This is a genomic window from Bifidobacterium apousia, assembly GCF_007559275.1.
GTDB classification, from domain to species: Bacteria; Actinomycetota; Actinomycetes; order Actinomycetales; family Bifidobacteriaceae; genus Bombiscardovia; species Bombiscardovia apousia.
This window is the reverse complement of the sequence record NZ_VMHK01000007.1, coordinates 1-57,671: the sequence shown is the minus strand read 5'-3', so window position 1 is coordinate 57,671 and position 57,671 is coordinate 1. Positions and strand designations below refer to the sequence as shown.

At 64.7% G+C, this 57,671-nt stretch carries 42 protein-coding genes, 1 other RNA gene and 2 pseudogenes (1 of these 45 running past the window's edge); 12 read left to right on the top strand and 33 right to left on the bottom strand.

Annotated elements, in window-relative coordinates:
* Positions 1 to 8 carry the 5' end (the start) of an MFS transporter gene (locus FPK30_RS07835; protein ID WP_144086054.1) on the bottom strand. It extends 1,390 nt beyond the left edge of the window, so 8 of the gene's 1,398 nt are visible here — the first part of the coding sequence; its start codon is at positions 6 to 8; the stop codon falls past the left edge of the window.
* Positions 9 to 193: 185 nt separating this feature from the next.
* Positions 194 to 1,588 carry a replication-associated recombination protein A gene (locus FPK30_RS07830; RefSeq protein WP_144086013.1) on the bottom strand — a complete coding sequence of 465 codons (1,395 nt, stop codon included), beginning with the start codon at positions 1,586 to 1,588 and terminating at the stop codon, positions 194 to 196.
* Positions 1,589 to 1,831: 243 nt separating this feature from the next.
* Here FPK30_RS07830 and FPK30_RS07825 point away from each other — a divergent pair, with 243 nt between their 5' ends.
* Together FPK30_RS07825 and FPK30_RS07820 are read left to right on the top strand one after the other, a co-directional pair.
* Complete coding sequence (locus tag FPK30_RS07825; protein WP_260804499.1) at positions 1,832 to 3,346, top strand: amino acid ABC transporter substrate-binding protein/permease; 1,515 nt, start codon at positions 1,832 to 1,834, stop codon at positions 3,344 to 3,346.
* Positions 3,343 to 4,158: an amino acid ABC transporter ATP-binding protein gene (locus FPK30_RS07820; RefSeq protein ID WP_101432222.1), complete on the top strand. Its 816-nt coding sequence runs from the start codon at positions 3,343 to 3,345 to the stop codon at positions 4,156 to 4,158. Before FPK30_RS07825 ends, FPK30_RS07820 begins: the two co-directional genes overlap by 4 nt.
* 10 nt (positions 4,159 to 4,168) lie before the next feature.
* Here the strand turns inward: FPK30_RS07820 and FPK30_RS07815 are convergent, their stop codons facing one another.
* The 7 genes from FPK30_RS07815 to hisS form a co-directional block, all read right to left on the bottom strand.
* Positions 4,169 to 6,772, bottom strand: coding sequence for a DEAD/DEAH box helicase (locus FPK30_RS07815; protein WP_144086012.1), 2,604 nt, complete (start codon positions 6,770 to 6,772; stop codon positions 4,169 to 4,171).
* A gap of 83 nt (positions 6,773 to 6,855) precedes the next feature.
* Entirely contained in the window at positions 6,856 to 8,046 is a 1,191-nt protein-coding gene (locus FPK30_RS07810) for an amino acid ABC transporter permease (RefSeq protein ID WP_144086011.1), read from the bottom strand.
* A 6-nt stretch (positions 8,047 to 8,052) separates the two neighbouring features.
* A complete protein-coding gene (locus FPK30_RS07805) occupies positions 8,053 to 8,730 on the bottom strand; it encodes an amino acid ABC transporter permease (RefSeq protein ID WP_024627819.1) in 678 nt (225 codons plus the stop codon).
* A gap of 1 nt (position 8,731) precedes the next feature.
* On the bottom strand, positions 8,732 to 9,562 hold the full coding sequence (locus tag FPK30_RS07800; protein ID WP_186279459.1) for a glutamate ABC transporter substrate-binding protein: 831 nt from the start codon (positions 9,560 to 9,562) through the stop codon (positions 8,732 to 8,734).
* Between the two features lie 43 nt (positions 9,563 to 9,605).
* A complete protein-coding gene (locus FPK30_RS07795; RefSeq protein ID WP_269748547.1) occupies positions 9,606 to 10,421 on the bottom strand; it encodes an amino acid ABC transporter ATP-binding protein in 816 nt (271 codons plus the stop codon).
* 183 nt (positions 10,422 to 10,604) lie between these two features.
* Positions 10,605 to 12,407 carry an aspartate--tRNA ligase gene (aspS, locus tag FPK30_RS07790; RefSeq protein ID WP_144086050.1) on the bottom strand — a complete coding sequence of 601 codons (1,803 nt, stop codon included), beginning with the start codon at positions 12,405 to 12,407 and terminating at the stop codon, positions 10,605 to 10,607.
* A 39-nt stretch (positions 12,408 to 12,446) separates the two neighbouring features.
* A complete protein-coding gene (gene hisS, locus FPK30_RS07785; protein ID WP_144086010.1) occupies positions 12,447 to 13,832 on the bottom strand; it encodes a histidine--tRNA ligase in 1,386 nt (461 codons plus the stop codon).
* A gap of 84 nt (positions 13,833 to 13,916) precedes the next feature.
* Between hisS and FPK30_RS07780 the strand changes: the two genes are divergently transcribed.
* Positions 13,917 to 15,416 carry a DUF349 domain-containing protein gene (locus tag FPK30_RS07780; protein ID WP_144086009.1) on the top strand — a complete coding sequence of 500 codons (1,500 nt, stop codon included), beginning with the start codon at positions 13,917 to 13,919 and terminating at the stop codon, positions 15,414 to 15,416.
* A gap of 181 nt (positions 15,417 to 15,597) precedes the next feature.
* On the opposite strand, the gene FPK30_RS07775 is transcribed toward FPK30_RS07780, so the two are convergent.
* The 3 genes from FPK30_RS07775 to FPK30_RS07765 form a co-directional block, all read right to left on the bottom strand.
* On the bottom strand, positions 15,598 to 17,958 hold the full coding sequence (locus FPK30_RS07775) for a RelA/SpoT family protein (RefSeq protein WP_232342002.1): 2,361 nt from the start codon (positions 17,956 to 17,958) through the stop codon (positions 15,598 to 15,600).
* Positions 17,959 to 18,041: 83 nt separating this feature from the next.
* Positions 18,042 to 18,506 carry a dUTP diphosphatase gene (gene dut / locus FPK30_RS07770; protein WP_144086008.1) on the bottom strand — a complete coding sequence of 155 codons (465 nt, stop codon included), beginning with the start codon at positions 18,504 to 18,506 and terminating at the stop codon, positions 18,042 to 18,044.
* Complete coding sequence (locus tag FPK30_RS07765; RefSeq protein ID WP_101432216.1) at positions 18,506 to 18,799, bottom strand: DUF4193 domain-containing protein; 294 nt, start codon at positions 18,797 to 18,799, stop codon at positions 18,506 to 18,508. Before FPK30_RS07765 ends, dut begins: the two co-directional genes overlap by 1 nt.
* A gap of 167 nt (positions 18,800 to 18,966) precedes the next feature.
* Here FPK30_RS07765 and sepH point away from each other — a divergent pair, with 167 nt between their 5' ends.
* Positions 18,967 to 20,001, top strand: coding sequence for a septation protein SepH (gene sepH / locus FPK30_RS07760; protein ID WP_144086007.1), 1,035 nt, complete (start codon positions 18,967 to 18,969; stop codon positions 19,999 to 20,001).
* Here the strand turns inward: sepH and FPK30_RS07755 are convergent, their stop codons facing one another.
* On the bottom strand, positions 20,002 to 21,225 hold the full coding sequence (locus FPK30_RS07755; protein WP_144086006.1) for an alkaline phosphatase family protein: 1,224 nt from the start codon (positions 21,223 to 21,225) through the stop codon (positions 20,002 to 20,004).
* A gap of 114 nt (positions 21,226 to 21,339) precedes the next feature.
* Between FPK30_RS07755 and FPK30_RS07750 the strand changes: the two genes are divergently transcribed.
* Positions 21,340 to 23,976, top strand: coding sequence for a DNA gyrase/topoisomerase IV subunit A (locus FPK30_RS07750; protein ID WP_144086048.1), 2,637 nt, complete (start codon positions 21,340 to 21,342; stop codon positions 23,974 to 23,976).
* Between the two features lie 17 nt (positions 23,977 to 23,993).
* Here FPK30_RS07750 and FPK30_RS07745 read toward each other — a convergent pair whose 3' ends face one another.
* The 4 genes from FPK30_RS07745 to FPK30_RS07730 all read right to left on the bottom strand — a co-directional run bounded on the left by FPK30_RS07745 (position 23,994) and on the right by FPK30_RS07730 (position 33,580).
* Complete coding sequence (locus tag FPK30_RS07745) at positions 23,994 to 28,922, bottom strand: ATP-dependent helicase (RefSeq protein ID WP_186279456.1); 4,929 nt, start codon at positions 28,920 to 28,922, stop codon at positions 23,994 to 23,996.
* Between the two features lie 40 nt (positions 28,923 to 28,962).
* Entirely contained in the window at positions 28,963 to 31,311 is a 2,349-nt protein-coding gene (locus FPK30_RS07740; protein WP_144086004.1) for a DNA gyrase/topoisomerase IV subunit B, read from the bottom strand.
* Positions 31,312 to 31,441: 130 nt separating this feature from the next.
* Complete coding sequence (locus tag FPK30_RS07735; protein WP_232345933.1) at positions 31,442 to 32,842, bottom strand: RNA polymerase sigma factor; 1,401 nt, start codon at positions 32,840 to 32,842, stop codon at positions 31,442 to 31,444.
* 114 nt (positions 32,843 to 32,956) lie between these two features.
* On the bottom strand, positions 32,957 to 33,580 hold the full coding sequence (locus tag FPK30_RS07730; protein ID WP_144086002.1) for a DUF4192 family protein: 624 nt from the start codon (positions 33,578 to 33,580) through the stop codon (positions 32,957 to 32,959).
* Between the two features lie 166 nt (positions 33,581 to 33,746).
* Here FPK30_RS07730 and FPK30_RS07725 point away from each other — a divergent pair, with 166 nt between their 5' ends.
* Positions 33,747 to 34,973, top strand: a complete 1,227-nt coding sequence (locus tag FPK30_RS07725) for a polyprenyl synthetase family protein (protein ID WP_186279455.1) — start codon at positions 33,747 to 33,749, stop codon at positions 34,971 to 34,973.
* Complete coding sequence (locus FPK30_RS07720; RefSeq protein WP_144086000.1) at positions 34,966 to 37,134, top strand: Stk1 family PASTA domain-containing Ser/Thr kinase; 2,169 nt, start codon at positions 34,966 to 34,968, stop codon at positions 37,132 to 37,134. The genes FPK30_RS07725 and FPK30_RS07720 overlap by 8 nt, the downstream gene beginning before the upstream one ends.
* A gap of 12 nt (positions 37,135 to 37,146) precedes the next feature.
* On the opposite strand, the gene FPK30_RS07715 is transcribed toward FPK30_RS07720, so the two are convergent.
* Positions 37,147 to 37,845: a lysophospholipid acyltransferase family protein gene (locus tag FPK30_RS07715; RefSeq protein WP_144085999.1), complete on the bottom strand. Its 699-nt coding sequence runs from the start codon at positions 37,843 to 37,845 to the stop codon at positions 37,147 to 37,149.
* Positions 37,846 to 37,893: 48 nt separating this feature from the next.
* On the opposite strand from FPK30_RS07715, the gene FPK30_RS07710 reads away from it, so the two are divergent.
* Entirely contained in the window at positions 37,894 to 38,439 is a 546-nt protein-coding gene (locus FPK30_RS07710; RefSeq protein WP_144085998.1) for a hypothetical protein, read from the top strand.
* Positions 38,440 to 38,535: 96 nt separating this feature from the next.
* On the opposite strand, the gene trpD is transcribed toward FPK30_RS07710, so the two are convergent.
* From trpD to hpf, 4 genes and pseudogenes are all read right to left on the bottom strand, one after another.
* Positions 38,536 to 39,636, bottom strand: a complete 1,101-nt coding sequence (trpD, locus tag FPK30_RS07705; RefSeq protein ID WP_144085997.1) for an anthranilate phosphoribosyltransferase — start codon at positions 39,634 to 39,636, stop codon at positions 38,536 to 38,538.
* Between the two features lie 230 nt (positions 39,637 to 39,866).
* Positions 39,867 to 40,052 (bottom strand): annotated as a pseudogene (locus FPK30_RS08380) (SEC-C metal-binding domain-containing protein); the annotation flags it as partial.
* Between the two features lie 186 nt (positions 40,053 to 40,238).
* Positions 40,239 to 42,839 (bottom strand): annotated as a pseudogene (gene secA / locus FPK30_RS07700) (preprotein translocase subunit SecA); the annotation flags it as partial.
* Between the two features lie 238 nt (positions 42,840 to 43,077).
* On the bottom strand, positions 43,078 to 43,761 hold the full coding sequence (gene hpf / locus FPK30_RS07695; protein WP_144085995.1) for a ribosome hibernation-promoting factor, HPF/YfiA family: 684 nt from the start codon (positions 43,759 to 43,761) through the stop codon (positions 43,078 to 43,080).
* 177 nt (positions 43,762 to 43,938) lie between these two features.
* Between hpf and rnpB the strand changes: the two genes are divergently transcribed.
* An RNA gene (gene rnpB / locus FPK30_RS07690) (RNase P RNA component class A) lies at positions 43,939 to 44,314 on the top strand.
* Positions 44,315 to 44,350: 36 nt separating this feature from the next.
* Here the strand turns inward: rnpB and FPK30_RS07685 are convergent.
* On the bottom strand, positions 44,351 to 44,971 hold the full coding sequence (locus FPK30_RS07685) for a regulatory protein RecX (protein WP_186279454.1): 621 nt from the start codon (positions 44,969 to 44,971) through the stop codon (positions 44,351 to 44,353).
* Between the two features lie 12 nt (positions 44,972 to 44,983).
* On the opposite strand from FPK30_RS07685, the gene FPK30_RS08315 reads away from it, so the two are divergent.
* Positions 44,984 to 45,115, top strand: coding sequence for a hypothetical protein (locus FPK30_RS08315; protein ID WP_260804497.1), 132 nt, complete (start codon positions 44,984 to 44,986; stop codon positions 45,113 to 45,115).
* Between the two features lie 154 nt (positions 45,116 to 45,269).
* Here the strand turns inward: FPK30_RS08315 and recA are convergent, their stop codons facing one another.
* The 6 genes from recA to FPK30_RS07655 all read right to left on the bottom strand — a co-directional run bounded on the left by recA (position 45,270) and on the right by FPK30_RS07655 (position 51,656).
* A complete protein-coding gene (gene recA, locus FPK30_RS07680; RefSeq protein WP_144085993.1) occupies positions 45,270 to 46,424 on the bottom strand; it encodes a recombinase RecA in 1,155 nt (384 codons plus the stop codon).
* 228 nt (positions 46,425 to 46,652) lie between these two features.
* Complete coding sequence (locus FPK30_RS07675; RefSeq protein WP_024627845.1) at positions 46,653 to 46,886, bottom strand: DUF3046 domain-containing protein; 234 nt, start codon at positions 46,884 to 46,886, stop codon at positions 46,653 to 46,655.
* Between the two features lie 145 nt (positions 46,887 to 47,031).
* Positions 47,032 to 47,550, bottom strand: a complete 519-nt coding sequence (locus FPK30_RS07670; protein WP_372338668.1) for a helix-turn-helix domain-containing protein — start codon at positions 47,548 to 47,550, stop codon at positions 47,032 to 47,034.
* Between the two features lie 166 nt (positions 47,551 to 47,716).
* Positions 47,717 to 48,286: a CinA family protein gene (locus FPK30_RS07665; protein ID WP_144085992.1), complete on the bottom strand. Its 570-nt coding sequence runs from the start codon at positions 48,284 to 48,286 to the stop codon at positions 47,717 to 47,719.
* A complete protein-coding gene (pgsA, locus tag FPK30_RS07660) occupies positions 48,283 to 48,888 on the bottom strand; it encodes a CDP-diacylglycerol--glycerol-3-phosphate 3-phosphatidyltransferase (RefSeq protein WP_144085991.1) in 606 nt (201 codons plus the stop codon). The genes FPK30_RS07665 and pgsA overlap by 4 nt, the downstream gene beginning before the upstream one ends.
* Before the next feature lie 107 nt (positions 48,889 to 48,995).
* Positions 48,996 to 51,656, bottom strand: a complete 2,661-nt coding sequence (locus tag FPK30_RS07655) for an FtsK/SpoIIIE family DNA translocase (protein ID WP_144085990.1) — start codon at positions 51,654 to 51,656, stop codon at positions 48,996 to 48,998.
* 100 nt (positions 51,657 to 51,756) lie between these two features.
* Between FPK30_RS07655 and FPK30_RS07650 the strand changes: the two genes are divergently transcribed.
* Positions 51,757 to 52,476, top strand: coding sequence for a Fic family protein (locus FPK30_RS07650; protein WP_144085989.1), 720 nt, complete (start codon positions 51,757 to 51,759; stop codon positions 52,474 to 52,476).
* A 24-nt stretch (positions 52,477 to 52,500) separates the two neighbouring features.
* On the opposite strand, the gene FPK30_RS07645 is transcribed toward FPK30_RS07650, so the two are convergent.
* Genes FPK30_RS07645 through miaB form a run of 3 tightly spaced genes read right to left on the bottom strand, consistent with a single transcriptional unit; the run spans position 52,501 to position 55,466 of the window.
* Positions 52,501 to 53,022 (bottom strand): MerR family transcriptional regulator, encoded by a 522-nt coding sequence (locus tag FPK30_RS07645; protein ID WP_144085988.1) that lies wholly within the window; start codon positions 53,020 to 53,022, stop codon positions 52,501 to 52,503.
* A 34-nt stretch (positions 53,023 to 53,056) separates the two neighbouring features.
* A complete protein-coding gene (miaA, locus tag FPK30_RS07640) occupies positions 53,057 to 54,061 on the bottom strand; it encodes a tRNA (adenosine(37)-N6)-dimethylallyltransferase MiaA (RefSeq protein ID WP_144085987.1) in 1,005 nt (334 codons plus the stop codon).
* Positions 54,048 to 55,466 (bottom strand): tRNA (N6-isopentenyl adenosine(37)-C2)-methylthiotransferase MiaB, encoded by a 1,419-nt coding sequence (gene miaB / locus FPK30_RS07635; RefSeq protein WP_260804495.1) that lies wholly within the window; start codon positions 55,464 to 55,466, stop codon positions 54,048 to 54,050. Before miaB ends, miaA begins: the two co-directional genes overlap by 14 nt.
* A gap of 133 nt (positions 55,467 to 55,599) precedes the next feature.
* Here miaB and FPK30_RS07630 point away from each other — a divergent pair, with 133 nt between their 5' ends.
* On the top strand, positions 55,600 to 56,310 hold the full coding sequence (locus FPK30_RS07630) for a GTP pyrophosphokinase (protein ID WP_045924161.1): 711 nt from the start codon (positions 55,600 to 55,602) through the stop codon (positions 56,308 to 56,310).
* A gap of 120 nt (positions 56,311 to 56,430) precedes the next feature.
* Here the strand turns inward: FPK30_RS07630 and FPK30_RS07625 are convergent, their stop codons facing one another.
* Positions 56,431 to 57,270: an aldo/keto reductase gene (locus FPK30_RS07625; RefSeq protein WP_024627855.1), complete on the bottom strand. Its 840-nt coding sequence runs from the start codon at positions 57,268 to 57,270 to the stop codon at positions 56,431 to 56,433.
* Between the last annotated feature and the right edge of the window lie 401 nt (positions 57,271 to 57,671).

The window sequence follows — 57,671 nt, the reverse complement described above, 5'->3', positions numbered from 1 at the left end:
GTCGACATCGTCACCCTCGCGCCCGTCCATGAGGCAGGCATGCCCCATGTGTCCATGCCAGACCCGCCGACGGCGACAGGCTCCTTCTGGGAGCATGGCGACCGTCACTATGGAAGGCCTGGACCCTGCGGCGTTTCGGTCATTGTGTGGCTGCTCAACGTCTATTGGGTGCCCAGTATAGGAGTCTGGACGGTCATTGCCCAGACCCGGCGTTTCCCTCCGGTCCGGCGGCCCTGTCCAGGATGGCCCTGATGGCCTCCAGACGGGGACCCAGCTGACGCTCATAGCCCCGGTCATTGGGGTGATAGTAGCGTCGCCCGACCAGTTCGTCCGGCATGTACTGCTGGGGCGCCACCGCATCCGGGGCATCATGGGCATACTGATAGCCCTCATGGTTGCCCCAGGCCTTCATCAGTTTGGTGGGGGCATTGCGCAGGTGCAGGGGAACCTGGCCGATATGCCCGGCGTCCACGTCCTCCAGGGCCTGGTTGATGGCCATGTAAGAGGCGTTGGACTTGGGCGCAGTGGCCACGGCGATGACTGCCTCAGCCAGGATCAGCCTGGCCTCTGGCATGCCCACCATGGCCACGGCCTGGGCAGCCGCGACCGCGATCTCCAGCACCTCCGGAGAGGCCATGCCCACCTCCTCGGCGGAGGCGATCATGATCCGTCGGGCGATGAAACGCGGGTCCTCGCCAGCCCGGATCATCCGAGCCAGGTAGTGCAGGGCCGCATCCACGTCGGAACCCCGCATGGACTTGATGAAGGCCGAGGCCACGTCATAGTGGTCGTCGCCCTTCTTGTCATAGCGGACAGCGGCTACGTCCATGACCGAGGAGACCACCTTGGCATTGATCAGGGGCCGACGCGCCCCCTTGGCACGAGGCACGCCCTCGGTGACAGCCCCGGCCGCAGCCTCCAGAATGGTCAGGGCCCGGCGGGCGTCACCCCCCGAAAAACGCACGATCTGGTCCAAAGCCGCCGGATCCAGCCGCACCTGGTCCTTGAGCCCCCGCTGGTCCTTGACAGCCCGGCGGACCAGCTTGGCAAGGTCCTGGTCGTCCAAGGTCTCCAACTTGACCACCACCGAGCGCGAAAGCAGGGGCGCAATGACCGAAAAGCTGGGATTCTCCGTGGTGGCTGCGATGAAAGTCACATCCCGGTTCTCCACGCTGGGCAGCAGGGCGTCCTGCTGGGACTTGGAAAAGCGGTGGACCTCATCGATGAAGAGGACCGTCTCCTGCCCCTGGCTGACCAGCCGCTCCCGGGCCTGGGCGAGGACCTGCCGGACCTCCTTGACCCCCGAGGTGACGGCCGAAAGCTCCTCGAAATGCCGCCCGGACTGTCGGGCGACGATGTAGGCCAGGGTGGTCTTGCCCACCCCGGGAGGTCCGAAAAGAATGACCGAGCTGGGAGCCGTCAGGCGGTTGTTCGGATCCGACCGAGCCAGCCGCTCCAAGGGGGTTCCAGGAGCCGTGACCTTGTCCTGGCCGACCACCTCGTCCAGGCTCCTGGGCCGCATCCTGACCGCCAGAGGCAGAGTGTGCTCCTCGGGGGGATCCGCCGCCTGGAAGAGATCATCAACCATCTGCAATACCTCATTCCTCGGGGCCCTATGGCTCCCCGCCTTCACCAGCATAGGCCTGCGCCTGCCACAAACAGCAAGACGAACGCGCTAGACTGGAAACCTATATGACCGTATCGCCCAGCGCGTAGTTGGGTCCCGGAAACCCGGTGTGTGTACAGTTTACTGGTCATCCGCCTGAACATCTTCAGGTAGGCCCATGAAAAACCGGGACCGGCACAGTAGGAGCAATAAGGAGAATCGCCAGTGATCGCCAAGCATGTTCGCCAGGGATGGACATCGGGTCCAGGCAGGTGGGCCATGGGCCTGCTTGCCCTGGTCCTGGGGCTCTCAGCCCTGATTGTCGCCCCCCTGGCCACGCCGGCGCAGGCGGCCCAGGACTCACCCGCCGCGCAGGCGGTCCACGGACGCACCTTCCGCGTCGCCACCGACACCACCTTTGCCCCCTTCGAATTCCGCGACTCCTCCGGCAAGCTGGTCGGCATCGACATGGATCTGATCCGCAAGATCGCCGACATCGAGGGGTTCTCGGTGCAGATCCAGTCCCTGGGCTTCAACGCCGCCCTCCAGGCCTTGAACTCCCAGCAGGCCGATGTGGTCATAGCCGGCATGACCATCACCGACCAGCGCAAGCAGGTCTACGACTTCACCGACCCCTATTTCGACTCCGGCGTGCAGATGGCCATTGCCAAGGACAACGACCAGATCCACAGCTACAAGGATCTTCGAGGCACCGTGGTGGCCGTCAAAACCGGCAGCGAGGGCGAGGCTTTCGCCAAGCAGCGGGCGGCCCAGTACGGTTTCACCGTCAAGGCGGTGGACCAGTCCTCCACCATGTACGAGATGGTCAAGTCCGGCAATGCCCAGGCGGTCATTGACGACTACCCGGTCCTGGCCTACGGCATCGCCCAGGGCAACGGGCTGAAGACCGTGACCAAGAAGGAGCCTGGTGCCTCCTACGGGGCGGCCGTCCGCAAGGGCGAGAACAAGGAGTTCGTGGCCGCTTTCAACGAGGGTCTGGCCAAGATGAAGGCCGACGGCAGCTATAAACAGCTGGTCGATTCCTATGTGGGCAGCGGCCAGTCCAGCAAGAGCGCCCCCGCCTCCAGGCCAGGATTCTTCGAGCTGGTCCGCCAGGCCTTCCCCTCCCTGATGCTAGGCCTGCGCAACACCCTGGCCATCACAGCCATATCCTTCGTCATCGCCCTGGCCATCGGCATCATCCTGGGACTGTGGCGGATCAGCCCCAATCGGATACTGTCCTGGATCGCCCGGATCTACGTGGCGGTCTTCAGGGGCACACCCGTCCTGGTCTGGGCCTTCTTCTTCTACCTGGGCGTCCCCCAGCTGATCGGTCACCGCATCAGCATCTGGCTGGCCGGCGCACTGACACTGTCCCTCAACTCCGGAGCCTACCTGGTGGAGATCGTGCGCGGGGCCATCGAGTCGGTGGATGTCGGGCAGATGGAGGGAGCCCGCAGCCTGGGCCTGACACGTCGCATGGCCCTGCGTCGGGTCATCCTGCCCCAGGCCGTCAGATTCGCCACGCCCTCCATCATCAACCAGCTGGTCATCATGCTCAAGGACTCCTCCCTGCTGCTGGCCATCGGCTTCGGCGAGCTGCTCTACCAGGCCCAGCAGATCTACGCGGCCAACTTCCGCGTGACCGAGACCCTGTTCATGGTGGGCGTCATCTACTTCGTCGCCATCAGCGCCCTGACCTGGATGGCCAATATGCTCGATAGGAGGCTGCATCGATGAACTTCGAGGACCCGGACATGGACACCGGACGACTGACCCGTCGCATCCGCCAGAACCAAAGTCGCCTCAACCAGGGAACTTCCCAGGCGGCCGTATCCATCCGCGACCTGCACAAGCGCTACGGCGACACCGAGGTCCTCAAAGGGATCGACATGGAGGTCAAGCCGGGCGAGGTCATCTCCATCATCGGCCCCTCGGGCGCAGGCAAGTCCACCCTGCTGCGCTGCATCAACGCCCTGGAGATGCCGACCTCGGGAACCATCAGCGTCTATGGAATCGACATTTCCGATCCCAAGACCAACATCGACAAGCTGCGCGAGCACGTGGGCATGGTCTTCCAGCACTTCAACCTCTTCCCCAACATGAGCGTGGCCGACAACATCACGCTGGCCCCCCACATGCTGCACAAGACACCCAAGGAGGATGCCCGGCAGCAGGCCCTGGACCTGCTGGAGACCGTAGGGCTTCAGGAAAAGGCGGACGCGCGGCCCACGGATCTGTCAGGCGGGCAGCAGCAGCGTGTGGCCATCGCCCGCGCCCTGGCCATGCACCCGGACATCATGCTCTTCGACGAGGCCACCTCGGCCCTGGATCCGGAGATGGTGGGCGACGTGCTTGAAGTCATCCGCTCCCTGGCAGAGGGCGGCATGACCATGATTCTGGTCACCCACGAGATGGCCTTTGCACGGGAGGTCTCCTCCAGGGTGATCTTCACCGATGCCGGGATCATCGAGGAGGAGGGCACGCCCGAGCAGATCTTCGGCCACCCGCAGAGCCCTCGGCTGCAGTCCTTCCTCTCCAAGGTCCTCTAAGGATCCGGGTCTAGAGGTCCATCAGTTCCTCGATGGGACCCACCCGGTATTCCTTGAACACCGCCTGGCCGCTCTCCTGGGTGGCATCCAGGTCCACGATGCCTGCGATGCCCCAGTCGCGCTCCCCCTCGGCATCATCGAAGATCTGCCGGACCCGCCAGGTGTGCCCCTGACGCTCGTCCCGGTCATCCAGGCTGAAGAAGTCCGTGGATCTGGCCTGGGCATCGGTCAGGATCTGCTCATGATCCTCGTAGAGGTCGTCCAGCACGTCGCTCCAGGCCCGCAGACCGTATCCCCAGTCCGCATCCAGGTCGGCCAGGGCCTCCGGCCGGTCGGCGGCAACCAGCTCCACCCGCTGGAACATGGCGTTGCGCACCAGCAGGGTCAGTCCCCGCCGGTCCGCCACCACCTGGTTCTCCACCTTGGGCGGAGCGGCATCCAGGCCGCTTGCGACCTCGCCATGTTCAGCCCTGCCCGCGGCCTCCCACTCATCCACCAGGCTGGAATCCACCGAGCGCACTATAAGTCCCAGCCAGGCCAGGATGTCCTCCAGCCGCTCATCCATGAACTCTTCGGGAACCGTCCTGCTGAGCGCCCGATAGGCATCGGACAGATAGCGCAGCAGGGTCCCCTCCGATCGGGATATTCCGTAGCGGGCGATGTAGCCGTTGAAGTCCGAGGCCGTCTCGATCATGTCCCGCAGAACGGACTTGGGGTGGATCTCATAGTCGTTGGCCCAGGGAACGTCCCGACGGTAGCGGTCGAAGGCCTCCCCCAGCAGCTCCTCCAGGGGCTTGGGCCAGGTCACCTCCTGCAGGCGTTCCATCCGTTCCTCGTACTCCAGGCCATCCTCCTTCATCTGCTGGATGGCCGCGTCGCGGGCCTGCCGCTGCTGGGCCTTGAGTATCTGCCGGGGATCCTCCAGGGTGGCCTCGACCATGGAGAGCAGATTCATGTCGTAGTCAGGGTCCTCGGGATCCAGCAGCTCCAGGGCGGCCAGCAGGAAGGGCGAGAGGGGCTGGTCCAGGGCGAAGTCCTCGGGCAGGTCCACGGTCGTGAAGTAGTCCAGGCCGCCGTCGGGGTTTCGTTCGGTCTCGATGACCCCGGTGTCGGTCAGGGTCTGGAAGATCTCGTCGGCCCGGTCCTGGAGATGCTCCTTCTGCTGCGGGGTCTGACAGGAGTCCTCGATCAGGTCCTCGACCCGTCTCCTGGCATCACCGCCCTGGTCGACCTCGTTGAGCACCATGGCATGGGAGATCTTCAGGTGCGGCGTCAGGGTCTCGGGACGGGCCTCGATCAGCTTGTCGAAGGTTCCCTTGCCCCAGGTGACAAACCCCTCCTGGGGCTTCTTGCGTTTGATCCGCTTGAGCTTCTTGGGGTCGTTGCCCGCCTTGGCCACGGCCCTGGCGTTCTCTATCTCGTATTCGGGGGCCTCGGCCACGACCAGCCCGCTGGTATCGAAGCCCATGCGCCCGGCCCTGCCAGCAATCTGGTGGAATTCCCGAGCCCTCAGGCGACGCATCCTGTAGCCGTCGAACTTGGTCAGCCCGGTCAGCAGGACCGTGTGGATGGGCACATTGATGCCGACCCCCAGGGTGTCCGTGCCACAGATGACCGGCAGAAGGCCATCCTGGGCCAGCTGCTCCACCAGACGCCGATACCGGGGCAGCATGCCCGCATGGTGGACCCCGACCCCGGTGCGCAACAAGCGCTGCAGAATCCTACCGAAGGCCGTGGTGAAGCGGGTGCCGGCCATGGCCTCCTTGATCCGGTCCCGCTGTCCCCGGTCGGAGACCCCCGTGCTGGACAGGGCCTGGGCCGTCTCCAGGGCGGCATCCTGGGAGAAGTGAACAATGTAGACCGGCGAATCCCCATCGGCCAGCAAGGACTCCACAGTGTTGGGCAATGGGGTGTCCACATACCGGTAGTCCAGAGGCACCGGTCGTGGGGCATCGGCGACGATGTCCACACCCACCCCGGTTTTGCGCTCCAGGTCCACGGCGATCTGATCCACGTCGCCCAGGGTGGCCGACATGAGCAGGAACTGCACATCGGGCAGGGTCAGCAGGGGCACCTGCCAGGCCCAGCCTCGGTCCGGGTCCCCGTAATAGTGGAACTCATCCATGGCCACGCAGCCGATATCGGCATGGCGACCCTCCCTGAGCGCCTGGTTGGCCAGGATCTCGGCAGTGCAGCAGATGACCGGGGCATCCGTGTTGATATGGGTGTCGCCGGTGATCATGCCTACCCGGTCGCGGCCCAGAACCGAGACCAGGTCGAAGAACTTCTCGGAGACCAAGGCCTTGATGGGGGCCGTGTAATAGGAGCGCCGCCCTGTGCACAGGGCGATGAAATGCATGGCCAGGGCCACCATGGACTTTCCCGAGCCGGTCGGGGTCGACAGAATCACATGGTCGCCAGAAACCAGGGAGAGGACGGCCTCCTCCTGGTGCGGCCAGGGGGTGATGCCCCGGGAAGCCACCCAGGAGAAGAAGCGGTCGTAGATCTGATCCTCGGTCAGGTTGCGGGGGCCTCCCGCCTCGGGGACCAGGTCGCCCAGGGAGGGAGGCTGGTCGGTTGGGGCGGTTGAGGAATCAGCATGTTCTTGGACCATGTCCACCAGTCTATCCGGCAAGGCACACAAGTCCGGCCGGAGGCCGGCTCCGTCCAGGCAACAAAGCGGCCGGGAGCTCTTCGTCAGCTCCTGTTCCTGCTGTCTTTGTCGCTACCGCCTTTCCCGTCCTTCCCGGTCTTGTCTTCGGCTTTCTGCTCGCCACCGGAGCGGTTGCCGCGTCCGGGCTTGAGGAAGTCCGGAATCTCCAGGCTCGCCTTGTGCGGATCGACCAGCGTGTCGGGCTGGGTCCGGTCATAGCCCTGGATGTAGCGGGTCTTCCTCCAGTGCTGGATGGAGGCGTTCGATCCACGGTGATGGGCGTGGTACTGCAGCGGGGCGCCGCCGTACCGGTCCTCGTCAACCTCCTTGGCCACGGCTATCTGGTTGACGTTGGAGGGATCCATGATGGCCACCGGCGCCGCCGGCTCCACAAAGTCGGCTGGGGCGGCAGTGCGCTCCTGCATCTTCTTGGGCAGCCAGCGGGCGAAGTGGGACAGCAGGAAGCAGACGAAGAAGTAGACCACCGAGGCCACCACCAGGGTCTGCAGGATGTTGAAGTACATGGAACCCAGACGACGGGATTCCTGCAGCAGATCCGTGTACATGATGATGGAACCCAGTGCCGTATCCTTGAGGACCACGACCAGCTGGGTCACAGCCGCGGGCAGCATGGCGTAGACGGCCTGGGGAACCTCGATCTGCATCAGCGACTGGGTCCTGGTCAGCCCCAGAGCCAGGGAGGCCTCGCGCTGGCCGTTGGGCAGGTTGCCCACGCCCGAACGGATCAGCTCAGCCACCACGGAGCCGTTGTAGAGAATCAGGCCCAACACGACGGCCCAGTAGGAGGCCTGGCTGATTCCGGCAAAGGCAAACCAGCGCCAGAAGAAGATCATCATCATCAACACCGGAACGGCCCGGCAGAACTCCACTATGATGCCTGAGACTGCCCTGACCAACCCGTTGGGCAGCAGACGGCCGATGCCGAAGATGAACCCGAAGATGACCGAGCCGATCACTGCAACGACCGAGGCCTTGATGGTCAGCCAGAGCCCGGGCAGGTAGAAGTCCGACCAGGCTTCATAGTCCAGGGCCGGGCGCCAGAGCTCCCAGCTCAACTGGTTCTCCCCGTCCGGGGGGTTGTGCAGCCGCATCAGCACCAGGATGACCACTACGGCAAAGATGATGGCGGCTATCCAGTTGGCGATTCGTATGGTGCGCCGGCCCTTGGGACCGGGCTGATCGAAGAGCAGCGAGCTCTCATTGTCCTGTGCCATGGCCGCTCACCTCCTCACTGCCAGCTTGTTGGACAGGTACGTGGTCAAAGCCCCGATGGGCAGAACCAGAATCACGTATCCCAAGGCGAAAATCAGGAAGATGGCCACGATGGCGTTGGCGTGGAACTCGATCATCTCACTCATCAGGGAGGAGCTCTCGGAGGCCACGGAGGCCGCTGCGGCAACGGTTGAGTTCTTCAACAGGGCGATGAAGGTGTTGCCCAGGGGCGCCACCGAACCGCGGAAGGCCTGGGGCAGAATGATCTGTGAGGCCGACTGGAAGAAGCTCAGCCCCAGGGCACGGGCCGCCTCGGCCTGGCCCAGAGGCACCGTGTTGATGCCCGAGCGCAGGGACTCGCAGACAAAGGCCGCCGTGTACAGGGACAGGCCCGTCACCGCCAGCCAGAAGAAGTTGACGGAGAATTCCGGCGAGAAGCTGATCTTGAGCTGGGCGAAGGCCCCCAGGACCATGAAGACCATGATGATGGTCAACGGCATGTTCTGGAAGAACTCCACGTACCCCCGACCGACGGCCCGCAGGGAGGAGATGGGCGAGATGCGCATGATGACCAGGATGATGCCCAGGATCAGCGAGAAGAGGGCCGACCAGAGGGTCAACTGGATGTTGACCCAGAAAGCTGCCGGGATGTCGTAGTCGGAAAACAGTTCGATGATGGTTGACATCTCACTCCCCTTCCGTGGGCTTGGGCGGATTGAACCGCGGGTCGGGTTTGTAGTGGGTGCCCCGGGTGTTGTTTTCCAGCGCCCGCTGCCAGGAGCCGTTGGCCTCCATGTCGGCCAGGGCCGCGTTGATCTTGTGGGCCAGCTGGGTATTGCCCTTCTTGATGCCCACGCCGTAGTACTCCTGGGTGAAGGGCTTGCCCACCAGCCGCAGCCTTCCCCGGGAGGCGGAGGCCAGCCCGGCCAGGATGATGTCGTCAGTGGTGACCGCATCGACGATGCCGGAGAAGAGGGCTGTGGCGCATTCGGCGTAGCCGGGCTGCTCCATCAGCTGGACCTCCTTGGCAAACTTTTTCTTGACGGTGACGGCCGAGGTGGATCCGGTCACTGAGCACAGCCGCTTGCCGTTGAGGTCCTCGGGGCCGCGGATATGGTGGTCCTCCTTGCGCACCAGCAGGTCCTGGCCGGCCACGATGTAGGGCCCAGCGAAGGAGACCGCCCGCTTGCGCTCGTCCGTTATGGAGTAGGATGCCAGGATCATGTCCACGTCGCCGTTCTGGAGCATGGCCTCCCGCTGCTTGGAGGGGGCCTCCTTCCAGACGATGTCGTCGGCGCTGTAGCCCAGCTTGTCGGCGATGTAGGTGGCCACGTCCACGTCGAAGCCCACATAGGTCCCGGCCTTCTTGAAGCCCAGACCGGGCTGGTCGAACTTGATGCCTACCCGGATCTTGCCTGCCTCCTTGTCGGAGCCGCAGGCCGCCAGGGAGACCAGGCAACCCAGAGCGCACAGGATCGCGGTCAGATTCCTGGCCAGCCGTTTCAGCGGCCGGCCCATGCCATGCATGCTTGCATTCATGCGGATACGCTTCCCTCCTGCTTCAGTGGGTCAGAATTTTGGACAGGAAGTCAGCGGCCCGCTGGGTCTTGGGATGGTCGAAGAAATCGTCGGGATCGTCCTTTTCCAGGATCCGCCCATCGGCCATGAAAACGATATGGTCGGCCGCCTGACGGGCAAAGCCCATCTCATGGGTCACGCAGATCATGGTCATGCCCTCCTTGGCCAGCTGGATCATGACATCCAGCACCTCGTTGACCATCTCAGGATCCAGCGCTGATGTGGGCTCGTCGAAGAGCATGATCTTGGGCTGCATGGCCAGGGCGCGGGCGATGGCCACACGCTGCTGCTGCCCGCCGGAGAGCTGGGAGGGCATCTTGGAGGCTTGGGATTCCACGCCCACCCGGGCCAAGAGGTCCATGGCCAGGTCCTCGGCATCCTTCTTGGGCATGTGGCGCACCTTGATGGGCGCCAGGGTCATGTTCTCCAGGATGGTCTTGTTGGCGAACAAATTGAAGGACTGGAAGACCATGCCCACCTCGGCCCTGAGCCGAGCCAGGTCGCGTCCCTCCTGGGGCAGGGGCTCCCCCTCGATCCTGATGACGCCGGAGTCGATGGACTCCAGACGGTTGATGGTCCGACACATGGTGGACTTGCCGGAGCCTGAGGGTCCGACCACCACCAGCACCTCGCCGGTGTCGACCTGCAGGTTGATGTCCTTGAGGACGTGCAGGCTGCCAAAATGCTTCTCGACGTGGGCCAGCTCGACCAGCGGCCCGGACTTGTCCTTGACGGGGCGATCCGAGGCGGGTTTCTCCGGCAGAATCCGCTCCGACGGCTGTTTGGTTGTTTCGCTCATATTGGGCAGTTTACTCATCCTTTGTTGCAGAACGGCCATAGAAACGGTTCTCATGAAAAGCTGAGCCTTGGCCAAGCGCGACCGATTGACCCGATAATGCATAGAAGGGCAGAAACAATAAGGGCCGGTCTCCCGCAGGATTCCAGCCCTTTACGACTCTCGTCGATCAGCGGCGGGATGCGCTCAATCGGCATCCTCCTGGTCTGGCTCCCAGTCTACGCCGGTCTCGGCGCGTTGCTGGTCGGAGATGGGCGCCGGAGCCCCGGTCATGGGATCCTGGCCGCCGCCGGACTTGGGGAAGGCGATGACATCGCGGATGGAGTCGGCTCCCGTCAGGATCTGTGCGGTCCGGTCCCAGCCGAAGGCGATGCCCGCGTGGGGCGGAGCGCCGTACTTGAAGGCATCCAGCAGGAAGCCGAACTTCTCCTGGGCCTCCTCGGGGCCGATGCCCAGCACCTTGAAGACCCGGTCCTGGATGTCGTCGCGGTGGATACGCACCGAGCCGCCGCCCATCTCCTCGCCGTTGCAGACGATGTCGTAGGAGTCGCTCATGGCATGCTCGGGATCCTTGTCGAAGCGGTCGATCCAGTCGGCCGAGGGCATGGTGAATGGGTGGTGCATGGAGGTCCACTTGGAATGACCCACAGCCACATCGTCGTCATCCGGGTCGTCGGTGGGCTTGAAGAGCGGGAAGTCCACCACCCAGGTCAGGGCGAATTCGTCGGGCTTGAGCAGCCCCTGGCGGCGGGCGATCTCCACGCGGGCCGCACCCAGCAGGGTCTGCGAAGCCTCACGGGGACCGGCTGCGAAGAAGACGGCATCGCCATCCGAGGCACCCACGGCCTCCTTGAGGCCTTGGCGCTCGGCATCAGACAGGTTCTTGGCCACAGGGCCCTTGAGGGTGCCGTCGCCGGTGAACTGGACGTAGGCCAGACCCTTGGCACCCCGCTGGCGGGCCCATTCCTGCCAGGCATCGAACTGCCTGCGGGGCAGGTTGGCCGCACCCTGGTAGACCACGGCGCCCACGTAGGGAGCCTGGAAGACGCGGAAGGGGGTGTCCTTGAAGTACTCGGTCAGCTCGACGATGGGGTTGCCGAAGCGCAGGTCTGGCTTGTCTGAGCCATACTTGTCCATGGCCTCCTGCCAGCTGATCCTGGGGATGGGCAGGGCGACCTCGAATCCTGCAGCCTTCCAGACCTCGGCGATGACCTGTTCGGCCATGGCCATGACGTCCTCCTGGGAGGCGAAGCTCATCTCGATGTCCAGCTGGGTGAACTCGGGCTGCCTGTCGGCACGGAAGTCCTCGTCCCGGTAGCAGCGGGCGATCTGGTAGTAGCGCTCGAAGCCGCCCACCATCAGCAGCTGCTTGAGCAGCTGGGGGGACTGCGGCAGGGCATACCAGGATCCGGGCACCAGACGGGCCGGCACCAGGAAGTCACGGGCACCCTCGGGGGTGGACTTGATCAGGGTCGGCGTCTCGATCTCGCAGAAGTCCATCCTGTCCAAGGCGGCACGGGCGGCGCGGTTCATGGCGGCCCTCAGGCGGATGTTGCGCTGCATGGAGGGGCGGCGCAGGTCCAGATAACGGTAGCGCAGCCGCACATCCTCGCCGGGCAGCTTGTTCTCGGCCTCGTTCTCCAGGGCGGTGGACACCTGGAAGGGCAGGGCGGCCGACTTGGCCAAAACCTCGATCTTGTCGGCCACGATCTCGATGTGCCCGGTGGACAGATGCTCGTTGTCATTGCCCTCGGGGCGTTCGCGGACCTTGCCGGTGACTTGGATCACGTACTCGCTGCGCAGGGGGCGCGCCTCTTCCTCGTCGTAGATGACGATCTGCACCAGACCGGAGCGGTCACGCAGATCGATGAAGGCCACGCCTCCGTGATCCCGGCGGCGATCCACCCATCCGGCCACCGTCACCTGGCGACCGACCATATCCTGCGTGACATCCGTGGCGTAGCTGGTTCTGTAAGCCGACTGGCCCATGCTCTCCTGTACCTCCATAATGATCGGCCTGCCCCTGCGTCAGGCCTGGTATTCCACACTCTGCCGGGCATACAGGCTATCTGGCCTCCACGACACCAGGTCGGCCGGAACCTGTTCGCCGGTAATGATGTTCTTGACCTGGTCGCCCTCCTGCTGGCCCTCCTTGGCCGGGAACCAGACATAGGGGATGCCCAGGTGGTCGGCATAGCGGATCTGCTTGCCGATCTTGGCTGCGGTCGGAGCCACATCGGCAGCGATCCCCCTGGCCCTCAGATCCTGGGCGATGTGGTTGCTGGCGGTGCGATCCCCCTCATCCCAGACGGCGACCATGACCGCCGCTGGGGAGACCCGGGAGGCCTGGGCCCCCTGGGCCAGCAGGTAGGAGAGCAGGCGCGAAAGTCCGATGGACAGCCCCACACCCGGATAGGTGCGGTTGCCCTGGCTGGCCAGGTTGTCGTAACGGCCGCCGGAGCAGATGGACCCCAGGGACTGCGCCCCCTCCAGGAAGGTCTCGTAGACCGAGCCGGTGTAGTAGTCCAACCCGCGGGCGATCTTCAGGTCGGCGATGACCGAGCCCGGCCGGATGCGCGCGGCCTCGTCGATGATCATGACCAGCGTCTCCAGACCCTCAATGGCCAGAGCGTACGCAGGAGACTCCTTGTCGATGCCAACCTTGTCGACCAGGGCGTCGAAGCGCTGGCGCAGCTGCTCGCCATCGTCGGCGGTCAGCTCGGCCAGATCCAGGCAGGCCCTGGCCTGGTCCTGGTTGGCTCCGCACTCACTGACCAGCAGGTTGGCCACCTCGTCAGGGCCGATCTTGTCCAGCTTGTCGATCTCGCGCAGGACGCCTTCGATGTCCTCCAGGCCCAGACCCCGGTAGAACCCCTCGGAGAGCTTGCGGTTGTTGGCGTGCACGGTGGGCTTGGGCAGGCCGAAGGCCCGCAGCTCCTCCAGGGCGCTCAGCATGACCAGGGGCACCTCGACCTCGTAGTGGTCGGGCAGCTCCCCGTTGCCGATCACATCAATATCAGCCTGGACGAACTCCCTGAACCGTCCCTCCTGGGGGCGCTCCCCTCGCCAGACCTTCTGAATCTGCCAGCGCTTGAAGGGGAAGGTCAGGTCGTTGCTGTGCTCCACCACGTAGCGGCTGAGCGGCACAGTCAGGTCGAAATGCAGGCCCAGCCGGCGCTCCACCGGCACATCCTTTTCCTGGCCCAGATCCTGCAGCCGGGAGAGCAGGTAGATCTCCTTGCTGGTCTCCCCCTTCTTGAGCAGGCTGGAGCCCTCTTCGACGGCCCTGGTCTCAATGCCGATGTAGCCGTTCAATTCGAAGACCTTGCGGAGCGTGTCGATGATGCGCTGCTCCACCACTCGTTGTGAAGGAAGCCATTCAGGGAAACCGGATAGAGATGTGCCTTTTGCCATAAGAACCTATACTATAGGAGGTCAAGGAAAATGGTATTGCCATATTTTGCGATCTCTCCAACACACAAGCCTAAGGAGCTGGCCATGGCCGACAACACCGCCATCACACCCGAGAACACCTCGACACCGCAGGAGGACCACACCGTGGATGCGGCTGGCCAGGTCGCCGCTGCGCCGGCACCAGAGGCCGCACAGGAACAACCTGCTCCCACTGAGGATGCACCGACCCAGAGTGCACCGGTAGCGCCTAAGCCGGCAAAGCCCAAGGCAGTCCCCTCCCCTGCGGCTCTGGCCCACAAGGCCCCTCACGTCAAGGCCGCTCCGGCCGCCCCCACCTACAGCCAGGAGGAGATCGACAAGGCCGAAGCCTTCGGACGGGTGGACGAGCAGGGCAACGTCTTCGTCCGCGAGGGCGACCAGGAGCGCCAGGTGGGTCAGTTCCCCAACGCTGAGGCCAAGGAGGCCCTGAACCTCTATGCCCGCCGATACCTGGACCTCAAGGAAAAGCTGAACCTCTTCGCCTCCAGGCTGCGCAGCCCCAAGATCAAGGCCCACGAGATCGACGAGTCCCTCACCTCGCTCAAAGAGGAGACTAAGCAGCCCGAGGCCGTCGGCGACCTCGCCGCCCTGCGCACACAGCTGGATCAGCTGGCTGAGCAGGGGCAGGCGCGCAAGGCCGAGTTGGCGCAGGCCCGCAAGGACGCCATGGCCAAGGCCATCAAGGAGCGGACTGCCATCGTGGAGAAGGCCGAAGAACTGGCCGCATCCCTGGGCGACTCCACCAACTGGCGTTCCACAGCGGACAAATTCCGTTCCCTCTTCGAGCAGTGGCAGCAGCACCAGCGCACCACCATCCGCATCGACAAGGCCGACGCGGACGTCCTCTGGAAGCGCTTCTCATCCGCCCGCACCACTTTCAACCAGGCCCGTCGCAAGTGGGCCCAGCAGCGTGATGCCCAACGGTCCGAGACCAAGCGGATCAAGGAGGAGATCATCGCCGAGGCTGACCAGATCAAGGACTCCACCGACTGGGGACCCACCTCCCACCAGTTCAATGAGCTCATGGACCGTTGGAAGCAGGCCGGACGGGCAGGGCGTCAGGATGACGATGCCCTCTGGGCCCGGTTCCGTCAGGCCGCGGATGTCTTCTTCAACGCCCGTCAGGCAGACCGGGACAAGACCTCGGTCAACGAGCGCGAGAACCTGACCAAGAAAGAAGCCCTGGTGGCCAAGGCCGAGGCTCTGCTGCCCGTCAAGGATGCCAAGGCCGCCAAGCAGGCGCGGCAGGAGCTGGCCAAGATTCAGGAGGAATGGGACGGCATCGGCTTTGTCCCCCGTGACGACGTGCGCCGGATCGAGGGCAGGATGGATGCTGTGGACCGGCAGATCAAGGCCGTGGAGGATGCAGCCTGGAACCAGTCGGACCCCGAGGCCGATGCCCGCGTCTCCAGCTTCGAGCAGCAGCTGGCCGCCCAGCTTCAGGATCTGGATCGTCGGATCGCCGCCGAGCAGGATCCGGCCAAGAAGCAGGAGCTTGAGGCCGAGAAGGCCACCAAGGAGCAGTGGATGAACGCTGTGCGCTGATCGCATCCGTTCAGCTAGGACCCCCGACCTGGTCATCGACCACCGGGGGTCCTTTCGTATCCATCCATGAGACCTTGGTCCAGCAGAACTTCCGGACAGCCACCAGCTGGAACAGCATGCAGAGATCACAAGCCAGAAAAGCAGGTCAGGGAAAGGGCTATAAGCCTGGTTGCAGAGGAGGTCAGATGGCCCGCATATGGGGGCTGGCCGAACCCTTGGCTCCTGTCAGACGGTAGGCATCGAAGACCCCGTCAATCTTCCTGACGGCCGACAAGAGGGTGTTCAGATGCTGGGGGTCGCCCATCTCGAAGACGAACTGGCTGACGGCCACCCGGTCACGGCCAGTGGACTGGCTGCCCGACAGAATGTTGACGCCGTGGTCGGACAGCACCTGGGTGATGTCAGAGAGCAGGTGGGGCCGGTCCAGGGCCTCCACTTGGATCTGGACCATGAAGGTGCCCTGTTTGCCCGTCCAGGAGACCTCGATGATCCGTTCGGGCTGCTTCTTGCGCAGGTCCAGAAGGTTCTGACAGTCGGACCGATGGACCGAGACGCCCTGGTTGCGGGTGATGAACCCGGTGATGGGATCTCCCGGCACTGGGGTGCAGCAACGGGCCAGCTTGACCCAGACATCGTCCACACCCTTGACCGAGATCCCCTGGGAGGTCTCCGGCCGGCTGGATTTGGCCACCCGCTGCAGAGGTATGGCCTCCTGCTCCACCTCGTCCTCAAGGGCTGACCGGCCAGCGTCATGAACCAGCCGGGAGATCACGTTCTGGGTGGAGACCTGTCCGTCGCCAATGGCAGCGTAGACGGCCTTCTCATTGGGATAGTTGAGCTCGTCGGCGGCCCCCACCATGGCTTCGGGGGTCAGCAGGGTGGCCACTGGCAGGTTCCGCTTGCGCATGGCGCGGATCAGCTCGTCCTTGCCCTCCTCGATGGTCTCCGAACGGCGCTCCTTGCTGAACCACTGACGGATCTTGCTGCGGGCGCGGGGGCTCTTGGCGAAGCTGAGCCAGTCGCGCGAGGGCCCATCGGTGTCCGACTTGCTGGTCAGGATCTCGACCGTATCCCCGTTGCGCAGCTTGGTGTCCAGGGGGACCAGACGACCGTTAACCCTGGCGCCCATGGTTCTGTGCCCCACCTCGGTGTGGACGGCGTAGGCGAAGTCCACGGGTGTGGATTCGGCCGGCAGGGAGATGATCTTGCCCTTGGGGGTGAACACATAGACCTCGGCCGAACCCAGATCGTCCTTGAGGGAGCCCAGGAACTCATTGGAGTCAGGGGTCTCGCTGGTCCAGTCAGCCAGCTGCTGGATCCAGGTCAGGTTGTCCTCCTGGCTCAGCTCCCCCTCCTGGCGCTCGCGCTTGACGTCAGCCTTGTCAGGCTGGGAGAGTTCGCGGCCGGCAGACCCGTTCTCCTTGTACTTCCAGTGGGCGGCGATGCCGAACTCAGCACGACGGTGCATCTGCCAGGTGCGGATCTGGATCTCCACCGGCTTGCCGCCCGGGCCCACCACCGTGGTGTGCAAGGACTGGTAGCGGTTGGTCTTGGGCATGGCGATGTAGTCCTTGAATCGCCCAGGCACCGGGCTCCAGCGTGCATGGACGGCGCCCAGGGCCGCATAGCAGTCGCGGATGGTGTCCACGATGATGCGCACCCCGACCAGATCGTAAATGTTAGCGAAATCGTGTCCGCGCACGATCATCTTCTGGTAGATGCTGAAGTAGTCCTTGGGCCGTCCGGTCACCTGGGCCTTGATGCCCTGGGCATCCAGATCCTCGTGGATCTCGTCCAGGATCTGCTTCAGGTAGACCTCCCGCTGGCCCGCCCTGCGGGAGACCAGCACTACGATTTCGTTGTAGATCTTGGGATAGAGCGTCTTGAAGCTGAGCTCCTCCAGCTCGGTCTTGATGGCGTTCATGCCCAGACGGTTGGCAAGAGGGGCGTAGACATCGAGGGTCTCGCGGGCCTTACGCTGGGCTGATGAAGCCTTGACGTAGCGCCAGGTGCGGGCGTTGTGGACCCGGTCGGCCAGCTTGACCACCAGGACGCGCACATCCCGGCTCATGGCCACGATCATCTTGCGGATGGTCTCGGCCTGGGCCGAATCGCCGTAGTCCATCTTGGATATTTTGGTGACCCCATCCACCAGGCCGGCCACGGTATCGCCGAAGTCATTTCTGCACTGCTCCAGGGTGTAGTCGGTATCCTCCACCGTGTCGTGCAGCAGACCGGCCGAAACCACCGTAGGACCCATGCCCAGGTCGGCCAGAATCTGAGCGACAGCCAGTGGATGAATGATGTAGGGCTCGCCGGACTTGCGCCTTTGGTTGGCATGCTGGACTACAGCCCGGTCATAGGCGCGCTGGAGCATGGACAGGTCCTCGCCGGGATGGTGGGCGGCGCAGATCTCCCGGATGGGCATCAGGGGGTTGAGCGGATCGTCGCTGATTTCGCAGCCCAAGGCTCTGGAGGACAGGCCGGACGGGGCCTGCTCGCCGACATCATTGCTGCAGACGCTGCCCTCCGGAGTGACCATTCAAGCCTCCAATGTCCTGATATAATGCACCAATCCTACACTTGCGCCTGACCCATTCAGGCCGTCCGTGTCCGAAGGATGCCTCAGCGGCCAGTCGAGCCGAATCCGGCATCCGAACGCACCGAGCCAGGCAGACGTTCTGCGGGCACGAAACGGGCCTGTACGTAACGCTGGATGACCAGCTGGGCAATGCGCTCCCCAGGCTCGAAGTGAACCGACTCATGCGGATCCAAGTTGATCAGCGGCACCTTGATCTCGCCCCGGTACCCGGCATCGATGGTTCCGGGCGCGTTGAGCACGGTCACCCCCATCTTGACTGCCAGCCCTGAGCGTGGGTGAACCAGGCCGACGTACCCGTTGGGCAGAGCCAGAGCGACACCAGTGGGAACCAGGGCCCGCTGGAAGGGGGCCAGGTCCACGGCCACCCTGGCTCGCAGATCAGCCCCCGCATCGCCAGGCATGGCGTATTCCGGCACCTCGGCCCCATCCAAGGATTTGAACAGGACCTCGACCGTTTCCGGCTCGTTGTAGGACTCGTCGTAGGCCATCAGGCGGCGCACTCCTTGCAGACGGGCTTGCCGTCGGGAGTCATATAGGCCAGCTGGCTCCGGTGTTTGACCAGGAAGCAGTTGGAGCAGATGAATTCATCGCCCTGCATGGGGATGACGGTCACCGAAGAGTCCTCATTGCTCAGGTCAGCGCCCGGCAGCTCATAGTCCTCGGCGATGGCGTTCTCGTCGTCGTCCAGGTCGGCCCCGGCATCCTGGCCGCTTTTGCCCAGCTCCTGCAGGGATTCCTCGTCTTCGTCCTTGTCTCGCGGGGTATCGTAATCCTGTGCCATCGTGTACCCTTTCCTTGTTCGACCAGCCACCTCGTATGCCGGTCATTTCACACGATATGTACTGCGCATAGGATACACGATTTCAAAAGCACGTAAAATACGAACCATAGGGCACAATGGAAATACCTGAGGCCGTGTAAAGGAACCGTAAGAGGATAGGGGCGTGCATGTCTGAGAATGGGACCAGGGTGGCCAGCTTTGACCATGTCGACGACAGGGGCGATCTGGTCTTCGTCTGTGACCACCGGCACTTCGCCGTAAGAGTCGACGATGCGCTTGATCGCGCCATTCTTGAGGCCAAGCAGGTCAAGGAGGAAGAGGACGTGGACCCCCAGACCGGCAAGTCCAAGCCCCTGCCCGTCTCAGCGATTCAGGCCGCTGTGCGCGCCGGCGCCCGCCCCGAGCAGGTGGCTCAGCAATACGCTGTCAACGAAGCGCTGGTACGGCGTTTCGCGGCTCCTGTGGAAACCGAGAAGAAGTACGCCATCGAGCAGTTCCTGACCATGCCGGCACCCAAGGGGTCGGGGGGACGAAACTATCAGGAACTGATCGGCAAGGTGCTGGCCCGTGCGGGGGTCAGCCTGACCCAGGTTTCCTGGCAGGCCACCAGACGAGGGTACGAACCCTGGAACATCAACGGCGTGTTTACGCTGGACAAGCGGATTTTCAACGCCCGCTGGGCCTGGAACATGCATGACAACACCGTGACCTGTTTGAACGGGGCGGCAAGGATGCTGCTGGACGATTCCACAGACGACCACGGACAGGAGCGACCCGCTGGAGACCAGGGACCCGCCGAAGAAATCGACGATCAGACCGACAGGCGGCCCCCAAGCCAGCAGGATACCGTTGCCCCAATCGAAGAAGAAAACGGTGAACGCCAGGCGGCACTCACGGCCTGGCTTTATGGCAAGCCCAAGGAAGGCCAGGAGCGGACAGCCGACCGAGAGCCCAGTCAACCCCGTGCCGAGCTGAGCGAGGATCCCGATACGGCCGAGCATCCTCCCATCAGAGACAACGAATCCACCATGGTCCTGCCCGTGCAGAACCATGGGCAGCACCAGCAACAGGATCAAGGCGATGATGCCGGGCAGGACGAGCAGGAGGATCAGCCCAAGGAGGGCCGCCGCAGCAAGCGGGCCAAAAAGCACTCCGGGCGGTCGGCCGTACCCAGCTGGGATGAGATCCTCTTCGGCAAGTAGTCAGACCAGATCGATCAGGCAGGGGATCTGCGTCTCCAGACGGGTCCAGGAGCCATGGACGCCAGGCAGCCTGGTCGCTGCATCGGTCTGATCAGCCGAATTCACTAAGGTGATCCGATCGCCGGCCAGCACCAGAAGGTCGCCGATCATGGGTCGAATCCGGGCATCCACAGGACCGAAGATTCCCCGTTCGATGGCCTGGTCCCGGGTCAGCACCCAGGCTCGCTCCCCCAGACGCCCCCGCCAACGGGCGGCCACGACCTGGGGATCCGCCCTCTGGTCCAGATAGAGCATGACCGCCCTAGGCTCGCCGCCCACCAGTCGCACATCCCGGCTCAGCTCCGGGTCCTGGGCGATGTCAATGCGCTGGTTCGGATCGGACTCAACCATGCCATGATCGGCCACGATCACCGTCAGCGTCCCGGCGGGCAGGCGGCGATGAAGCTCGGCCAGCTGTGCATCGGTCGCTTCCAGAGCGGCCACCCATTCCTCGCCCTCCCAGCCGCTGTGGTGGCCCACCTTGTCCACATCGCGGATATAGAGGTAGGTCAGCCCCGGCTGGCGGGCAGCCTGGCAGGCAGCCAGAAGACGCTGACGGGAGTGATTGTGGGCCAGGTACTCCCCGCCGCGCAGAGCCGCACGGGTCAGGGCTGAGTCGCGAAAACGCGGCAGGCCCGAGGAGGTCACCCGGACCCCCTGCGCCTGGAGAGTCTCGAAGACCGTGGGACGGCGTTGCAGACGCTCGGGATCCTGAGCCCCCCTGAATTGGATCATCTGACCCAGCTGGCCGGTGTCCGGGTTCAGCTGGGTGTAGCCGGTCATGCCGGTCAGCCCCGGGCTGGTTCCGGTGCCGAAGACTCCCATGGCCGCCACGGTCGTCGAGGGCAGACTGGTGTAGAGGGGACGCTGGTTGATGGGTTCGGACAGCAGCGAGCGCAGGTAGGGCACATGGCCCTGCCGGCTGACCAGATTCCAGAATCCCAGCCCATCCACCAGGACGACGACCGCCGACCGTGCCTCCGGCAGTCCCAGGGCCTCCTGGAGGGCCTTGGCGGACGGATGGACATCAGTGGCCACAGGCGTTCCCAGACAGGCGCTCAGGGCCGGCAGGACGGCGGACAGATGCCTGGCCCCGCCAACATGGTTATTCCCCGCCTGGTCCCCGTATTGGATAGGCAGACTCGGCTGCAGCAGTTCCTTCATGTCAGGTGTATCCAGACCCATGCCTTCCATTCAAGCACGGTCAGACCCCAGGCCGACACCGCATGCCTGCTGCGAATGCTTTGGCGGACCGTCCGGTTATCATAAGGCGGAACGTGAAGGAGCAGGAGCTTGAGCATGGCAACTCATCGCAGGAGCAAGGCGGCGGGATACGACCCCCGGCAGGTCAAGGAGCACATCGTCGAAACCCCTCTGAACGAGGAGATGAGCAAGTCCTTCCTGGAATATGCCTACTCGGTCATCTACGCACGGGCCCTGCCCGATGCCCGCGACGGACTCAAGCCTGTTCAGCGGCGGATCATCTACCAGATGGGCCAGATGAACCTCAACCCCGACCGCCCCTATATGAAGTCCGCCAGGGCGGTGGGCGAGGTCATGGGCAAGCTGCACCCCCATGGCGACTCTTCCATCTACGAGGCCATGGTCCGGCTGGCCCAGCCCTTTGCCATGCGCCTGCCCCTGGTCGACGGCCACGGCAACTTCGGCTCCCTGGACGACGGACCTGCCGCCTCCCGCTACACCGAGGCCAGGCTGGCTCCTGCGGCCCTGGGCATGAACGCCGACATCGACCAGGACACGGTGGACTTCTCCCCCAACTACGACAACAAGCTCAAGGAGCCCCAGGTCCTGCCCTCGGCCATCCCCAACCTGCTGGTCAACGGGGCCTCGGGCATCGCCGTGGGCATGGCCACCAACATGATCACCCACAACCTGGGCGAGGTGGTGGCCGCCGCCAAGTATCTGATGGCTCACCCGGACGCAGGGCTGGACGAGCTCATGCGCTACGTGCCCGGCCCGGATCTGCCCGGCGGCGGAGTCATCGTGGGACGGGACGGCATCCGCAAGGCCTACGAGCACGGCCGAGGGGCCTTCGTGACCAGGTCCGTCACCCACCTGGAGAACGTGACCGCCCGCAAGAAGGCCATCGTGGTCACCGAGCTGCCCTTCATGGTGGGCCCTGAGCGGGTTCTGGAACGCATCTCGGATGGGGTGCGCAACCACAAGCTGGAGGGCATCTCCAGCGCCATCGACCTGACCGACCGGCACAACGGGACCCGCCTGGTCATCGAGATCAAGACGGGATTCGACCCGGGCAAGGTGCTGGGCAAGCTCTTCAAGTACACGCCCCTGGAGGACTCCTTCACCATCAACAACGTGGCCCTGGTCCATGGACGGCCCAGAACCATGGGGCTCAAGGAGCTGCTGGAGGTCTGGGTGGAGCACCGACGCACGGTCATCCATCGGCGCAGCGAGTTCCGCCGCAAGAAGGCCCTGGAGCGTCTGCACCTGGTCGAGGGGCTCCTGCTGGCCCTGGTCGACATCGACGAGGTCATCCAGGTCATCCGCAGCTCGGACGACGCGGATGCGGCCAAGACCAGGCTGATGGCGGTCTTCGATCTGGATCAGACCCAGGCCCAGTACATTCTTGACCTGCGGCTGCGGCGGCTGACCAAGATGAGCCGGATCGAGCTGGAGGGCGAGCGTGACGAGCTCAACAAGCAGCTGGAGGAGCTGGAGCGGATTCTGGGCTCCTCGGCCGAGCTGGACCGGGTGGTCATCCAGGAGATGGATCAGGCGGTGGCCCAGTGGGGCACGCCCAGGCGCACGGTCATCCTGGACCAGGAGCCTTCCGGCGACCTGGCCCCCGTGCAGTCAGCAGCAGCTGGCGATCAGCAGACCACTCAGCAGACCTCCGGCAAAGTGGGCGCTGGGTCGCAGGCTGCGCTGGTAGCCAGCGGAGGAACCAGCCGCGGCAGTGGCGACGGCGACCTGCACATGGAGGACAAGCCCTGCACGGTCATGATGAGCGCCACCGGCCTGCTGGCACGCAGCACCCCGGGCGCCCTGGATGCCTGGCGGTCGCGCCCGCGCAACCAGGACCGGGGGCATGACGACCAGATCATCGCCATATTTGCCACCACCACCCTGGCCACCTACGGCCTGGTCACCACGGCCGGACGGCTGATCACCGCCCCCGTGGCCGACCTGCCGCTGATCCCCGCCACCGCCAACCCCAACCTGAGCGGGGGCATCGTGGCTGACGAGCTCCTGGGCGGGACCGCCAGCACCGAGCCTCAGGCCGACGAGCACGCCGTCACCGTCATCGACATGGCCGACACCCGCCCCTTGGCCCTGGGCACCCGACAGGGCACGGTCAAGCGCTGGAACCGCGAATCCCCGACCACCATGGACTCATGGCCAGTCATCGACCTCAAGGGTGACGACCAGGTAGTCTTCGCGGCCCCCTGCCAGGACGGGGACCGCATGGTACTCATCTCCTCGGATGCCAGCCTCTTGACCTTCACCGGGGACAAGGTTCGCCCCCAGGGCCGCAATGCGGCCGGCATGGCCGGCATCCGTCTGGCCCAGGGCTGCCAGGTCGCCGCCTTCGCGGTCGTGCCGGCCGGAGAGATCGGCTGGACCTATCAGGAGACCGGCGAGGATGGCATGAGCACCCAGGCCGGGGCCGTGGTCCTGACCGTGGCCGGCGACTCAGAGGCCCTGCCCGGCACCGAGAACGGATCCGCCAAGCTGACCCCGCTGGAGATGTATCCAGTCAAGGGCCGTGGAACGAAAGGCGTGCGCTCCCAGCGCTTCCTCAAGGGCCAGGACAGCCTGCTGCTGGCCCGGGTGGGCGCCTGGCCCCTGCACGCCAGCACCGCTGCCGGTTCTCCGGTCGAACTGCCCGAAGTGGACATGCGCCGGGACGCCTCCGGCCAGGAGCTGGCAGCGCCCATCGCCTTCGTGGCCTGAGGGCGCTCAGCAAGGGCTCAGTAGAGTGCCATGCCGCCCGGACCGGCCGTGAACCCGGCTGCGGCCAGGGCCATGCCCACCGGTTCGCGCATGGTCAGGGGCCGGCCATTGGCATCACTGAAGAGGATGCGTCCCTGTCCGCCCCGCCTCAGCCATGAGGCCAGCTGGGCGAAGGCGGCCTCCAGCAATCCACGCTCGGGCTCACCGAAGACCAGCAGATGATGCCCCTTGGGCGCCGCATAGACCAGGGCGCGGCCTCGATTCTGCACCAGGAGGTTCCCTATCCGCCGAATGGGCCGTCCGCCGCCGTCCCCTGATGTGGCCGGCCATGCTAGGGCCGTGCCATAGAGGTTGGCAGGATCCGTCACATCCATGACCACGGGCTCGGGCGGGCGCTGCTTCGATCCGCCTTCGCCATCGTCATTGCGCTCATCCTCCTGGAAGCCTCTGAGCTGGTCGATCACCTCCCGGGGGGCGAACTGGGCGCCGCCGAAACCGTCGACGATGACCCCACGCGTCAGCTGGCCGGCCTCCTCCATGCGTCTGCAGACCTGATAGAGGGCCGAGAATCCCCCGGGCAGGGATCGCACTTCTGGCAGGACCGGGGCCAGGAGCCCATAGCGGTCCAGAATGGCCTGCTCGTCGTGGACCAGGCGGACGGTCCGCTCCCGGTCATCATCCTGGCCACCGCTGAGCTTGTGGTTTGCATCAGCCATGCCAGTCCCCGCTGCACCTCTCGCTGCTGAGCGCTCATCCGCAACCAGGGTCCAGAATCCCTCCGCCGCCGCTGACAGCGCTGACGAGCCGGTCGCCCGCGCCAAGGCAGCGCGCGCCAAGGACCTGCCGTGTCCACGCAGACCATGGGGCAACCGGCGCGTCCTGCCCGAGGTCGGTGAGCCTGATCCTCGAACCAGGCGCCGAACCGGAGCCAGGGAGGCATTGGTGACCAGCCCACGCCTGACCAGGCCCCAGAGCGACCGGGCCATGGCCTCCTGGTCGGGGGCCTCAGAAACAGGGGACTCAATGTCGTCCCCGCCCCGACTGGCACAGGCGCGCAGAAGCCGATCGAAGCGGTAGGCTCCCCCATCGGCCAAAACACCCAGCAGGGCCTCTTCCCGATCGCCCGCCTTGCCCGGGTTGCCCGCCTTGCCGGCCTCATTCGTGACTGACGGAGGGCCGGCGGACTGTGCTGGAAGCTCCTCGTCCAGGTCCTCGGCCAGATAAAAGGTCATGGCGCCCAGCGGGCCCTCCCCCTGGTCGGACCCCACCCAGACCACCTGGCCCGAGGCCAGCAGGTCGTCCATCAATGCCGGGCCGTAATCACGCACCCTGGCCGGGAAGATGGCCGACTCCCAGAGTTCGGGCGGCAGAGCCAGCCCCTCCAGCTGCCCGATCACCTCCAGCAGTCCTTCGGTGCCCATCAAGGGCTCCTGGCCCAGGGGCGCCAGACCCTGCCGGTGAAGAAGAAAGTCGCTGTAGACATGGCCGGGGACGGGACTGGCGGCCTTGCTGGCCTTGGCCAGGGACCGCGAGCGCAGCCGACGGAAGACCTCGGGATCCAGCCATCCTCGGCGGGGTTCGCCTCCCTCCCATCCGGGCTCGCCATAGGCGCTCAGGTCGGGACGGGGGAAGACCCCGGTCATGAGCAGCTCGCGTGCGACCAGGGAACGCAGCCTGTCCTCCAAGAGAGCACCGCCCAGACCCAGGTGGCCGGCCAGGTCCTCGGTGGTGAACGGCCCATGGACTGCGGCATATTGCCTGACCAGCTGGTCGAAGGCCTCGCTGTCTGATTCTGATTCCTTTGTCGGCTGGGCGGATGGCTGGATGACGCCTGGGCCCAGGACCGCCGTCAGCCGTCCTGCCTGGCCGGCCCATACCCAGCAGTCGCGAGTGCCTAACCTGACCGGAACCACCCTGGACTGGGCCTGCAGCTCCTCCAGCATGGCCCGGACCTGTGCCTCCGTCACCGGTTCGTCCTCCTGCCCGCGCATGCGCCGACCAATCCCGGCCAGATCCATGGGGCCCAGGGTGCGCAGCAGGTCGGCCAGTCCCTCGGCCCCCCTGGCCCGGGTCTTGGGCGAAAGCCGCTGCAGGTCAGCAGTCACCTGATCGACGGTCTCCTGGTCCAGGAGGTCAGCCATGTCCACCTGGCCGACCATCTGCTCCAGCAGGTCGGAGTCGATGGCCAGCATGGCGGCGTCGCGCTCGGCCTTGGGCATGTCGTACTGGTACATGAAGGTCCCTAGGTAGCCGAAGAGCAGTCCTGAGGCCATGGGCGAGGGGGTCTTGGTGGAGGCCGGGACCAGACGGACGCTCCCCTGCTCCAGGTCGGTCATGAGCTCGCGCAGGGCAGGCATGTCGTAGACATCCTGGAGGCATTCGCGCATGGTCTCCAGAACCAGGGGGAAGTCGTCCTCCTTCAGGGCCGCGTCCAGCAGACGGGAGGCCCGCAGACGCTGCTGCCAGAGCGGAACCCTGCGGCCCGGCTCCATCCTGGGCATGTAGAGCGAGCGGGCTGCGCACTGGCGGAAGCGGGCCTGGAAGAGCGCCGAGCCGACCAGATGACGTCGGACCTCGCGCTCCACCTGATCGGAGGTGAATCCGAATATTCGCTGGTCTTCCAGGAAGGCATCTGTGCCCGGGATCTGCACGACGATGCCGTCCTCCCCCGCCCAGACGGATCCGTCGTATCCCCGCTCGCGGGAGAGCCGGGCGGCGATGGCCAGGGCCCAGGGCTCGTTGACCCTGCGGCCGTATGGCGAATGGAGGATCAGCCTCAGATCGCCCTCCTCGTTGGGGCAGCGCTCGACCACCAAATGCCGGTCGTCGGGCACCCGGCCGGTGGAGGCCTGCTGCTCGGCCAGAAGGGCGGCCAGATTGTTGATGGCAGGACGGTCCAGGCCGTCCTCCAGCAGACGAGCACAGACGGGTTGCGTGAAGCCCGGCCGACCGGAGGCAGTCTGGACTGCCGGTATCAGGCCCTGGGACAGTTCCCTGGCCAGCCTGCCCAGACGACGGCCGAAGACAGAGTCACGGCCGGTGCCCTCCCCGTGCCAGAAAGGCAGTCTGGCGGAGCGCCCCGGAGCGGGCACCACCACCACACGGTCGCGGGTGATCTGCTGGATCCTCCAGGAGGTGGTGCCCAGGGTGATCACGTCCCCCTTGCGGGACTCGTAGACCATCTCCTCGTCCAGCTCCCCCACTCGTCGTGGCTTGCCGCCGGCGGCCTCGGAGGGCATGACCACGCTGTAGGAGCCACGGTCGGGAATGGTGCCCCCGGAGGTCACCGCCAGTCGTTGCGCGCCGGGGCGGGCCGTCAGGATGCCGGTCTGGTGGTCCCAGACCAAGATGGGGCGGAAAGCGGTGAAATCCTGGGAGGTGTAGGCGCCGCTGAGCATGCCCAGCACCGCCCGGTAGACCTGCTGATCCAGGTGGGCGAAGGGCGCGGCCCGTCTGACCGTGGTCAGCCAGTCCTGCTCCTTGAGCGGCCCCATGGCGGCTGCGGCCACCGTCTGCTGGGCCAGAACATCCAAGGGACTGCTGGGCATGATGGTCGGTTCGATGTCGCCCTGGACCATGCTTTCCATGCTGGCTGTGCACTCCAGGATCTGCTCGCGGGTCAGCGGGAACAGCCTGGCCTGCGATACCCGACCGACCTGGTGATCGGCCCGGCCCACCCGCTGCAGTCCCGAGGCGGTCGACAGCGGGGCGTTGACCTGGATGACCAGATCGACCGAGCCCATATCGATGCCCAGCTCCAGGCTGGAGGTGGCCACCACACAGCGCAGTCTGCCGGCCTTGAGGTCATCCTCCACCTGGCGCCGGCGTTCCTTGGACACCGATCCATGGTGGGCCATGGCAATGGGTTGGTCGACAGTTTGGCCAGAGGTTCTCTCGGAGGTGGACCCGGTGGCCGAATCGTAGTGGGCGGGCTCCCTGGCCGGCTCGGACTTGTCAGAGGGACCTGACCGGTCACGCCCGTTCCAATACCGGCCGCCCTGGCTTACATCGGCTTGATGCAGGTCGTTCAGCCGGGCGGTCAGGCGTTCGGCGAGCCCTCGGGAGTTTACGAAGACCAGGGTGGTGCGGTGGGACAGCACCTGATCCAGAATGGCCCGCTCGATGGCTGGCCAGATGGATCCGCTTCTTTGGTCGCCCTCCTGACCCTCCTGACCGGGCTCGCCGGGCGGCGCCGCCAGATCGGCCATGTCCTCCAGGGGCTCGATCAGGCGCAGGTCCATGGCTGTGGACGACTTGGGCTGGATCAGACTGACCGGACGGCTGCCACCCAGGAAACGTGCCACCTGCTCGGGCGGGCGGACCGTAGCCGACAGGCCTATCCGCTGCACAGGCCCTCCGACCAGGTCGTCCAGGCGCTCCAGGCTCAGGGCCAGATGAGCCCCGCGCTTATTGCCCGCCAAAACGTGGATTTCGTCCACAATAACGGTTTGCACGTTCTTCAGCGTGCTGGCCGTTTTGGAGGTCAGCATCAGATAGAGGGATTCGGGGGTGGTGACCAGAATATCCGGCGGATGGGCGGCCAGGGCCCTGCGGCCGCGGGCGTCGGTATCTCCGGTGCGGATGCCCGTCCGGACCTTGGGTGCTTGGCGTCCCTGTTGTTCAAATCGCTCTGCTATGCCCTCCAGCGGAGCCTGCAGGTTGCGGGCCACATCCGTCCCCAGGGCCTTCATGGGCGAGATGTAGAGCACGGCGACCCCAGGCTTCCGGGAGCGCCGGGGCCTGGTCATAAGCTCGTCGATGGCCCAAAGAAAGGCGGCCAGGGTCTTGCCCGAACCGGTGGGCGAAATAATCAGCGCATCGCCGCCTGCGCGGATGGCCGGCCAGGCCTGCACCTGGGTCGGCGTGGGCCCCTCAGGAAAGGTCCGGCGAAACCAGTCGGCCGTCTGCGGGGAGAAATTGTCCAAGGGATCGCCCATATGCGTCATACTCCCCTCCCCGCCCTTTTTGGGCCTTGCTGAAAGTCGATCAGGTGTCGATCTTGCTCCGGTCGAAGTCGTCGGCATTGTCCACGATGAACTGCTTGCGCGGCGGCACGTCGTCCCCCATGAGCAGGGGGAAGATGCCGGCTGCCTGAGCGGCATCCTCCATGCGGATGCGGCGCAGCATGCGGGTCCTGGGATCCATGGTGGTGTCGGCCAGCTGGTCGGCGTCCATCTCGCCCAGACCCTTGTAGCGCTGCACATCGGGATTGTAGTCGATGTGCTTGGCCTGCAGGTCAGCCAGCTTGCCCTCCAGCTCATCGTCCGAATAGGTGTAGATGAACTTCCCCTTGTTCTTGCCTGCCAGGGCGATTCGATGCAGGGGCGGCACGGCTGCGTAGACCCGTCCGTTCTCGATCAGCGGACGCATGTAGCGGTAGAAGAGGGTCAGCAGGAGGATGCGGATGTGGGCGCCGTCCACGTCGGCATCGGTCATCATGATGACCTTGTTGTAGCGGGCCTGGTCGATGTCGAAGCTGGCTCCCGAGCCGGCACCGACCACCTGGATGATGGAGGCGCACTCCTTGTTGGTCAGCATCTGGGACAGGGAGGCCTTCTGCACGTTGAGGATCTTGCCGCGGATGGGCAACAGGGCCTGGAACATGGAGTTTCGTGCCGCCTTGGCCGTGCCCAGGGCGGAGTCGCCCTCGACGATGAACAGCTCGGCGATGTCGTCGTTGCCGGGCATGGAATCCGAGAGCTTGGAGGGCATGGAAGCCGATTCCAGAGCGTTCTTGCGCCTGGTGACCTCCTTGGTCTTGCGTGCCTGGACGCGGGCGTGCATCTCGCCCACGATCTTCTCCAGCACCTGGCCGGACTGCTCCTTGAAGCCGCGCTTGGAGCCGCTGATCATCTGGCCGAACTGGTCGTCGGTCATCCGGGTGACGATGGGTTTGACCTGGGCCGTGCCCAGCACGTCCTTGGTCTGGCCCTGGAACTGCGGCTCGGCAATGCGCACGGTGACCACGGCCACCAGCCCGGCCAGGACGTCGTCGCGCTCCACCTTGGTATGGGAGTCCTTGAGGTTGACCTTGAGGCGGCGGGCGTTGGCCTCCACGGCCTTGCGCACCTGACGGGTCATGGCGTTCATGAACCCGTCCACGTGCATGCCTCCGCCAGGCGTCTCCACCACATTGACGAAGCTGCGGACGACAGAATCGTAGTCGTTGACCCAGCGCAGGGCGATATCCACCCCGCAGACCCGTTCCACCTGCTCGGCGTGCAGCTCCCCGTCCGAGCCCACACGCTGGGTCTCCTCCTGGTAGGTGTCCTGGCCGCTGATCCGCCAGATGTCGCTGACTGGCTCGCCCTTGGACAGGAAGTCCACGAAGTCCGTCACCCCGCCGGTGTGCAGGAACTCCTCCACCCGTTGATGGCCGGACTCGTCCTCCGGCTGCAGCATGGCCCGGTCGGCCTGCTCGGTGGCCGAAAGGCTGGCATCGTCCGCCTGCGCGTCTCCGGCACCTTCTTCTCCGGCATCTTCTTCAGGGAGGTCGCCGCTGCCAAGCGATTCGCGAAGGCTCCCTTGATCGTCCTGGCCGCTCGACTCCGCAGCGGGTTCGCCGTCAACCTCCAGGCGCAGATCCTGCTCGGCGCTTCCTGTGGCGGGGATGCGGTCGTCGACCACGGTGATCTTGAGGCCGGGCACCAGGAAGCTGGTCTGACGCACCCGGTCGATCAGCTGAGCGTAGCTGAACCGGGCCGTCGAGTTGAAAATTTCTGGGTCGGCCCAGTAGCGCACCCTGGTGCCGGTCCGGGACTTGGGCACGCTGCCCACCACCTCCAGGGGCGTAGGTCGGTTCTTCCTGGTGCGTTTGAAGGGCGAATCGGGCGAAGGATGCTCCGGATCAGGGTCCTGATAGGTGCCGGGATGGCCCTGGTGGAAGCGCATCCGGTGGGTCTTGCCGTCCCTGTCCACCTCCACGTCCAGTCGGGAGCTCAAGGCATTGACCACCGAAGAGCCCACGCCGTGCAGGCCGCCGACAGCCGTGTATGAAGAGTTGCCGAACTTGGCGCCCGCGTGAAGCTTGGTCAGAACCACCTCCACGCCGGTCAGCCCGGTCCGCGGCTCAGTATCGACGGGGATGCCTCGGCCGTTGTCGTCCACCTCGATGGAGCCGTCCCTGTGCAGGATGACCTTGATGTGGTCGCACTGGCCGGCCAAGGCCTCGTCCACGGCGTTGTCGATGATCTCCCAAAGGCAGTGCATGAGCCCCTGGCTGTCCGTGGTTCCGATGTACATGCCTGGACGCTTGCGCACTGCGTCCAGCCCATCCAGAACCGTCAGACTGCCGGCACCATAGGACTTTCCCTTATCAGGCTTTTTCGCCACCATTTACCTCGCCGTTCACCTCATGGCGCCCACGGGGACAGGAGTCCTCGCATGGGCGGTCGCTTACGCACCGATGACCATTTCTAGCAAGGAGGCCTCGACAGCATCAGGACCTCCCCGCCGGACGCAGAGGTCACTGATCCAGGAAGTCCCGCAGGGTCTGCGAGCGCGAGGGATGCCGCAGCTTGGACATGGTCTTGGACTCGATCTGGCGGATGCGCTCACGGGTGACCCCGTAGACGCGGCCGATGTCGTCCAGGGTCTTGGGCTGTCCATCCTCCAGGCCGTAGCGCATCTTGATGACGCCGGCCTCACGGGGGCTCAGGGTCTCGAGAACCTGCTGGAACTGCTCCTGCAGCAGGGAGAAGGCCACGGCGTCAGAGGGGGCGATGGCGTCGGTGTCCTCGATCAGGTCGCCGAACTCCGAGTCGCCGTCCTCACCCAGAGGGGTGTGCAGGGAGATGGGCTCGCGGCCGTACTTCTGGACCTCCTGGACCTTCTCGACGGGCATGTCCAGTTCCCTGGCCAGCTCGTCGGGGGTGGGTTCGCGGCCCAGGTCCTGCAGCATCTGACGCTGGACGCGGGAAAGCTTGTTGATGACCTCGACCATGTGGACGGGCACGCGGATGGTGCGGGCCTGGTCGGCCATGGCCCTGGTGATGGCCTGACGAATCCACCAGGTGGCGTAGGTCGAGAACTTGTAGCCCTTGGTGTAGTCGAACTTCTCCACGGCACGAATCAGACCCAGGTTGCCTTCCTGTATCAGGTCCAGGAAGAGCATGCCCCTGCCGGTGTAGCGCTTGGCCAGGGAGACCACCAGTCGCAGGTTGGCCTCCAACAGATGGTCCTTGGCCTTCTTCCCGTCGTTGGCGGCCCACTTGAGCTCGCGGCGACGCTTGAAGTCCATGTCCTCGCCCTCGGTATCCAGCAGATGCTGGGCGTAGAGGCCGGCCTCGATGCGCTCCGAGAGGTCCACCTCCTGCTCGGCGTTCAGCAGGCTGACGCGGCCGATCTGCTTGAGGTAGTCCTTGACAGGATCGGCAGTGGCGCCGGCGGTGACCACACGACGCTTGGGATTGCCTGAGGGGGTGACATTCTCGTCGTCATCGGAATCGTCGACGACAAAGGCGCCCTTGACCTTGGCTGCGAGGGCATGGGCGGCCTTGCGGTCCTCTTCGGCCTCGTCCTGGACCTGGGAGGCCTCATCCTCCTCCTGATCGTCCTCGTCGGGCTCGTCCTCCAGCTGGTCGTCGTCCTCCTGATCCTCAAGCAGATCCTCGTCGGGCTCCTGCTCATCCTGCTGCAGAATGGGCTTCTCTTCGACCTTCTTGGCGGTCTTGGAGGCCGGACGGCGGTTCGTCTTGGTCGCCGAGGTGCTAGTGGCGGCGCTCTTGCGGGACGCGGTCTTGCGGGACGCCTTGCTGCTGGTCTTGGACCTGGTGGCGGTCTTGGTCTTGCCGGCAGTTGAACTGGTCCGGCCCTTTTCGGTATCCACTGCGGCTGTCTTGGCTGACTTGGTGTCCTTCGTGGCCAAATTCTCCTCCTGGATCATCCCACCCGCCGACACTGCTTTTAGGGCACAGCTCTGGCAAGGTCAAATCGTAGACTCATTAAAGTGAACCACCCCAGGGGGACGATTATTCCCGATTCAGCCCAATTGCCTCCAAGCCGGGTGGATGCCGCGGCCTATCAAGGCCAGGACGATGGCGGCCAGGCTGCAGGAGCGGTCGTCTGCCAGAGCTTTCTGCGCAAACCCCGATGCTCGGGATCCCCCACTCCACCAGTCGACATAGGCCGCGACCGCCAGTGGCTGGGACCGAAACCCCGGCGGAACCTGATCTGCCATGGCTTCAAGCATGGCAAGCCCAGCATGGCAACGGGGCTGGTCCGGCCGTGTTGCGGTGTCCTTGAAGACCGCATCCAGGATGCTGCAGAGCGATGTCACATTCGATGGATCGTTGGGACGAACGCAAAGATCCATCAGCCGATCGCTGTCCAGGCCAGGCCCGGGTGCCAGAATGGACAAAATAAGCCCGTCGCGTATGGCCAGCGTCTCCTTAATGGCCACGGCCAGGCAGTCGGCCGAGTCGGAGTCCAACCGCTGGCACGCCTGCGGCCCTTGCAAACCAGCGGTCCAGTCTGTCAGAGGTTGCTGGAGCCATCGTCTGTCGGCCTCTTCCACACCCCATCGTCGTCGGCCCTCTCGGTAGTGCTCCACCAGGTCTTTCATGCCGTATTCATGCGCATCGTCCATGCCGTCATCGCCTCCCATCCGCTCCCGGTATGAGCACCGGGAGCCTTGGCACCATCCTGATCCAGCTGGAATCGCGAGGAAAGCCACAACCGATCATGTGGTCAAGTGGTGTCATCCATCCACCATGGTCCTGGCAGCCTGTTCGCTGGGCAGATATGCGGATAGGCTCTAAGGCATGAAAAGCGTGACTGCAGCACGGGTCGAACAGCGCATGGAGGAACTGCTCCAGCGCCGTTGCGACCATCTGATTGCTCCAGAGTCCGGACCGGACCAACCCCTGGATCAGAACCCCTCCCAGGAGGCTTTGCAGGCGGTCATCCTCCAGGCGATCGAGGCTGGCCGCGGCGGCAAACGCCTGCGCGCCCTGCTGCTCTGCGACGTCTGGCGGGCTCTGGAGTCCGAGCAGAATCCTGACCGTGAACAGGCGGTAGTGGACCTTGCCTGCGCCTTGGAGGTCTATCAGACCAGCGCGCTGGTCCACGACGACATCATCGACGGCTCCCCCCGTCGTCGGGGCCGCCCTGCCGCCCATCTGGCCCTGAGCCGGTCGGTTGCCGGAAACGATTCGAGCGGCCGGGCGCCCGCAAAACCTGACGCCCGCGGCGCCGGCCTAGGCATCCTCCTTGGCGACCTGCTGGCATCGCTGAGCACGGACATGGCCCTCCAGGCGGCTGCCAAGCTGCCTCAGGGGACGGCCATCGGCAGGGCCTTTCAAGCCATGCAGACGGCTGTGGTCACCGGCCAGGTCCTGGACATGGGCATGGAGGAGGCCTGTCTGGACGATCCGGAACGCCTGCGCCGCCAGGCCCTGCACACCATGGCCTGGAAGACCGCCTCCTACACCACCCTGGCCCCGCTGGCTCTGGGCCTGCTGGCCTCTGGAGCAGACCTGGAAGAGCATAAAGAGTCCGTGCGCGCCCTGGGTCTGGATCTGGGTCTGGCCTACCAGCTGGCGGATGATCTGCTGGATGTAACAGGCGACGACCGACGTACCGGCAAACCCGTGGGTGGCGATATCCGCGAGGGCAAGCGGACCGTCCTCCTGGCCGACACCCTGGCCATGGTCGATCCTGACCAGGCCAAGGAAATCCGCCGGCTGTACAGTTGCACCTCCCAAGTCCGCAACAAGACCCAGGTGAATATGGTCCGTGACCTGATGCAGTCCTGCGGGGCCGTAGAGGCCAGCCGTCGACGCATGGCCGACCTATCCGTCCGAGCCCAGGCCCGAGCCCAGGCACTGGCCGATGATCTGCATCTGTCGACAGGGGGCCGAACCATATTCCTCAAGGCCTGCCGACGCTTCCTGCCGCTTGCCACCACCGCCGGGTATCATGAACGTGTATCTTCCATTGATGCCGAGGCCGGTCAGGCCTCCGAGGTGCAGAGGGCCGGACAAGACGAGCATGAGTGAAGCGGACGAGAGGACCAGCGACCGGATCATCGACGGGCGCTACCGCATTCTGCGTGAGATCGCACAGGGTGGCATGGCCACGGTCTACGAGGCCTTGGACCAGAGGCTGTCCAGGCATGTGGCGGTTAAGATCATGCACACCATGCTGGCCCAGGGGCCGCACAGGGCCCAGTTCGAGGAGCGCTTCCGCCGGGAGGCCAGGTCCGCGGCTGCCATCGCCAACCCCCACATCGTCCAGGTCTACGACACGGGCGTCGATCAGGGGCTGGATTACCTGGTCATGGAGTATGTCCACGGCATCAGCCTGCGGCGGGACATGGCCCGGCAGGGCGTCTATCCCCTGAAGGAGACCCTGCGCATCCTGGGCGAGGTCCTGGACGGCCTGGCCTCCGCCCACCGAGCCGGCGTCATCCACCGCGACATCAAGCCGGAAAACATCCTCATCAACGACCGCGGCCACGTGGAGATCACCGACTTCGGCCTGGCCCGCGCCGCCGCCCAGGCCACCCTGTCCTCGACGGGCATGCTCATGGGCACGGCCGCCTACCTGGCGCCCGAGACCATCGAGAACAATGAGGCCTCACCCCAGAGCGACCTCTACGCCGTGGGCATTATCGCCTACGAGATGCTGACCGGCACGGTCCCCTTCGCCAGCGACAATCCGGTGACCATCGTCTTCAAGCATGTCCACGAGGACGTCCCCTCCCTGGCCAGGGTCTGCCCGGGAATCGACCCGTCTGTGGCCGCCCTGGTCTCCGAGATGACCGACCGCTCCCCCGAGCATCGCCCGGATGACGCAGGCAAGGCCCTGGAGAGCCTGAGGAAGGTGGTCAAGGGACTGGACCGACAGGCCATGGACTACGTGCTGCCTGCAGGGGCCGCAGCAGCCGCAGCCAGTGGACAGCCCGAGTCCGCCATCGCCGGAACCTCAGAGCGCGCGGCTATGGCACCCAGCGACGACACCGAAGAGGCAGCCACAGACCCGGAGAATTCGGACACGGTTCCGTCTGTGCCCGCCCCGCCCGAAACCGATGCGGAGGCAGCGACCAGACGCTATCGGCTCAACGATGTGGACACCCCCTCCCGAGCCGAGGCCACGACCGTTCTGCAGCCTCAGGATCCGACAGCATCTTCCGCCGATGCGAAGATCGTGCAGCCAGGCGCTGAAGCGGCTCAACCCAAGCACCGGCATCGGGGCTTGATCATCGTGTTGGTGGTTCTGCTGGTCCTGGCCCTGGCAGGAGGCGGCGGTGGCGCCTGGTGGTACTTCCTGGGTCCGGGCAGCTATGTCGCCCTGCCCAAGCCGGATGACGTCTCCTGCTCCGAGAACCAGGAGTGCAAGGTCGTCGGCGCCGACTTCGCCAAGTACGCCCGCACACTCAAGGTCGCCGGCATCCAGGTCGACACCGCCTATGACTTCAGCGACCAGGTGGCCAAGGGAGCCGTCATGGCCGCGGATCCCGATACGATCGGAGCCCATATCAGCAAGAGGGGCGGCAGGCTCAAATTGACCGTCTCCAAGGGGGTGCGCCAGGCCACGGTGCCCAAGGACATCCTCACGCCGGAAACACCCAATGGCAAGGATCCGGTGCAGGCCTTGAAGGCAGCCGGGTTCGACAGGATAGACCACGACACCTCCAAGGACCAGTACTCCATGGACATCCCCGAAGGAGCGGCCATTTCCGTGGATCCGGCACCAGGGACCAAGACCCGCCACGATGCCAAGGTCAGCCTGGTCCTGTCCAAGGGTCGCATGCCCGTGGCCATGCCCGATATCGTCGGCAAGGCCAGGGATGAGGCCAAGGCGGCCCTGGAAGCCCTTCGGCTCAAGGTCAGCTACAGCGAGGACTGGTCTGACAAGGTGCCACGCAACCAGGTGATCTCCGCCTCCCACCAGGCCCAGGAGCAGCTGCACTGGGGCGATGCGGTCAACGTGGTGATCTCCAAGGGGCCGCAGTCCATCACCATGCCCGACGTGAAAGGCAAGAGCCAGGACGAAGCCACCAGGATCCTGGAGGGATACGGGCTCAAGGTCAACATCTCCGCTCCGCTGGGCAACCTGACCCACACGGTGCGCATCCAGGACCCCAATCCCGGCAGTCAGGTCAAGGTGCTCAACGATGACGGCTCGCCGGCCGTCGTGACCCTGACTGTGGTCTGAACTGCCGGGAAGTCAGTCCAGCTCCTGGTTGTTCTCATGGTTTTCATGCGCCTTGATGACCTGGGCATACACGTCCACGTAGCGTTGCCCGCTCATCTCCTGGATCTCCTGCATGATCCGGTCGGTCAGGTTGCGGATCTCCTCGTGGGTGAGGCTGTTGACCGGAACGTAGGGCACGGTGATGGGCTTGCCGTAGATGACCTTGGTCCGGCCCTTATGCGGAATCACATGGCCGGGCTCCTGAAGCTGCCTGGTGCCGATGATGGCTGCTGGCACCACCGTCGTCCCGGTCTCGAAGGCCAGCCGCGCCGCCCCGGTATGCCCCCGGTAAAGCCTGCCGTCAGGGCTGCGCGTGCCCTCCGGATGGATGCCGAAGATGTGCCCGTGCTCAAGGATGGAACGAGCCGTTTCCATGGCTCCCAGCGACTTGGAGCCGCCTGACCTGTCCACGGGAAAGACACCGACCGAGCTGAACCACCACTTCTTGAACTTGCCCTTGATCCCCTTGCCGTTGAAATACTCGGCCTTGCCCATGAAGTGGATCATCCGAGGGCAGGTGATGGGCAGGAGGGCGTCGTCGATGACGGCCAGATGGTTGGAGGCGATGATGGCAGCCCCCTGCTTGGGAATGTTCTCCGTGCCTTCAACGGTCGGTTTGAACCAGGTACGCGCCAACGGACCGAGCAGTTTGACGAAGAACCAGTACAGCACAGAGACTCCTTGGTAGCGAATGCGTGCGGCCGAGGTTACGATGGTTCTATGACCGAGCACAAGCATAACGACGCCGGGAAACAGTATAACAGCGAGGCGGGAACCGGGTCCCCACAGGGGGACGAGGAATGGGCGGACTTCTTGAACTCGCACGCTGACGAGCTGGGTTCCCTGGAATCGTCCAGGACGGCCAAGGAATTCGAGAAGAAGGCTCGAAAGTCCGAGAAGAAGGCAGCGCTGAGGGCCGAGGACTTGAAGCGCGACTCCTTCGTCGGCGGCTCCGGACCGCGCGATTTCCAAGGCAGCAGCTGGCTGGACACCGACGAGGTCATGGACCAGTCGTCGGACTTTGTGCCGCCCAACCCCGACCTGAGCGACCTGGGCAAAAGGCGGGTGGCCTTCATGATCATGACGGCGCTGGGCCTGGTCTGCTTCTTCCTGACCATCTTCATTCCCCGCTGGTCCGGCTTGACCGGCCTGCTGGCGGGACTGCTCCTGCTGATAGGCATCGCAGGACTGATCATCGACCGGAAGAATTTCCGCGATGATTCAAGCGGGCTCTTCGATGACGACCAACGGCACTACCGGCGATAATGCCGTGTGCCGCCGTATACAAGCCTCCAAAACAGTCGGGCCTCGCTGGCAGAGAGATCAGCCAGCGAGGCCCGAACAGGCTTGGCAGCCGCGAACCTAGACTAAGACCGGACGGGATGCCCGATTCTCTTGCTGGCAGCGGGACTGCGCTTCCTGGGCTCCGTGGATCCAGGCTGCCAGCAGGTCGGCGGCCCTGCCTTGGTCCACAACCTCGGTAGCCAGTTGATAGGCCTGGGCAAATCGAATGCCCAAATCGTCCTCGGAACCGGCGTCGATCTGCGTGCCGTCGGCCACGATGGCCGAAGCCGCATTGAGCAGGGCCGTGGAACGGGAGGGAACCGACTTTCCAGCCAGGAAGTCCCTGACGACGCTGGCGTTGAAGGCGGGATCGCCGCCGCGCAGATCATCCAAATCCACCGGGTCGATGCCCAGTTCACGAGTCGGGTCGAAGGAGCGTTCCTCCACCTTGCCCTGGTGGATCTCCCAGATGGAAACCGGCCCGGTCGGGGCCATCTCGTCAAGGCCTTCGGCCGAGGTGTAAACCATGCCCTCCTGGCCGCGGGAGGCATAGACTTGGGCCAGCATGGGGCTCAGCTGGCGCTGGGCGCATCCGATGGCCACATAGCGGGGGTTGACCGGATTGGTCAGGGGTCCCAGGAGGTTGAAGACCGTCGGGATGCCCAGCGACGAGCGGACAGGTCCGGCAAACCGCATGGCGGGGTGGAAGGTCTTGGCGAAGACGAAGGTGATGCCGTAGCGGTCAGCCATGGCAGCCACCTCCTGCGGCGGCAGATCCAAGGGCAGGCCCAGCTGCTCCAGGCAGTCGGCGGTGCCGCTCTTGCTGGAAGCGGCCCGGTTGCCGTGCTTGACGATCCTGACCCCCGCAGCTGCAGCCACGATGGCGCCCATGGTCGACAGGTTGACCGTCGCTGCCCCGTCGCCGCCGGTGCCGACGATGTCGGTCACATCACCGCTGACCTTCAGCGGTACCGCATGGCCCACCATGGCCTTGGCGGCCCCTTCGACCTCCGGGCTGGTCAGTCCCAGGGTGGATTGCATGGACAGGGCGGCGCCCACCTGCACCGGGTCGGCATTCCCGTCCATCAGGTCGTTCATGCACCACTCGGCCTCATCCGCGCTCAGGTGCCGACCGGACACCAAGGAGTTCAGGATGGATTTCCAGCTAAGTGGCCGCATGATGACTCTTTTCCTTTGAAGAAGCGGGGCTGGATGCCCCGCTGTTTGCTCTAGGTTTACTGCCCTGCCCCTCCCCTGCACAAGGCCATCCCATATTTTGGTCATTTTGCTACCAATATATGAAAGAAGGCAATCCACTATATGGAAACGGCCACCGCCCTGGTGAGCGATGGCCGTCAATCAGATCAGCAACCCTATCTGCAAAAGCCGCTACTGATTACGCGTACCTGTCATTTCTTCTCGTTCTGACCGTGGCACATCTTGTACTTGCGTCCAGAACCGCAAGGGCAAGGCGCGTTGCGAGGCGTGCCCGGGAAGGTGCGGCCGTCGGCCCAGGGCGAGTGGTCCTCTACGGCCTTGGGCCTCTTATTAGCAGGAACCTTGCCCTCGGCATGGCTGATGGGAGCAGGCCCAACCGGGGCCGGGGCCGAATCGTCGGAAGCCTCCGAGTCCTCGACGGACGTGCTCAGACCCGACTGCGCGTCGGCGGCATCCTCTGACGCATCCTCGTCGGAGTCCTCCTGGACGCTGCCCGCCGGGGCATCCTCATCGCGCTCCTCGGCCGTCTCGTCGATGTCGGTGGTCTCATCCTCGGCGTCAGGCTCTTCAGGCGCCTGGTAGTTGACCTCTTCGGACTGGCTCGCCTCGTTTTCTTCGCGTTCTTCGCGGGCCCGCCGCTCGTTCTCCTGGCTGGCGGCAATTTGCTTGAGGTCCACGTTGAAGAGCAGCTGCACGGTCTGCTCCTTGATGGCGTCGATCATGGAGTTGTACATCTGGTAGCCCTCGCGCTGGTACTCGACCAGGGGGTCGCGCTGACCCATGCCGCGCAGGCCGATGCCGTCCTTGAGGTAGTCCATCTCGTAGAGGTGCTCACGCCACTTGCTGTCCAGGACGGAGAGGACCACCTGGCGCTCCAGCTGCCTTGAGCCCTTCTCGCCCAGTTCATCCTCGCGCTCCTGGTAGATGGACTCGGCGTCCTCCACGATCTTGTCCGCCAGGGCCTTGACGGCCTTGTCACCCTTCAAAGACTCCAGGGAGTCCATGGTCTCATCCTGGTCGAGACTGATCGGATAGACGGAGGCCAGCGCCTTCCAGAGTCCGTCAGCATCCCATTCCTGAGGCTTGTCCGAGCCGTTCTGCGCCCCACGGATGTATGAAGTCACGGTCTCGCGGATGAAGCGGAGGATGTCCCGGTGGATGTCCTCGCCCTTGAGCACGGCCTGACGCTCGCCGTAGATGACCTGGCGCTGCTTGTTCATCACGTCGTCGTACTTGAGCACATTCTTGCGGATCTCGTAGTTGCGGGATTCGACAGACTTCTGTGCATTGCGCACACCCTTGGAGACGCTCTTGGTGCCTATGGGCTGACCTTCGGGCAGGCTCGTGGAGGACATCATTCGAGCCACCAGCTGGGTGTTGAACAGGCGCATCAGGTCATCCTCCAGGCTCAGGTAGAACCTGGACTCACCGGGGTCGCCCTGACGGCCGGAACGACCGCGCAGCTGGTTGTCGATGCGGCGGGACTCGTGCCGTTCGGTGCCCAGCACGTAGAGGCCGCCCAGCTTGACGACTTCCTCATGCTCATCCTTGACCTGTTCCTTGACGGAATCCAGCATCTTGGGCCAGCGCTTCTCATACTCCTCAGGGGTGTCGTCGGGCGAGTAGCCCTGCTCCTTGAGCTTCTGATCGGCGAGGAACTCCACGTTGCCGCCCAGCATGATGTCGGTGCCGCGCCCGGCCATGTTGGTGGCCACGGTCACGGCCCCCTTGCGCCCTGCCACGGCTACGACAGCAGCCTCGCGCGCATGCTGCTTGGCGTTGAGCACCTGGTGGTCGATGCCGGCTACGTCCAGCAGGGAGGAGACCACCTCGGAGGACTCCACGGATGCAGTGCCCAGCAGGATGGGCTGGCCCTTGGCATGCCGCTTGGCAACGTCCCGGACGATGGCGGCCAGCTTCTCCTTCTTGGAGCGGTAGATCAGATCGTCCTGATCCTTGCGGATCATGGGCTTGTTGGTGGGGATGGGCAGCACGCCCAGCTTGTAGGTGTTCATGAACTCGGCGGCCTCGGTCTCGGCCGTGCCGGTCATGCCCGCCAGCTTGTCGTACATGCGGAAGTAGTTCTGCAGGGTGATGGTGGCGAAGGTCTGGTTCTCGGCCTTGACCTCCACGCCCTCCTTGGCCTCGATGGCCTGGTGGAGGCCCTCGTTGTAGCGGCGGCCCTTGAGCAGACGGCCCGTGTGTTCGTCCACGATCAGGACCTCGCCGTTCTGGACCACGTAGTCGCGGTCGCGCAGGAAGAGCTCCTTGGCCTTGATGGCGTTGTTCAGGTACCCGATCAGGGCGGTGTTGGCGGGCTCGTAGAGGTTGTCGATGCCCAGGTAGTCCTCCACCTTGGTGATGCCCGGATCCAGGATGCCGACGACCTTCTTCTTCTCGTCGACCTCGTAGTCCTCGTCCCTGGTCAGCTTGGGGACCAGCTTGGCGAACTGCCGGTACCATCGGGTCACATCGCCCTCGGCGGGTCCGGAGATGATCAGAGGAGTTCGTGCCTCGTCGATCAGGATGGAATCCACCTCGTCCACGATGGCGAAATGGTGGCCGCGCTGGACCAGCTCGTCCTTGTCCCAGGCCATGTTGTCGCGCAGGTAGTCGAAGCCGAATTCATTGTTGGTGCCGTAGGTGATGTCCGCCTGGTACTGCTTGCGGCGCTCGTTGGGGCGCTGGTCGGTGATGATGCAGCCCACGCTCATGCCCAGGAAGCGGAAGATGCGCCCCATGAGCTCGCTCTGGTAGGAGGCCAGGTAGTCGTTGACCGTGACCACGTGCACGCCCTTGCCCTCCAGGGCGTTCAAATAGCTGGGCAGGGTGGCCACCAGAGTCTTGCCCTCGCCGGTCTTCATCTCGGCGATGTTGCCCCAGTGCAGGGCCGCGCCGCCCATCAGCTGGACGTCGAAGTGCCGCTGGCCCAGGGTGCGCTTGGAAACCTCGCGAACCGTGGCGAAGGCTTCGGGCATCAGGGAATCCAGGGATTCGCCGTTCTCCAGTCGCTGCTTGAACTTGGGCGTCTGCGCCTTGAGCTCCTCATCGCTCATGGCCGAGATCTGATCCTCGAAGGCGTTGGTCGCCTTGGCCACCCCCTGAAGCTTGCGAATCTGACGACCCTCGCCCATACGGAGGACCTTGTCCAAGACTGCTACCACGTTGCGCTCCCTACCGTTCTTTTATGGCCTTCGCACGCCCTCAGCTGACGTAGGCCCAGACCTTGATTATCTTACGCGAATGCACCGATTTTCTCGAAACCGATGGTTCCATGAACTCAACTGCGGCCTTGGCAGCCGGACAGGGCATTGAAGAAGGGCGATTCTCCGCACGTCAGGCCAATTTGCCGCCGGGGAATCGCCCCACAGTTCAATATCCGCTCGTCTATCCGTTTTGCTGTTACTTCTTCTGGCCTACATGCTCAGTCGTATCGATCTCGAAGACGCCGTAGCTCCATCCGTGCCGGCGATATACCACCGACGGCCGCTGGGTCTCCTTGTTGACGAAGAGGAAGAAGTCGTGGCCGATCAGCTCCATCTCGTAAAGGGCCTCGTCGATGCTCATGGGCTCGGCGATGTGCAGCTTGCGGCGGATGACAATGGGGGTGTCCCCCACCTGCACCTCGACCGACTGGCCCGGAGCCAGGTCCGAGGCCACGGCGGTTTGAGCGCTGTTATCGGGGTTGGACTCCTGGCCCTGGTCTCCCTGATCGCCCTCATCGCCTGGCTGGTCATCCACGGGCAGATCGGCGGGCAGGGGCGGATGCTCCAGTCCGCGGCGGTGGTCCTTGCGGCGGTCGCGAACCCGGCGCAGACGCTGGGTCAGCTTGTCCAGGGCCATGTCCAGCGCACTGAACTCGTCGGCGCTGGAAGCCTCGGCGCGAATCACGGTCTTGCCGGCCTGGACCGTGAGCTCCACCCTCTTGGCGCTGTCAGCCTGGCGGGGATTGCCTTCATGTGTCAGAACGACCTGGATGCGCTGGGCATCGGGGGCGATGGCCGTCACCCTATTCATCTTGCTGTCCACAACATCGCGGAACCGCTGCTTGATTTGGGTATGTCGACCGGTAATGACGATCTCCATGGGAATCTCCTTGCACTTGTGAGCGGACGAACCGCTGGTGCGATGGCGGACTTGGTCACCATCGACTGTGCTTCCGATTGTATCCGAAGAGCAGGGCTGACTCACTGATTGAGCTTGAGGCCAGAGCGGGATCATGACCGCCGGTCCGGTCGTTCAGTTCCGCTATGCTGAATCCCCGAGACCTCTCGGATGGCCGCGGCCCCTCCTCCTGGGAAGGGCTGAGGAACTTCCGGGCTCCACAGAGCACGATGGCGGATAACGTCCGCCCAGGGCGACCTGAGAGATAGCGCAACAGAGAACAGACCGCTCGCCTGATAAGGCGGGCAAGGGTGAAACGGCGGTGTAAGAGACCACCGGGTCGACGGTAACGCCGACCGCATGGCAAGCCTCATCGGGAGCAAGGCCAAGCAGAAGGCATTCAGGGGCTGCTCGTCCCGCCTTCGGGTAGGCCGCTAGAGCCTGGCGGCAACGTCAGGTCGAGATGGATGGCCATCCGTCGTCCGGATATCATCCGGTCGATGACAGAACCCGGGGTATATGAGAGGTCTCATCTTCTCTTTTACCATGTGGCGCCTATGCAGCAATCGGCTCAATCGAGAGGGTCGTCAGAGACGAAAAGGTCGGCTGCCACCTGGTTGAGAAGGCCGGGACTGTGGCCCTTGCGGGATCCAGCACTCCAGAATCGCCGTTTGCGCACCTTGAGATCAAGTCCGGCTGTCTTCCGGGCCACCTTGCGACCGAGCTCGTAGGCGGAGTCTACGAAGAGCCCCTCACGGGAGGCCTGGGCCACCACCTGCGCAGCCAGTCCCGGATCCAGACCCTTGCGGGTCATCTCCGAGAGCACGCCGCGCTCCCCCATGGTGCGATGCAGGCAGGAACGCAGCAGATCCTGGGCATAGGCCTGGTCATCTACCAGACCCAGCTTGGTCAGCCGGTCGATCACTTGATCGACCACGTTCGTATCAAACCCCTTGTCGACCAGGCGACGGGCCAGGGCTCCACTCGAACGGGCCGCTGCATCCAGCAGGGTCAGGGCAGCCTCCCGGCAAGCATCCGCATCATCCGCATCCGCTCGAGGGGCTGCAGGTGCGGAGCCTCCGCCAAAGCCGCCAGCATGTGGACGACGGCCACGGCGGCGGGTCCTCCTGTCGGAACCCCGGGCAGAACGGCGACCATGGGAATGGCGACCTGCCAGGGAATCCTCACCCATATCAGCATTGGCATGACTGTCAATATCTTCCAGACTGCCTCCGAACCGAGCGCCATGTCCCAGACCGAGGACAGGGGGCTGCGCTGGGCGGCTGTCTTCCTTGTAGCTGTCATCCTTCTGCGCAGGGGCAGGATCAAGGACTGACACCGACTCTGCTGGAGCAGGCGCACCCGCAGAGTCTGGTTGCAACTGGTCCGACCGAGGATTCTTCGACTCTGTGATGGAGTCGGCAGGATCCCCGGTCTGCGCCAGTCGGACAGGATTTTCCTTGAGGAAGTCCTCGGCCGAGATCATCAGGTCATGCAGCCTGGGCCGTGGGCACAGTGCTGTTGATGTCTACAGGAGCCGAGTCGTCTTCCTTGCTGTCTTGGCCAGCATCAGCCTGATCGGCCTTGTCGTCCTCGGAGGGAGCAGGAATAAGGCCGAAGGCAACCTTGACCTTATCTTCGATCTCCTTGGTCAGGCCGGGGTTGTCCTTGAGGAACTGACGGACGTTCTCCCTGCCCTGACCCAGCTGATCGCCCTCGTAGGTGAACCAGGAGCCCGACTTCTTGACGATGTTGGTCTGCAGGGCCATGTCCAGAACCGAACCCTCCTTGGAGATGCCCTCCCCGTAGAGAATGTCGAATTCGGCCACCTTGAAGGGCGGGGCCATCTTGTTCTTGACCACCTTGACCTTGGTGCGGTTGCCCACCGCCTCGTCGCCGTTCTTCAGGGTCTGGATGCGGCGGATGTCCAAGCGGACCGAGGCGTAGAACTTCAGGGCCTTGCCGCCGGTGGTGGTCTCCGGGCTGCCGAAGAAGACGCCGATCTTCTCCCTGAGCTGGTTGATGAAGATGGCCGTGGTGTTGGCCTGGGACAGGGCACCAGTCATCTTGCGCAGGGCCTGGCTCATCAGCCTGGCCTGCAGACCCACGTGGCTGTCGCCCATATCGCCCTCGATCTCAGCCTTGGGCACCAGAGCGGCCACCGAGTCGATGACGATGACATCCAGGGCGCCCGACCGGATCAGCATGTCGGCGATCTCCAGCGCCTGCTCGCCGTTGTCCGGCTGGGAGACGATCAGGGAGTCCGTGTCCACGCCCAGCTTCTTGGCGTACTCAGGATCCAGAGCGTGCTCAGCATCGATGAAAGCGGCCACTCCACCGCCGGCCTGTGCATTGGCCACCGCGTGCAGGGCCAGGGTGGTCTTGCCCGAGGATTCGGGACCATAGATCTCGACGATGCGGCCGCGGGGCAGTCCGCCGATGCCCAGGGCCATGTCCAAGGCCAGGGACCCGGTGGGAATGACCTCCACATCCTGGGCGGGCTTGTCGCCCAGGCGCATGGCCGAACCCTTGCCGAAGCTCTTCTCCACCTGCGCGAGGGCCGTGTTCAAGGCTGCCTGGCGACGGGGGTCGATCCCGCCCTCCTCTTCCTTCTTCGCCTTGCCACTGTTGCTCTGACGTGCCATATGGCTCTCCTTCTTCGTAACCGACCTCACGATGACGACATCCTGATTGACGACCTCACGATTGACAGCCTATCCGCGGTCGGAACCTGTCTGCGGTCCCGGCGCCCGATGTGGTCAAACGTGCCGATGATCACCGGACCATGGGTATCAGTATACCCGACTATACGAACAAATGTTCGAAAATCACCTGGAATGGGCAATAAATTCGCGGAGGATAAAACCCGCCGATCAGGCTGCCGGCAGGGGCGGCGCATTGTGGTCCTTCCCCCAGCGCCGGGAGTCGGGAATCTCCATCTGATCGCAGAGCACATTCCAGACCACGCGCGGCTCCACACCCGCATCCAGGGCCTCTATTACGGTCATGGCATCCAGGGCGGTCAGCCTCTGGTCACGGGCCAGACTGCGTCCGTAGACCCGGCCGAAGACCTCCTCCAGCAGCTGCCAGAATTCCCGTTCACGCACCCGACATCACCTTTCGTCCAAGACCCACCCTGTCACACCCCTTCTACGGTAGCAACCGACAGTCAGCAGAAGAGGGCGCCAGGTTCCTCAGAACCGGACGCCCTCAAGAACGGTCCGCCGATTCAACCGGCGGAACCTGACATGCTTACTCCTGAGTGGACTCCAGGTAGTCCGCCACCATCCGCAGGGTCTGCGGCACACCCAGGCCCAGCGCGTCGGCGATGGAGCTCAGCAGTTCGGAGCTGGCCTCCTTCTGGCCGCGTTCCACCTCGGACAGGTAGCCCAGGGACACGCCGGCCTTCTCGCTGACCTCACGCAGGGTCTTGTGATCGTTGGTCCTCAGCTCGCGCAGCACGTGGCCCAGGGCCTCGCGCAGGGAGACGGTATGGGTGACGGCCCGGCCGTCGTTGTTGGAGGCTGCCCGCTGACGGCTGGCTTCCATACCGTCCTCCTCCATCCACATCTTGTTCAGATTGGCCTGGCGCTCCTCCTTGGCCTTCTTGGCGGCCTTGGCACGGATCACCTGCTGCTGGGCGAAGACAACGGCACGACGCTGGGCGGGCGTCAGATCACGAACCCGCGCGTTGCGCTCCACTCCGGGTGCGGCCGGCTTGACATCATAGGTATCGTTGGTTCGAGTCATCACGGTCTCGGTGCTGGCCATAGCAGCCCCTTTCGCCATTATCGTGTTCAACTTCTTACACAGTGACCAACAGACGAGCTACTGAATTATTCCAGGGGAGGAACCCGAAAGGCCCGCTTTGTGACCAAGGTCACGTATGCACAAGGTCCGACAGCGGTCAGTGGAAGCGACTCACCGCATCAGGCCGTCAGCCCCGCGAGTGCAGGGCCCGATCCAGCTGGTCCAGAATCCGCATGACCGTGCCCCGGCGCACCTGTTCCCGGTCGCCGTCCAGATGCAGCTCGTAGGCATAGGTCCGGTAGGCGTGGGACTGCAGGCCGGTCTCGATACGCCGACCCAGCACCCGGACGGGCAGGGCCAGACCGATGTAGACCAGCCCGGCAGGATCGTCCCCGTCAGGGCCCGGACCGGCCACGCCCGTCGTGGCCATGCCGATGACCGTGTCCTCGTGCCCCGGCCTGGTGTAGAGCCTGGCCGTGCCCTCGGCCATCTCCTGGGCGACCCGTGGATGGACCGCGCCCTGGGTGGCCAGCAGGTCCTGATCCACCTTGAGGATGGCGGCCTTGGCAGCGATGTCGTAGGTGACGGCCGACCCAAGGAAAACGTCTGAGGCCCCGGGAATCCTGACGAAGGCATCGGCCAGCAGCCCACCGGTCAGCGATTCGGCGGCGGCCAGGAACAAGCCCGAATCACGGCAGGTGTCGATGATCCGTCCAGCCAGGTCGTCGCAACGTCCCTGCACGCTCTTGCCGATCATCGCCGCATCCCCATCACGTATTCCGCTCCCGAATAGAGGCAGAGGGCCAGGGCCACCAGGATGACCACGCGGGTGGCCACCAGGTACCAGGGCCAGACCGTCGACAGGGGCATCATGAGCATGCCCAGGCCGATGCACTCAAACAAGGTCTTGTACTTGCCAGCCTGGGAGGCGGCGATGACCCGGCCCTGCTTGTTGATGACCAGGACCCGCAGCAGGGTGATGCCCAGTTCCCGCACCAGGAAGAGCACGGTGACCCACCACCAGAGCTCGCCGAAGACGGAGGCCACAATCAGCGCCGAGCAGATCAGCAGCTTGTCGGCAATGGGATCCATGAGCTTGCCCAGCTCGGTCACCTGGTTGTACCGGCGGGCCAGCCACCCGTCCAGCTTGTCGGTCGAGGCGGCGAGGATGAAGAGCACGGCCGCGGTCCAGCGCATGCCAGGCCTGCGTTCGCCCCAGGGACCGGCCATCAGATCCAGGGCGATGAAGACCAGGACCAGGAGGATACGGGTGTAGGTGACCAGGTTTGGGGGTGAATTCCATCCTTCGAGAAGCCTGCGCCTCTCACGACCGGTCTCTGACTCGGCATGCTCCTGCATTGCCACTCCTTATACGCGATACTCGTGCGCTCGGGCCGTCCGACAAGAGATGCCGGGCGGCAGTTTCATCATAACGGTAGACCAGGCCCAGCTTTTTGGGCCGATGTTCAGCCCTGCGCTTGCTCATCCGGGGCGGGATCCATGGAGGAGGCGTCGCCTCGGATGAAGGCCAGGGCCTGCTGCAGCTGCGGCGGCTGGATGAGCACCTCGCGGGCCTTGGAACCCTCCGACGGCCCCACGATTCCCCTCGACTCCAGCAGGTCCATCAGCCTCCCTGCCCTGGCGAAGCCTACACGCAGCTTGCGCTGGAGCATGGAGGTGGATCCGAACTGGGTGGTCACCACCAGCTCGGCCGCCTGGAGCAGCTCGTCCATGTCGTCGCCGATCTCCTCTTGGATCTCGTTCTTGTGGTCGGCCTTGTCGGCCATCTGCTCGATGTCCTCACGGTAGTGGGGCTTGCGCTGGGTGCGCACATAATCCACCGCCTTGCGGATCTCGGACTCGGAAACCCAGGCGCCCTGGACGCGGGTGGGTTTGGCCTGGCCCATGGGCAGGAAGAGGGCGTCGCCCTGGCCGATCAGGGTCTCGGCGCCGGTGGCATCCAGAATGACCCGGGAATCCGTTGAGGACGATGTGGCGAAGGCCAGCCTGGAGGGAATGTTGGCCTTGATCAGGCCGGTGACCACATCCACCGAGGGCCGCTGGGTGGCCAGGACCAGGTGGACGCCGGCGGCACGCGCCAGCTGGGTGATCCGCTGAATGGAGCTCTCCACGTCATTCTTGGCCACCATCATCAGGTCGGCCATCTCGTCGACCACCACGACCAGGTAGGGGTAGGGGGCCACCTTGCGGTTGGAGCCGGCGGGGGCGTGGACCTTGCCCTCGCGGACAGCCTTGTTGAAGTCCTTGATGTGCCGGAATCCGAAGAACTGCAGGTCGTCGTAGCGGGCGTCCATCTCCTTGACCACCCATTCCAGGGCCTGGGCGGCCTTCTTGGGTTCGGTGATGATGGGCGTGAGCAGGTGGGGGATGCCGGCGTAGGCGCTCAGCTCCACGCGCTTGGGGTCCACCATGATCAGGCGGACCTGCTCCGGCGTGGCCCGCATGATCAGCGAAACCAGCATGGAGTTGATGAAGCTGGACTTGCCCGAACCCGTGGCGCCGGCCACCAGCAGGTGGGGCATCTTGGTCAGGTCGGCGGTCACATAGTGGCCCTCCACGTCCTTGCCCACGGCGGTCATCATGGGGTTGTCGTCCTGCTGGGCCTTGTCGGAGCGCAGCACGTCGCCCAGGTGGACGATCTCGCGGTCCACGTTGGGAATTTCGATGCCGATGGCCGACTTGCCAGGGATGGGCGACAGGATGCGCACGTCCGAGCTGGCCACCGCGTAGGCGATGTTGCGCTGAAGGTTGGTGACCTTCTCCACCTTGACGCCCGGGCCCAGCTCCACCTCGTACTGGGTGACCGAGGGGCCGCGCAGGAAGCCGACCACCTTGGCATCCACGTCGAACTGCTGGAAGGTCGATTGCAGGGCCTTGATGACCGCGTCGTTGGCCGAGGTCCTGACCGCATGGGGCTTGCCCTTGACCAGCAGGTCCGTGCTGGGCAGCACGTAGGGACGGCTCTCGTCCACCTGGCGGTCGTCGGAGGAACCTGACGCTTCTGCAGCCGGAGCGGGCTGGGCATCCATCTGCACGGTGTCGGCTGCGACAGCGGCAGCGGCCCAGGGATCCGAGGCCCCCACGCCGGACAAGGCAGCCGGATCCACCTTGGGGTGCCCCTGCTCCCTGGCATCCAGAAGGGCGGCCGTGGCCGGGGCCTCCACCGCGGGCATGTTCTGCGTGGACACCTGATCACCCTGTTCAGCCTGGTCAGCCCCCTCCAGCGAAGCCGCCTGGGAGAAGGGCTCGTCAGCCTCGTAACGCTCAAGATGGGTGTCCGTGTCCTTGCCGATGCGGCCATGCAGCAAGCGACTGAACCAGCCGGCCACCCCGCCACGGCCGGAATCCCGGGCATCCTCCTGGTCCTGCTCCTCGTGGGTGGGCACGCCGGGCGCCAGAGGCAGGGTGTCATCCCCCAGCCTGACCTCGTTGGGAGCGGTCTGCGCCGGAGCCGAGCCGGAGGCATGGGTCCTCTTGCCGCGCAGCAAGGCAACCAGGTCGCTCATATGGAATCTGAAGGTGATAAAGAGGCCGAAAATGCCCACAAGGACGAAAATGATGACGGCGAAGACCTTGGACAGCCCCCAGGCCAGAGGCGAACCCAGAGCGAACCCCAGAAGGCCGCCTGAGCCGCTGATGGCCCTCATGTCGAAACCACGATGGTCCGAAGCCATGAGCACATCCAGAATGGAGCAGACCGACCAGAGCACCACCATGAGGCCGCCCACCACAGGCAGGTTGCCCGCCTCGCGCCCGGTGTAGCAGACCAGCCGGAAGGCCGCGAAGAGCAGGACCACCGGCAGGATGATGCTGCAGAGGCCCAGAACGCCCGCAGCCAGGGCATGCAGCCCCCGTCCCAGGAAGCCGTTCACTCGGAACCATTCGCTGGCGCAGAAGAGCACGGCCAGAATGACCAGCACGAAGCAGAGCCCGTCCTTGCGGTAGGCGGAGTTGTCGCCGTTTTTGCCGGCCACGGCACGCACCAGGGATCCCAGGCCCCGGGGCAGGGCCAGCAAGGCCTTGTGCCAGAAGGGTTCCGGGTCCTGGCTGTCCTTGGATGCGGTCCGGCCGCGACCGCGTGCGTCTGCTTGCTGCTTACGTGTCATAACCCTTTCAGCCTACCCAGAACCCCGGTCCGCATCGGGCCCGCCGGGTCAGTGTGCACAACTCTTCCAGACGGGGGCCGCCAGGGCTAGCATCGTTGGCATGACACCAGCCGAACGTCAGAGCGCCGTGGCCTTCGCCCTGCGCAACCTGCTTCTGGATGACCGTCATCCCAGTCCTTCGGCCCTGCAGGCAGCCAGCGACTTCATGGCAGGCAGGAAGCAGACTGAGGCACTGGCCGACACGGCCCGACGCTTGGAAGCCCAGAGCAATAGTACGAACGCCAATGTGGATGCCCTCTTTCTGCGGACCATCCTGGTCTGTCAGCGGCCTTGGGCGACCGAGGGCGATCTTGCAGAGCTGTGGGCCATCCACCGCCGGCTGCTGCCCAGCCTGCCGGAAGAGCGAGCGCTGCGCCGACCTCAACCAGACGACAACACCAGCCTGTACCCGGCGGCCATGCTGGAGCAGGGAGCGGCAGCCATCGGCCAGGAGCTGGCGGCCGAACGCAACCTGGCCAGCCTGGACCGTCCGGTCTTCGTGGAGCGCCTGGCCCATTACTACGACGAGCTCTCCTACCTGCATCCCTTCGCCGACTGCGACGGCATGACCCTGCGCATCTTCCTCTCACGCCTGTCCCACGATGCAGGCTGGGACCTGGACTGGGGACGGGCTGATCCGACCGCCCACCGCCGGGCCCTCCAGCGAGCGCTCCGGGGCGACACCGACGACCTGCAGGCCCTGATCGCGGGCATGGTCCGCCCGGTCAATCCAACCAGAATATTCCTGATCGCCGGATGGGACCAGGGCCCAGCCCACTGAGCCGACACCCTCAGCCCGGCAGTCTCAGCCCGCCAGCCGCTCGTTGCCGCTGCGCTTGGCGGCCTCGATGATCTGGGCACTCTGGTTGATCAGTTCTGTCGCACCGGCCTGGTCGTGGTCACGGACGTGACCCCAGTATTGTATTTTGAGCTGCACATAGCGCTTCCGCGCCTGCAGGTCGGCCATCCGCTGGTCCAGCCGCCGTCCCTGCTCGTCCAGGAGTTCGATCTGCCGTCCGGCGGCCTGGGCTCCCCCAGCGCGGTTGCCCAGATACTCCCGCATATGCTCCAGGGACATGCCCGTGGCGCTCAGGCAGGAGATGGTCTCCAGCAGGTTCAGATCCTCCTGGCTGTAGCAGCGGTGGCCGCTTGAGGGATCCCTGGCAATGGGCGGAATGATGCCGATGGTCTCGTAGTAGCGCAGGGTGGTCTCCGGCATCCCCGACATGAGCGAGGCCTGGCGGATGGTGTACCAGGGCCCTGATTCATGGTCGGGCTGGGTTTGGACGGTCTGGGTTTCAGCCTGGGGCTGCGTGATGGTGGTCATACCCGTCCAGCCTAGGAACTTCAAGTACTTGAAGTCAAAGCGCGCCCAGATGGTGTCTGGTCACCCTCCCCTGGTCCAACTGGTCGGCCTGGGCGTCCACCTGGTCGAAGCAGCCTTGGTCGGCCTGGTCCACCAGGTCCAGGGCCTGCCGGGCCAGGTCCGGGGCCAGGGCATTCAGCCAGTGGATACGTGGGTCCCGGCCGAACCAGCCCATCTGCTTGCGGGCCAGGCGCTTGGTCTTCTGCGCTATCAGACCGAAGGCGGCATCCAGGTCGGTGCGGCCGTCCAGGTAGTCCAGAATCTGCTGGTAGCCCAGGGCGCGTGAGGCCGTGGTCCCCAGGCGGTTGCGCAGCCCGCTCACCTCGTCGACCAGCCCCTGGTCGCGCATGGCCTGGGTGCGTCGGTCGATCCTGCGGTCCAGTTCCTCCCGGGGCAGGTCCAGCCCCAGTTGCAGGGCGGGCAGCAGGTAGCGGTACCGGGGCAGGCTGGCCGAATAGGGCCGTCCGGTGATCTCCATGACCTCCAGAGCCCGCACGGTCCGCCGCACGTTCCGAGGATCCATCCGGGCCGCAGCCTCCGGGTCCCGTTCCTGCAGCTCGCGGAAGAGCAGCCCGGGTCCCTCCTTTTGGGCCCGCTCCTCCAGCCTGGCCCTGACCGCCGGGTCGGTGCCGGGGAAGGACAGATCGTCGATGACCGCCCGGGTATAGAGCCCGGATCCGCCGACGAGAATGGGCCGGATTCCCTGCGCCCGCAGGTCGGATATCAGGGACCGGGCCATGGCCTGGAAGCGGGCCACGCTCATGGCCTCCTCCGGCTCGATGATGTCGATCAGGTGGTGGACCACCGCCTGCCGCTCCCCTGCCGAAGGCTTGGCCGTGCCCACGTCCATCCCCCGGTACATCTGATAAGCATCGGCATTGACGATATGGGCCGTCTGCCCGCGCGCCTGGAGCGCCTGTGCCAGGGCCACGCCCAGGGCGGTCTTGCCCGAGGCTGTGGGACCCACGATGGAGACGATGCGGGGTTCAGCGGATGACATAGACCTGCCCCGCCCGAGGATCCGGGTCAGCGATCAAATAGTGGGGCCCGGCCTGGGTGACGGTGCAGGTCACGAGATCCCCGGGCTTTGGCGCAGGCATCCCCTGGGGCACGCCGACGTGGACCAGCACCCCGGTACGCTCGTGCCCGGTCACCCGATGGGTGCTGCCGTCGTGCCGACCGTGCCCGTCGCCGATCAGCACTTCCACCTCTTTGCCCAGGAAGGCCTGCATGTGCTCCATGGTGATGGACTCCTGCAGGGCCTGCAGCCGCTCGAACCGGTCCTGGACCACGGCCTTGGGCAGCTGGGGCATGCGCGCGGCTGGAGTGCCCGGACGAGGCGAATACTCAAAGATGAAGGCCGACGAGAAACGCGCCCGGCGCACTACATCCATGGTGGCCTGGAAGTCCTCCTCGGTCTCCCCGGGGAAGCCCACGATGATGTCGGTGGTGATCAGGGCATCGGGCATGGCAGCCCGCACCTTGTCCAGTATCTGCAGAAAGCGCTGGGACCGGTAGGAGCGCCTCATGGCCCGCAGAATCCGGTCGGAGCCCGACTGCAGGGGCATGTGCAGCTGGTGCATGACCGTGGGCGTCTCGGCCATGGCGGCGATCACATCGTCGGTGAAGGCCGCCGGGTGGGGCGAGGTGAAGCGGATCCGCTCCAGCCCAGGCACCTGTCCGCAGGCGCGCAGGAGCCGGGCGAAGGCGTAGCGGTCCCCCGTGGACCAGCCGTAGGAGTTGACGTTCTGCCCCAGCAGGGTCACCTGGCGGGCACCGGAGCGCACGCAGTCCTCAACCTCCTGCAGGATGTCGTCCATGGAACGGTCCCGCTCCCGCCCGCGCACCGAGGGCACAATGCAGAAGGTGCAGGTGTTGTTGCAGCCGACCGATATGGACACCCAGGCCTGCGAGCGCGAGGCCCTGACCGCCGGCAGCCGCCTGGGCAGATCCCGCAGCTCCTGCGTAACCCCCACCTGGGGCCGCCCGTCCTTGCGGGCCTTGTCCAGCAGGCCCGGCAGCGAGCCGATGTCCCTGGTGCCGAAGACCGCATCCACCCAGGGCGCCGCCTTCACGATCCGCTCCCGGTCCTTCTGGGCCATGCAGCCGCCCACGGCGATCCGCGTGTCGGGCTTGTGCTGCTTGAACCTGTGCCAGCGCCCGATGGTCCCGTACATGCGCTGGGTGGCGTTGTCGCGCACGGCGCAGGTGTTGAGCACCATCACGTCCACCTCGCGCGCGCGGACCTGCTCAGGCGTGGCCTGCTGGTAGCCCTGGGCCCGGAGCACCCCGGCGATCCGCTCGGAATCGTGCTCGTTCATCTGGCAGCCCAGGGTCCGCACATAGTAGACGCCCCTGCTGTCCTTACGCTGAGCGGTCACGCTCATGCCCTCGCCTGCTTCCATAAGCCACGATTGTATGCGCAGGTCGGGTCCCGCGGCCATCGGGGCCTGTGCGTACCATGAGTCATGGTTACGAACGGCGGCATGGGAGGTTCATGTGATTCTCGACCGTAACAGTGCCATGAGCGCATCCGAAATGAAGCAGCGACTGTCGGACTTGGACGAAAAGGACCGTCCCAAGCTGGACATCGACGAGATAACGGAATTCGTCAATCTCATGCAGACCTACGAGGGGGCCATGTATGAGATTTCGACCAAGCTGGACGTGCTGGACACGGAATTCCAGGTCCGGTTCAGCCACAACCCCATCCACCACATGGAGCGCCGGCTCAAGAGCGTGGACTCCCTGATCGGCAAGCTGCACCGCAAGAACCTGCCCGTCACCATTCCCTCGGTGCGCGATCACATCTTCGACGTGGCCGGCGTGCGCGTCATCTGCAACTACCGGGACGACGTCTATTCGGTCTCCCGCTACCTCTCCGACCAGTCGGACATCCAGGTGCTGAGGGTCAAGGACTACATCCGCAACCCCAAGATGAACGGCTACCGCAGCCTGCACGTCATCTACGCCGTGCCGGTCTTCCTGACCTCGGGCCCCCACTACACGCCGGTCGAGGTGCAGTTCCGCACCATCGCCATGGACTACTGGGCCTCCCTGGAGCACCAGCTGCGCTACAAGTCCGACCTGCCCGACGCCCGCCTGGCCGAGCATTCGCAGACCCTGCTGGACTGCGCCCGATCCCTGCAGAACATCGAGGTGCAGATGCAGTCCATCCACCGCGACATCTCAGGTTCGCCCCAGGAGCAGGAGGCCGACGACGAAGCCATCAGCGGCAATGCCGATTAGCTGAATCGTCACAAATCCTTTACCATAGAGACCAGGCCAGGTGGAAGGGTTGGGGCTTCCGCCGGGTCCCAGGAGGAGGCCCCGCCTGCAAGGTCGGGTCTCCTCCTGTACCACCATCCCTCAGAAGTCGAAGTTGTCGGGATCCGCGCCGGTGCGCTCGTCCCTGTTCATGGCGGTGATGGCCTTCATATCCTCGTCGCTCAGCTCGAAGTCGAAGACCTGCGCGTTCTGCTCGATCCGCTCCTTGTGGGTGGACTTGGGGATGACGATGACCCCGCGCTGCAGGTGCCAGCGCAGCACAATCTGTGCCGGGGAGCGGTCATAACGCTCGGCCATGGCCTTGAGCCTGGGGTCGGCCAGCAGGTTGCCGCCGGTGCCGCCCAAGGGGCTGTAAGCCTCCACGTCCACACGCAGGGTGCCGTGGCAGTAGTCGATCAGGTCGTCGTTGACGAACTGGGGCGAGGACTCGATCTGGTCAACGGCCGGCTTGGTGCCGCTGATGGTGTGCAGCTCGTCCAGGTGGTGCTTCTGGAAGTTGCAGACCCCGATGGCCCGCACCCGCCGCTGGGTGTAGAGCTCCTCCATGTCCTCCCAGGCCTGCTGCCAGCCCTTGGCGGGCCAGTGGATCAGGTAGAGGTCCAGGTAGTCCACGCCCAGCCGGTCCAGGCTCTCCTTGAAGGCCTCCTTGGCCCGCCCCGCACGGATGTCGTCATTCCAGAGCTTGGTGGTCAGGAAGACATCCCGCCGGTCAACACCGGAGCGGCGCAGCCCCTCCCCCACGGACTGCTCGTTGCCGTAGATCATGGCGGTGTCGATGTGGCGATAGCCCGCCTGCAGGGCCCAGGTGACGGCCTGGCTGGTGGCCTCGCCATCAGGTGTTTGGAAGACCCCAAGACCCAGTTGGGGAATGCTGACCCCATTGTTGAGGGTGATGACGGTGTCGGTAACGTTTCCGGTCATATAGTCATGCTCCTTATCGGCCGATCAGCGGCCGTGACGTATTGTCTGTTCATTCTATCTGCCAGGCAAGATGGGATCAGTTGTTGCTTAGGCCCACCGCCGTGCATTTGCATCTCGTGTGTTGTTTTCTGGCTGGGTGGTAGGGTGAAAAGCGGGGGATGTCGAGAAGACGGCTGGCTTGCGCCATTGGCTCATGCGATGTGATGCAGGGTGGGCGCTGGCAGGCAAAAACTTTGGCAAACGGTGTTGATTCCGTTTAGTGTTTGGTGAAGGGGTTTTGGTTTGATGCATCTGGTTTCCCGTCTGCGTCGCATCCTGGCGATGGCTGTCATCCTGCTGGGAATGCTTGCGGGCCTGGGCGTCGCATCCGCCCAGGCGGATGCTCCTGTCCTCACCGGGGG

Excerpts from the sequence above, each read along its gene's own strand:
- FPK30_RS07805 (WP_024627819.1), bottom strand. The coding sequence starts at position 8,730 with ATGTCAACCATCATCGAACTGTTTTCCGACTACGACATCCCGGCAGCT.
- dut (WP_144086008.1), bottom strand. The coding sequence starts at position 18,506 with ATGGCCTACGACGAGTCCTACAACGAGCCGGAAACGGTCGAGGTCCTG.
- FPK30_RS07710 (WP_144085998.1), top strand. The coding sequence starts at position 37,894 with ATGACCGAGCACAAGCATAACGACGCCGGGAAACAGTATAACAGCGAG.
- FPK30_RS07810 (WP_144086011.1), bottom strand. The coding sequence starts at position 8,046 with ATGGCACAGGACAATGAGAGCTCGCTGCTCTTCGATCAGCCCGGTCCC.
- FPK30_RS07670 (WP_372338668.1), bottom strand. The coding sequence starts at position 47,550 with ATGGCCAGCACCGAGACCGTGATGACTCGAACCAACGATACCTATGAT.
- FPK30_RS07780 (WP_144086009.1), top strand. The coding sequence starts at position 13,917 with ATGGCCGACAACACCGCCATCACACCCGAGAACACCTCGACACCGCAG.
- FPK30_RS07720 (WP_144086000.1), top strand. The coding sequence starts at position 34,966 with ATGAGTGAAGCGGACGAGAGGACCAGCGACCGGATCATCGACGGGCGC.
- trpD (WP_144085997.1), bottom strand. The coding sequence starts at position 39,636 with ATGCGGCCACTTAGCTGGAAATCCATCCTGAACTCCTTGGTGTCCGGT.
- FPK30_RS07650 (WP_144085989.1), top strand. The coding sequence starts at position 51,757 with ATGACACCAGCCGAACGTCAGAGCGCCGTGGCCTTCGCCCTGCGCAAC.
- FPK30_RS07685 (WP_186279454.1), bottom strand. The coding sequence starts at position 44,971 with ATGGGTGAGGATTCCCTGGCAGGTCGCCATTCCCATGGTCGCCGTTCT.
- miaA (WP_144085987.1), bottom strand. The coding sequence starts at position 54,061 with ATGTCATCCGCTGAACCCCGCATCGTCTCCATCGTGGGTCCCACAGCC.
- FPK30_RS07755 (WP_144086006.1), bottom strand. The coding sequence starts at position 21,225 with ATGGGTCTGGATACACCTGACATGAAGGAACTGCTGCAGCCGAGTCTG.
- hpf (WP_144085995.1), bottom strand. The coding sequence starts at position 43,761 with ATGGAGATCGTCATTACCGGTCGACATACCCAAATCAAGCAGCGGTTC.
- FPK30_RS07645 (WP_144085988.1), bottom strand. The coding sequence starts at position 53,022 with ATGACCACCATCACGCAGCCCCAGGCTGAAACCCAGACCGTCCAAACC.
- FPK30_RS08315 (WP_260804497.1), top strand. The coding sequence starts at position 44,984 with ATGACTGTCAATATCTTCCAGACTGCCTCCGAACCGAGCGCCATGTCC.
- hisS (WP_144086010.1), bottom strand. The coding sequence starts at position 13,832 with ATGGCAAAAGGCACATCTCTATCCGGTTTCCCTGAATGGCTTCCTTCA.
- aspS (WP_144086050.1), bottom strand. The coding sequence starts at position 12,407 with ATGGGCCAGTCGGCTTACAGAACCAGCTACGCCACGGATGTCACGCAG.
- sepH (WP_144086007.1), top strand. The coding sequence starts at position 18,967 with ATGTCTGAGAATGGGACCAGGGTGGCCAGCTTTGACCATGTCGACGAC.
- FPK30_RS07730 (WP_144086002.1), bottom strand. The coding sequence starts at position 33,580 with ATGGGAGGCGATGACGGCATGGACGATGCGCATGAATACGGCATGAAA.
- FPK30_RS07655 (WP_144085990.1), bottom strand. The coding sequence starts at position 51,656 with ATGACACGTAAGCAGCAAGCAGACGCACGCGGTCGCGGCCGGACCGCA.
- FPK30_RS07625 (WP_024627855.1), bottom strand. The coding sequence starts at position 57,270 with ATGACCGGAAACGTTACCGACACCGTCATCACCCTCAACAATGGGGTC.
- FPK30_RS07740 (WP_144086004.1), bottom strand. The coding sequence starts at position 31,311 with ATGGTGGCGAAAAAGCCTGATAAGGGAAAGTCCTATGGTGCCGGCAGT.
- recA (WP_144085993.1), bottom strand. The coding sequence starts at position 46,424 with ATGGCACGTCAGAGCAACAGTGGCAAGGCGAAGAAGGAAGAGGAGGGC.
- FPK30_RS07745 (WP_186279456.1), bottom strand. The coding sequence starts at position 28,922 with ATGACGCATATGGGCGATCCCTTGGACAATTTCTCCCCGCAGACGGCC.
- FPK30_RS07665 (WP_144085992.1), bottom strand. The coding sequence starts at position 48,286 with ATGATCGGCAAGAGCGTGCAGGGACGTTGCGACGACCTGGCTGGACGG.
- FPK30_RS07775 (WP_232342002.1), bottom strand. The coding sequence starts at position 17,958 with ATGGTCACTCCGGAGGGCAGCGTCTGCAGCAATGATGTCGGCGAGCAG.
- pgsA (WP_144085991.1), bottom strand. The coding sequence starts at position 48,888 with ATGCAGGAGCATGCCGAGTCAGAGACCGGTCGTGAGAGGCGCAGGCTT.
- FPK30_RS07795 (WP_269748547.1), bottom strand. The coding sequence starts at position 10,421 with ATGAGCGAAACAACCAAACAGCCGTCGGAGCGGATTCTGCCGGAGAAA.
- miaB (WP_260804495.1), bottom strand. The coding sequence starts at position 55,466 with ATGGAAGCAGGCGAGGGCATGAGCGTGACCGCTCAGCGTAAGGACAGC.
- FPK30_RS07830 (WP_144086013.1), bottom strand. The coding sequence starts at position 1,588 with ATGGTTGATGATCTCTTCCAGGCGGCGGATCCCCCCGAGGAGCACACT.
- FPK30_RS07800 (WP_186279459.1), bottom strand. The coding sequence starts at position 9,562 with ATGGGCCGGCCGCTGAAACGGCTGGCCAGGAATCTGACCGCGATCCTG.
- FPK30_RS07820 (WP_101432222.1), top strand. The coding sequence starts at position 3,343 with ATGAACTTCGAGGACCCGGACATGGACACCGGACGACTGACCCGTCGC.
- FPK30_RS07750 (WP_144086048.1), top strand. The coding sequence starts at position 21,340 with ATGGCAACTCATCGCAGGAGCAAGGCGGCGGGATACGACCCCCGGCAG.
- FPK30_RS07815 (WP_144086012.1), bottom strand. The coding sequence starts at position 6,772 with ATGGTCCAAGAACATGCTGATTCCTCAACCGCCCCAACCGACCAGCCT.
- FPK30_RS07630 (WP_045924161.1), top strand. The coding sequence starts at position 55,600 with ATGAAGCAGCGACTGTCGGACTTGGACGAAAAGGACCGTCCCAAGCTG.
- FPK30_RS07765 (WP_101432216.1), bottom strand. The coding sequence starts at position 18,799 with ATGGCACAGGATTACGATACCCCGCGAGACAAGGACGAAGACGAGGAA.